Source organism: Paenibacillus sp. CCS19, from assembly GCF_033239625.1.
Classification (GTDB): domain Bacteria; phylum Bacillota; class Bacilli; order Paenibacillales; family Paenibacillaceae; genus Paenibacillus_T.
In genome coordinates, this window is the sequence record NZ_BTCK01000018.1 from 1 (window position 1) to 57,238 (window position 57,238).

Below are 57,238 nucleotides of genomic sequence, written 5' to 3' on the forward strand. Positions count from 1 at the left end.
ACCCAATCCCTCCCCTCGTAATGGAGGGCCCCCGGGGCTTGCCCCCAGGACCCCCATCAGGACTGGTCTAGGCACAGTCGAGCTTATGCCCGCTTACGTCCCTTTCGGGACACGCTATCATGCGGAATGATTTGGTTACGGGATTTTGCGGTGCGTACGTGTTAGGCGTGCTTTCCTAGTTCGAGCGTATACTCGCTTTCGTCCATACGGGACACGCTTTACGTTAGATGTGCTCGCTCGTGTTCCCCTCTCGTATTCCTCGAGTGGAATGTTTATTTCAATCCTTGCTCTGCCTTCGTCAACAAAGGAATCAATTCAATCAAGCAAACTACGATGTAGTCTGGGGTGCAATGTTGTGTGGCAGGTTTGTTGCGGCGGTTAATCCATGCTGCGCGGATGCCGGCGTTGTGGGCTCCTATGATGTCATTGGTGAGGGAATCGCCTATGTGGAGAACTTCTTCGGGTTTCAACCCGCTGATGTGGAGTGCTTGATAATTTGGCGCAACGATATATGCAATAACATTCCTCACAGACCTTAATCCACTTCGGGTTAGCTGCTGCCTCTACTCCCCCTTAAGCCCCTCCTACGTCGGATGCATGTAAACATATGGAAATAATTTTAGAATAAGAGCTGGAATGGACGCAGTATTCAAACAAGGATTACGCCACCCCATCAACAAAGGAGGAACTATTATAATCTCAACGTCTCGCGGCTTGATGCTTCCTATTCACCAGCCGCCTATTGTCTCGTGGGCAAACCAAGCCCATCACATGTCCATCATTCTCCAGCATCCCGCCAGCGTGGAATGGATCTACTCTCACTATATACAGCTTGAGCTTCTTCAAGGATTCACGGGGGATCGCCTCATCAACTATACCTTTCCTAATGCGCCGGAGACCGTCTGCCCTTGGCTGGAAGTCCGGCACATTCCAAGGAATAGCATCACAGGCAATATCGTACCTTGGCTGCAGGAGCGCCTCATGGAAGGTTACTACATCTATTTATTCCTAAACACCTATCATCTTCCTAGCTACCTCGCCTACCAAGATCGCCATTATGCACACGATCCGCTTATCTTCGGTTTCGACAGCAATTCGCACACCTTTGCAATCCGAGATTTTCATACCAGTTCCCAAGGCTATCTCAAATACGAAACATTCAACGTCGATTCTAATTCCATGGAACGTTCATACAACGATATGTCCGAGGACAATGATATGCTCGGAGGCATTCAACTGCTTCGCATCAATCCAAATTGTATGTATCCATTCGATTCCAAGCTTGTCGCAAGCTCCATTGCAGACTATCTAGAGAGCAAATGCTCCTACCTCAAAACCGACAACTGGCTCACTTCTCCTGTATCTGCTTACGGTTTTCAAATATATCCCCATCTGTCCGATCATATGCGACGCGTGGCTGAAGGCAGCACCTCGGCCGATTTCCGCTTGATTCACGTATTTCACGACCACAAGCTCCTCATGCGGCATAGACTTCACTTCATGGCTCACAATAAACGCCTTATTCCCGATCATCTAGCCTCCGGCTACGACGAAGTGCTCACAACCAGCCTGCTTGCTCGAAGCCTAGCCCTCAAATACTACCTCACCCAAGACACAATGCTCCTCCACAAATGCGAACAGCTTCTACTCGATCTGCAAAATAAAGAACGCCAAGCGCTGCTCGCCGTTCTCGACTCCCTCGCTGCTATTTAAGCGAAGCGAAGCTCCAGTATCTCGCCCCAGCCCTCGAAAAGATGGCTGGGGCGTATTTACGTTCATGCACAACAGTAATTCCCTTCCTAGTCAGGCAATCAAGTAGTTCGGCACCCGCACCCAAGAAAAGCGTGTCCCACAGGGACGTAAACGAGTACCTGCACGGCATGATGCACACGTTCGAACAAGCAGGCAGACGTATAATCCGTACTTAGATACTTTCCACGTAGAGCGTGTCCCATAGGACGTAAGCGAGCACACGCTCCACTGTAACTAGACCAGTGTTGGGGGTCCCGGGGGCTGGCCCCCGGGGGCCCTCCCTTGAAAGGGAGGGTTTGGGTGGGTTGACAATATACCCTTGAGGGTTGAGGGGGCATCTGAGGGTTTGGGTGGGTTGATCATATTCCCTTCAGGGAGAAGGGTTCCATCTAAGGGCATGGCCCTTAGATGTCCTTAGAAATCAAAAAGAGCCTCGCTCCCAATGGGAGCAAGGCTCGTACACCGCGTATGACTACGCGTTGATTTTTTGTTTAGCTACGCCTGCGAGCGAGTTGAACGCGTTGATGTCGTTGACTGCGAGGTCAGCGAGGATCTTGCGGTTCACTTCGATGCCAGCCAGCTTCAGGCCGGACATGAATTTGTTGTACGACAGACCGTTTTGACGTGCTGCTGCGTTGATACGAACGATCCACAGTTTGCGGAAGTCGCGTTTAACTTGGCGACGGTCGCGGTATGCATACAGCAACGATTTCATTACTTGCTCTTTAGCTGTTTTAAACAGGCGATGTTTCGAACCGAAGTAACCTTTCGCCAGCTTCAAAATCCGTTTACGACGACGAGCGCGGACGAAGCCGCCTTTAACTCTTGCCATGAGTGAAGACCTCCTGTAGGTTGTTTTAGTTTATAAAGTGCATCGCGAGCATTCGCGATAATAGACTATTTCAGGTTAGCCAAACCTTGTTGAATACGACGAACGTCGCCAGCTGCCATGAGTGGTTGGCCAGCGAGAACGCGTTTTTGACGACCGGATTTGTGCGAAAGCAGGTGGTTTCTGTACGCTTTATAGCGTTTTACTTTGCCCGTACCAGTAATTTTGAAGCGGTCTTTCAGACTGCTGTGCGTTTTCATCTTAGGCATTCGAGTGTTCCTCCTTGAATTTATGTTAGCTTGTAGTTTTTGGCGCCAAAATCATGATCATACTGCGGCCTTCCAGTTTAGGGACGCGTTCAACGCTGCATAATTCGGCGACTGCAACTTCTTTCGCAAGGCGGTCAAGGATGCGCTGTCCGATCGCTGCATGCGCGATTTCGCGACCGCGGAAACGAACGGAGCATTTGACCTTGTCGCCTTCCTTCAGAAACTTCACGACATTGCGCAGTTTCGTCTGGTAGTCGTTCTCTTCAATGTTCGAGCGGAACCATACTTCCTTCAGATCAACGATCTTCTGGTTTTTGCGGGCTTCCTTCTCTTTCTTCTGCTGCTCATACCGGAACTTGCCGTAATCCATGATCCGACAAACTGGCGGTTTCGCCTGCGGTGCGACATTGACAAGATCCATGCTTGCATCGACTGCCAGTTGAAGAGCTTCGCGAATCGACATAACGCCGAGCTGCTCTCCCTCTGCTCCGACTACGCGAACCTCGCGAGCTCGGATTTCGTCATTGATCTGATGTTCTCTGCTAATAACGTGCCACCTCCAAATATTAGTTTCCACGCAATAAAAATGCGGGCCCGTCAGGACCCGCATGCCATAACCATTCGTAAATGCATCTTCGTCTTCAATGACGGCTGCAATGTTATCGATCGGTCGCATATAACCAGCCGGCGTCTAGCCGTTAGGTGAGAAGCGGGTGCCTCTTCTTATTGCGATAAGTTTTAAATGTTACCGACTTACTATATCACAACGGGACAACTGAAGTCAACAACGGTCTGAGCGAGCACAAACAAAAAGCTTTCAACCGTCAGAGCCTTCTTATCCCTGCTTGCTCTGCACTTCTTCCAATCGAATAACGCGCGTATGCTGCGTATGGCTCCACTGCTTGTTGTTCTGCGTGAAGAATGCGTAGAACGTGATCGGCCACCACGACAACAGGAAGAACGGCAGCGTCAGCAGATGCGCATACATTCTCCAGTTGCGGACATTCTCGAGAATGAGCGACAACGGGAACATGATCACAGATGCTGTAATCGCAACAACCGGCATCCACCAAGGCAGATACTCATAGATCGAGCCGAAGATGTTGTCTGCAGGGATGATATTATCTCCCCACAGCAGCGCCGTCAGGATGAATCCAAGCAGCGTGTTATAGACCGAGATCGAGTACAACGCGGCGTCAAACTTCACGAAGCTGCGCTGTTTGATGCTTGCCCACAGCAGCGGGAAGAAGTAGTTGCGCGCCACGTTGAAGTGACCTTGCATCCAACGCAGACGCTGACGAGCGGACGCTCGGAACGATACCGGCTTCTCGTCATATACTTTCGCCTCATAGTTCAATACCGGATGCACGCCTCGCTTGATGCAGCGCATCGTAAACTCCAAGTCTTCGACGAGGCTTGTCGCGCCCCATCCCATATCCTTCAGCAGCTTCGAATCGAAGCACATGCCCGTACCGCCGAGGAAGTTCGCCATCCGCAGATTGCGGCGCGACAGCTGCCACAGACGGTTGCAATACCAGTACGTAATACCGTAAGCAGCCGTAACCCACGAGTCGTTCGGGTTCTTCGTATCGAGGTAGCCTTGAATAACTTGATGGCCTTCGCACAGGTCATCGTTCATCAGATGCAGGAAGTCGCTGTTGCACAGGTTATCCGCATCGAACATAACGACAGCATCGTACTGCTTCGGCTTGCTCCACAATTCCTTGAGCATCCATTCAATCGCATAGCCTTTACCGCGCAGCGTCGAGTTGTTGCGGACGCATGCATGAACACCTTCGTAACCGCGAACGACATCAGCCGTGCCGTCGGTGCAGTTATCGCAAATAACGAAAATATCGTACAGCTCTCTTGGATAATCCAGCTTAAGCAAATTTTCAACCAGTGCGCCTACAACCTGCTCTTCGTTGTGCGCGGCGACGAGTACAGCGAAAGACTTCTTCGGTTCATGACGACGTTGTTTCTTGGACCGATAAATCCCGAACAGCGCAAGCACAAACTGATAGACACCGATGAACACCAGCAGGATCTGGAACGCCATCATCAAAACATTCAACATTCTTGGTATTGCCCCCTTGAGACCCCAATTTTTTAATTAACCCTTTTTTTCTTTGTTCTCTCTATTGTTTAACTTTCTTTAACCACCAGCACGATTGGCAAACCATCCCATATCTAAAGCCGGCTTCTCTCTTTTTGCGGCACTTAGTGCATTTTGCACCGTACGGTCTGCTTTGTCAAAAACGGTTTGAGCGCCCATATCGTCATAAGCGCCTAGTAAAACGCTTCCATGGCGAGCATTTATCGACATTGCCTCATTTTCCGTCTGCATCCCCCTTATTTTCATCCATTTGCATCGTTTTTAATGCTTACGTCCGTCAAAAATGAGTACGAAACCGCCGTCATACCAAAAATTGTACGGTTCACGTAATAAAACGTTGCACTATCGTCCCTATGTTCCCGGACTCAGCCTCCAGAAATTGCGACAGCAGCCGTCCGAATATCGCGTCCCATGACTGATTTCGGCTGTAAGCGAGCCCTCTCGCGGCCAGATGGCTCCTCTCCTCCGGATCCTGATGCAGCCGCTCCAGCGCATCCGCGAACGCATCAGCGCTGCCCGGGTCGCACAGCAGACCGTTAACGCCGTGCGTTAAGGTATCCGCAACGCCGCCAGCTCTAGCTCCGATAACAGCCGTTTCGCAAGCCATCGCTTCAAGCACGACATTGCCGAACGTCTCTGTCGCGGACGGGAACAAGAAGACATCAGCAGCTGCGTACAGCTCGCGAAGCGCTGGCAGCGACTGAAACCCTAGGAAGCGAACCGGAAGCTGCTCACGCGTACATCGCGCTTCAAGTTCGCCTGCCGAAGGGCCGTCGCCGGCAATCAGCATAACGGCTTCAGGATGCGACTGACGGAACTTGTCAAAGGCATCGATTGCAATTCCGACATCCTTTTCCGGCGACAGCCGGCCGACATACAACACCACGAATTGCTCCGACGTAATGCCATAGGAAGCCGAAAGTTCAGCCCGATTGACGCCGGGGTAGAACTGATCGGTCTTAATGCCTCTCGGCCAGACGTCAAGGCGATCTCCGCGCCACCCGCGGCCAACAAGCTGCGCCTTCGTGGAAGGAGAAGGAACAAAGATCATTCTGCATTCGTGGTGGAACCACTCCAGATATCTCCATAACAGCTTTGCCATCCACTGCAAATTGTAATACGGCAAATAGCGATCGAAATGAGTATGGTAGGAGGCTACGAGCGGTATCCGGTATTTCTTAGCATAATGAATCCCGAACAGCCCCATATTGAATGGCGTGGCAACATGAATGAGCGTTGGCTGAAACAGTTGGAGCGCACGGCGCACGGGAACGGGGTTAGGCACGGCAAGCCTGCATTCGGGGTATAAGAAGAATGGAAACGAGGTAAAGCGCTGCACTTGAATAGAATTGTGTAACGATGTGTTATCCATGGCGGGGTCGGGCGCGAAAACCATCACCTCAATTCCCTGTCTGCGCAAAAAATCGGTCCAACGACCCAATGTACGCGCAACTCCGTTCACTTCCGGCTCATACGTATCCGTAAATATCGCTAACCGCATCCTCGCTCCCTCCGCTTCTATCCGATCTGACCGTTAGTTCCGCTCTCAGCACTAATTGTACGAGAGACGAAATGACGGCATGCCTACAATGTAGCGGAATACTGTTTCCTTAGCGTCAATGGCGCATTAAGGGTTCATTAATATCAGATTTGCATCGCGATGACACAGCCGAAACAATCAGATGCTACATTGTGCGGGAGTCGTGCTGCCAAGGTGAAACCGACGAGTCCAGTCCTTGGGGATGATTTACACGCAAAAAACCGCTTCGCGCATCGCGAAGCGGCTTAATCCGAGGGTTAATGGAGGGATCGGGATGGAACGTATGATGGGTTGGCTCCGCTCTCGCGATCATCAAATGCTCATGATCGCGAACCGCAGACCCGCGCACCGGCTGCTGCAGGCAGGTCTTAGCCGCTGGCTTGAAACGATTACCCATATGGGCGGCGCAACATTCACGCTCTGCACCGCCTTATGCGCAGCCATCGCCGGATCGGCCGCGTGGAGCATGGCAGGCTGGCAGTGCATTGCCGCCGTTGCAGTCAGCCATCTGCCTGTCGCCGTGATGAAGCGGCATTTTCGCAGGCTTCGTCCCTATCAGAAGCTTCCGAATATTACGGCGTGCCGCTCCCCATTGCAGGATTCGTCTTTCCCATCGGGTCATACGACCGCGATTTTCGCTTGGCTAGTCCCTCTGATTGCAGCCGCTGGCGCGACAGCCGTATTGCTGCTGCCCGCTGCCATCGTCGTCGGCTTGTCCGTTGCCTGGTCACGCATGTACCTCGGATTGCATTATCCGTCCGACGTGTTCGCAGGCGCCATGCTCGGTTCAGCTACCGCAGTCGGCATGCTGGAGCTGTGGCCGATTCTGCTCTGAACGCGAATTACTCGTCAGCCGATTCCGACGATACAGCGTCCTGCTCGTCATCCTCTTCCTCAGCTTCAGCAGCTCTTGACGCTTCCGCTGCTGCCGCATCACGCTTCGCACTGCGATAAGCAGCGATCGCTTCGTCGCCGATCAGCACCTCGATGCGGTGGATGTTTTGTCCGCGATTAAAGAACTTCATCTCGTACTCCGTCGGCACGAGGTCGTCGCGCAGCCCGTCCTTATGCAAGTTCAGCGCGATGTTGCGCGTCAGCAGTTCCATATCCGCGAAGCTGTTGAGGGAGAATTCGAACAACGACACCGAATCGGTCTTGAAATGAATCTCGCCCCGCGCATTCAGCGCGTTGATATACTTGGCGACAAACCGCGGGTGCGTCAGACGACGACGCGCATGCTTCGCCTTCGGCCATGGATCGCTGAAATTCAAGTAAACGCGTTCCAGCTCGTCTTGATCGAATATATCTTCAATGAATTCGATATTCGCACGCAGCAGCGCCAGGTTCGGCGGGCTGTCCACGCCGCGCTCCGACCAGATTCGGCGCGCTTTCTCACTGGCGCGGCGCACAAGCTCATCGTACATATCGACGCCGATAAAATTAATGTCCGGATTGCGGAAGCTTTGCGTGCTGATGAACTGTCCCTTGCCCATGCCAAGCTCGACATAGATCGGATTGTCGTTGCCGAAAAATTCGTTCCAGCGTCCCTTATAAGCCGTGCCGTCCAAGACGACTAGATCCGGCTGACTTTCTATGCTTTCCAATATTCCTTTTCTTCCACGTAAGCGCATGTTCACTCGTCCTCCACATTAAACTAGCCCTAATTGTGCCGAAGATGAGCAAGAAAGTAAAGAGCATCATGACTGGCAAAATGAAAAAGACAGCCCAGGATGATCCGGACTGTCTTCAAAGCGGTAAGCGTGTTCGCGTGAACGCCGCTGGTTATATTAGAATTCGTATGTGGATTGGCCTCTGCCTTCGATCTCATAGGTCTGCTCGAGCACTTCATTCAGCTTCTTGCGCGCACCAACTTCGATTAAATGGTTATTCGGAAAACGAGCGCCGGCCAGCACCATCAGTTCTTTCACCGTCAGTTCAACTACTACTTTGTCTTCGCCGTGCGGAATCTTCAGCGTTGTATTCATTACGCATCACCTCATCGATTTTTTCATTATAATTCCCAGAAAATCGACATTCTATATCATGTGTTGCGATGTAAGGTTTCTACGATCATTTCGTTGATTTGTCGCACTTTTAATATAACACATCATGTAAGGTACAGCAAGTGAAAACGGATTATTTGGGCCATTTATTTTCCAGCTCTTTTTTCGTCTCATTTGCCCCTAGAACTTGGCAATCCGCCCCGAATTTCGATACAATGAACGATAGCATGCATTAGAATATACGTGTTTCAAGCGAAGGAGCTATTATGACAGCTGCAAGCGATACCGTCGCGACGAACCAACCGAAGCTGTGGGGAGACAAACGGTTTCATACATGGAATTATGAGATGAAAGAACAATTCGGCGAGAAAGTGTTCAAAGTAACGCTGGACGCAGGCTTCACTTGCCCGAATCGTGACGGTTCGATCGCCAAGGGAGGCTGCACCTTCTGCAGCGCGCGCGGATCCGGCGACTTCGCAGGAAGCCGGCGCGATGACCTCGTGACGCAGTTCAATAAGATTCGTGACCGCCAGCATCTGAAATGGCCGAACGCCAAGTATATCGGCTACTTCCAAGCGTACACGAACACCTATGCGCCAGTAGAAGAGCTTCGCGAATATTACGAGGTCATTCTGCAGCAACCAGGTGTCGTCGGACTGTCGATCGCGACGCGTCCCGACTGCTTGCCGGATGATGTAATCGATTATCTAGCGGAGCTGAATGAACGAACGTATCTCTGGCTTGAGATGGGGCTGCAGACGATTCACGAATCAACGTCGGCGCTCATCAACCGGGCGCATGACACCGCCTGCTATGAGGATGCGGTGCGCCGTCTCCGCGCACGCGGCATTCGCGTATGCACCCATATCATCTATGGTCTGCCGCAAGAGACGCATGAGATGATGATGGATACGCTGCGCGCTGTGTCCCGCATGGATGTTCAGGGTATCAAGATCCATCTGCTCCATCTCATGCGCAAGACGCCGATGGTGAAGCAGTATGAGGCTGGACTTCTGCAGTTTCTAGAGAAAGACGAGTACATCCAGTTGATCGTCGATTCGCTGGAGCAGATGCCGCCGGATATGATTGTCCACCGGTTAACCGGCGACGCACCGCGTGATCTGATCATCGGTCCAATGTGGAGCATGAACAAGTGGGACGTACTTAATTCAATCGATAAAGAGCTTACCAGGCGCGGCACATGGCAGGGCAAGCTGTGGAAGGAGTAATCGCATGGGCTTCTTATCCGTGCTAAGCATGGCACATCAGATGATTCGCGAACGGGTTCAGCCAGGCGACATTGTTATTGACGCAACGGCAGGCAACGGCGTCGACACCCGCTTCCTCGCCGAGCTTGTCGGGCCTCGCGGCGTCGTCTATGCATTCGATATTCAAGAGGCGGCTATTACGGCGACGCGCAAGCGGCTTGAGCCGATGGAGGAGCAGCTGCTGCTGCCAGATCTTCGTCTCGTGTTCGACAGCCATGAAGTAATGGATCGGCATGTGGAGCAGGATCATGTCGGTAGAGTAGCGGTCGCCATGTTCAATCTCGGCTACCTGCCAGGAGCGGATACGTCTGTTATTACGAAGACCGACAGCTCGATAGCTGCTATCGAAGCCGCGGTCTCGCTCCTGAAGCCGGGCGGCATCGTTACCTGCGTGCTCTATCCCGGCCATCCCGGCGGAGGCGATGAAGCCGAAGCCGTCTTGCAATGGGCGCAGGCGCTGTCTTCTGCAGAAGGACAAGCTGTGCTGTACCGGATGGCGCAGAAGCCTGCGGCACCGTTCCTCGTTGCGATCGAACGAAGCAAGAAGCAATAGTTGAAGTATTTTTTCAAAACATCCCTATATAGGAGGTCTTATCAATGGCTATTCGCAAAATCGAGCACGTAGGCGTTAGGGTAATTAATCTCGAGCAATCCATTGCATTCTACACGAAGGTGCTCGGCATGGAGCATCGCAATACGATCGATCTCGGTGCCGTGAAGCTTGGCTTTCTTGCCTTCGCAGGCCATGAAGAAACCGAGGTTGAGCTGATCGAGAACGCTTCATCGTTCCCGGCTGAAGGCAAAGTGCATCATCTCGCCTTCACCGTCGACGATGTAGAGGCCGAGTTCGTCCGCATCAAGGAGCTCAACGTACCGCTTCGCGATACGGCAATTACGACACTCCCGGATGGCAGCCGTTATTTCTTCTTCTATGGCCCGGACGGCGAGCTGCTGGAGCTGTTCCAGCCAGGCCAACGTTAATACGATCAGCATCTTAGCATCACCACACTGATCCTCCCTCGACATCTAGTCTCTAACCCGAAGTGGATAAACGTATCCAATCCTTATTCCGTTCATTCAAGGAGAGAGAAAACGATGACGAACAACATAACGAAACCATATCCGCTGCTATTCAAGCCGGAGTTGAAAGAACGTATTTGGGGAGGGCGCGCACTCTCGCAATTCGGACTGCAACTGCCGGAAGGGTCGATCGGCGAAGGCTGGATGATCGGCGACCATCCGAACGGCACGACTTCGATCGTGAATGGTCCGCTGGCTGGAATCGGACTGGATGCTGTGCGTGAACAATATGGCCCGGAATGGTTCGGCACCAGAGGCTTCTCCGAGCGTAACGGCCGGTTCCCGCTGCTGATCAAGCTGCTCGATTGCAATGATGATCTGTCCGTTCAGGTGCATCCGACGGATGCTTATCCAGGGCTGCCGGAAGGCGAGCTCGGCAAGACGGAGATGTGGTACATCCTCGATGCAAAGCCGGGCGCGACGATTGTTTATGGGCTGAAGGACGGCGTTGACCGTGCATCCATGGAGGCTGCAATTGCCGAGGGACGCATCATGGATACGCTGCAGGTTGTGCCTGTGGAAGCTGGCGATGCATTCTATATTCCTGCAGGAACCGTTCACGCATTGTGCGCAGGCGTAGTCGTTGCAGAGATTCAACAGAACTCCGACACGACATATCGGCTCTACGATTACGATCGGCCGGGGCTGGACGGCAAGCTCCGCGAGCTGCACATCGAGGATTCGCTCCATGTCATCGCCTATGAAGGCGCTGGCGCGCAGCGCATGAAGACAGACGGCGTGCAGCCGGGCGAATGGCTGACGATATCGAACTCGCCGTATTTTGTCGTTGAGAAAGGCATTGTGAACGGACCGCTCCCGCTCGCGACCACGCCGGAGAGCTTCGTCATTCTCGTCGTTGCCGATGGAGAAGGATCGATAAGCTGGGACGGAGGGTCTGAACGGCAGGCGCTTCGCTTCGGCCAATGCCTCCTGCTGCCGGCAAGCCTTGGCGGTTACACGCTGGATGGCAGCATGACGGTGATCAGAAGCATGGTTCCTTAAGCATAGGTTCACAAGATACAGCAGTGTTGGATCGCAAGCAGATGCGATGCGCGCTGCTGTTTTTATTTGTCGGAAGAATCGTCTTTCTATCCGTCAGGTACGGTTAGGTCACCCCCATTCTGAAAACAATAGGTAAGATTCATTCATCCTAGATTAGCTTGGGGGACACCGTCATGCGCACTATCCGATCCATCTATATAACCGACGTGAAGAGCATGTTTAAGTCACGCAGACTAACTATGCTGGTCATCGCACTCATGCTGCTGCCATCCGCATACGCCTGGATTAATATCAAGGCCGTGTGGGACCCGTACAGCAATACGACCGGCATCCCTGTCGCAATCGTCAACGAGGACACAGGCGCACAGGTCGAAGGCAAAACGCTTAACGTCGGACAGGAAACGGTCAGTGGGCTCAAAGAGAATCCGAAGCTGGGCTGGGTGTTCGTCGATCGGGCTGAGGCGGAGCGCGGCGTCCATTACGGCGATTACTATGCTTATCTCATTATCCCAAGCGACTTCTCTTCGAAGCTTACAAGCATCTTGGAAGCAGAACCCGAGCAGCCCACGATTACATACGCGATTAACGAAAAAGTAAATGCGCTCGCGCCCAAGATTACGGGCTCAGGGGCGGCTGGCATAACGGACCAGATCAGCAAGTCGTTCACCCAGACGGTCGGAGACGCTGTGCTTACCGCCTTCCGCACAGCCGGAATCGAGCTTCAGAAAGAGCTGCCGACGATTCATAAAGTAGAGAACGGCATTCTTGAACTAGAAAAGGCGCTGCCGCAGATCGAAGCGCTCGGCCAAGGCGCAATTGCATTGGAAGCCAAGCTGCCGGCGATCAAGCAGAAGGTCGACAAAGTCGTTGCGCTGCAGCAGCATTTTCCAGACCTCGACAAAGCCGGCGATGCGATTGTGAAGCTGGAGACGGAGTTGCCGAAGATCAAGACGGCAATGGACAATATTAACGCCCTTCGGGATAAAGTAAGCAGCCTGCAGAGCATTCCGACAGCTTTATCCGACATGGAGGACAAACTGACTTCTATCGAGGACAATGTAAGGAAGGTTATTGAAGAAGCGGAGAAGACGATCGCAGAGACACGAACGAACAACGCCGCTCAAGTTGATAACGCAATTGTTGGTCAGATCCAGAAGCTGACGCAGCTCTTGGACGAGCTCGCAGCATTTCGCACCAGTCTGAAGGAAACCCGCACCGGCTTGAAGGTGAAAGTGGATGAGGCGTTGACCGTCATGGATAAGCTCAACACCGATTGGCCATCGATCGAGCAGCGCGTTCATAAAGCGGCCAACTTCGTCCGTAATGACCTGCCGGGCGTGGAGGCCGATATCAAGACCGCAACCACCCTGCTGCAGGAGAAGCTTCCCGCCATGGAGGAGGCCATCCATAAGGCGTCCGATCTGGCTCGGAATGACCTTCCCGGATTCGAACACAAGGTTCGAGAAGCCGCTAACAAGATTCGCACCCTGCAGGGAAGCACCGACTTGAACGAGCTGATCAGCTATCTGATGCATGATCCTTCGAAGGGCAGCCAATTTCTCGCCGATCCCGTTCATTTGGAAACCGTGCGTATTTTCCCTATTGAAAACTATGGTACGGCGATGACGCCGCTCTATACGATGTTGGCATTATGGGTCGGCGGTACGATACTCATCACGGCGCTGCCGGTAAACGTACGCAATCCTGATCACAAATTCAAGAGCTATCAGGTTTACTTCGGACGGTTGCTCACCTTCTTATCCGTTGGCCTCGGGCAGGCAATCATCGCAACACTCGGTGTGTTGTTCCTGCTGCATGTCCATGCGGCCAACAAGCTCTGGTTCGTATTAACTGGCTTGTTCATCGGCATCGTATTCGTCGTCATTACGTATACGCTGCGCTCGATCTTCGGCAATGTAGGCAGCGGGCTGGCCATGTTATTTCTCGTGCTCCAAATGTCGAGCTCGGGCGTTACGTTTCCGGTCAGCATGACGTCCCGCTTCTTCCAGATCGTCAGCCCATTCATGCCGTTCACCCATGCGATCATTATGCTGCGTGAAACAATCGGCGGCATGATTCCGTCTATCATGCTAAGAGAGGCGCTCGCGCTCAGCTCGTTCGTCCTCTTCTTCTTCGGCCTTGCCGTCCTGCTCAAACGATCGCTCAGCAAAGAAATCGAGCTGAACAGCGAGGAGACGACAGAAGAATTCGAATGAGAGGTGGATCTCACGTCTTATGATTAGATCGTTATTCAAGTTTCGCTTAGAAGTCTTATTAAGCTTCTCCCTGCTCCTGCTATTGACTGCCTGTACATCAAGCAGTAATGAAACAGTCCCCACCACGACAGAAGAGCAAACACCGGTCAATACCGAGGAGACGAATAAACAATCGGATTCGGACGTTCCGCCCACACAACCAGCTGCTCCAGTTGCAGAACCCACGGAACCGTCCGCACAATCCATCGCTGCGGCTGCCTCAGCAAAGGAAGCCATTGCAATCTTAGAGGCGCAGCTTCCTGCACTAGAGCCTGCACAAGCCGATCAATTGTTCATTGAACTCGAATCATTTTACCGGGACCATGATCAACAATTCGCTGAACAATTCATAGCAGAGCCTTACTTCTCAAGTCTCGAACAGCTGGCAGGACCGATAAGCGAGGAGGATCTTGCGAACCTTCCAGAGCCGGCGCATACGTTGGTCGCTGATGCAATAGCAGGCAAATATCGGCTCGTTGAAAGCGAAGGGATTGTATACCCCATTGTTGATTATCGCGCGCTCTTAGACTACGCCCCATATCTAAGCGAAGCGATGCGTGACTATTTGAAATTAATGGCCGAAGAATCGGACGACCCATCGATGAAGGATGCCGCCGTCTCCATTCCATGGGAAGAACTAAGCAAGCGGACATTGGCTGCGGAGACCTATTTGGATACCTATCCAGATTCCCCGCGGCATATGAACGTCAAAGGGATGCTGCAGCGTAACCTGGTCGTTATGTTGAACGGGTCCAGCAACACCAGCGTGTTCGAGAACGGTTTCCAGCTTAAATCCGACGTTAAGGCAGTGTTGAAGCAAACTGCAACTTCCAGCGCGTCTACATTCACAGGCCAGATGGCTAAACAATACCTCGCATTAATCGATGAGATTTCGGCTAACTATTCGGCTCAAGATCAGATCGATTCGAATGATCCGAACTACAATCGGATCAGTCAATTTATCGATTCGGTGATGGCGCATATTGAGACGGAGATGTAAGCAAAAAAGCGGCACGAGACGATGAGTCCCGAGCCGCTTCTTTCGTTATCTTTATACCAGCATGTCGTGCGTAATCCGCAGCGCATAAGGCTTGCCGGCAGAAGTGTCGCCTTGGTAGATCATAACGACAAGCGATTCCGCATTCGTGTCGATCTCGTTATCCGCCAAGTAACGCTCCAGATCGAATGGGACGCGGTCGATTACCGCATGCTTCTGCAGCTCCTTGTCCGCGAATCCGAGCGATGCGAATCCGCCGGACACGTCCTCAGGCCGCTCTGTGAGCCGTCTCATCCAGCCGCTCCACTCCGTTTTGTCCATGGCGAAGTCCCACCATACTTTGCGCGGCTTGAACTTATGCTGCATGAAATAGTCGAGCTTCATCAAGCCGAGCGTCACGTTCAGATCAAGACGGCCTTCCGAAGCTTCGACGCCTCGATCGTTCAGGAACGCCCATAGCCGCGAGAACAGATCCTCCAGCTGATGGCCGATCCGCTGCCAGCCCCGCTCCTCCCAATAGTCGCCGAACGACTGGAAGAAATCGAACGGGGACGGGAAGACATGTTCAACGAGATGCAGCAGCGTATGATCCATCCGATGCGCGTTCCAATACTTCTCCAATACATCCTCGACACGCTTAATGCGGACGATGTCCGAGAAGGGCAGCAGGTCGTTGCCAAGAATTTCGTATGGCGCGCGGTCCATATAGATATAGCCGTGTTTCTCCGCATCGATCCGCATGCCCGTACCGCGAAGCATCTTCAGAAAGCCAAGCTGGAGCTCTTCGGGACGAAGCGCGAATACATCGTTGAACGTCTTGCGGAACGTGTCGTAATCTTCATGCGGCAGACCGGCGATCAAGTCGAGATGCTGATCGATCTTGCCCGAATCCTTCACCTTCGTCACCGTGCGCGTCAGCTTCGTGAAGTTCTGGCGACGCTTAACCGCTTCGTTCGTCACATCATTCGTCGATTGAACCCCGATCTCGAAGCGGAAAATGCCCGGAGGCGCATGCTCCGCCAAATAATCGAGCACTTCCGGACGCATAATGTCCGCTGTAATCTCGAACTGGAATACGCAGCCTTGATGATTCTCGATCAAGAATTTGAACATCTCCAGCGCATAGTCGCGCTTAATGTTGAACGTCCGGTCGACGAACTTGATCAGCTTCGCGCCTTGGTCGATCAAGAACAAAATATCCGCCTTCGTCCGCTCAATGTCGAAGTAGCGTACGCCGACCTCGATGCTCGAGAGACAGAACTGGCAGCTGAACGGACAGCCGCGGCTCGTCTCGAAGTAGACGACGCGATTGCCAAGCGTCGGCAGGTCTTCCTTGAACCGATATGGCGATGGCAGCGTCGCAAGATCAAGCTTCGGCCGGCCGGGATTCACGAGAATTTCACTCACGCCATTACGAACTTTACGGTAGGAGACACCGAACACGAGATGGAACTTGCGATCCCCCTGCAGCTCTTGCAGCAGGTGATGGAATGTTTCCTCGCCTTCGCCAACGACGATATGATCGACCTGCGGAATGCGCTCCATCCAGAACTCCGTATCGTAACTAACTTCCGGCCCGCCGAGGACGATCGTAACTTCGGGCATGATTTTGCGCAGCATATCAATGACGACAATCGTCTCTTCAATGTTCCAAATATAGCAGGAGAAGCCGACGACGTCCGGACGACGCGCGAATATATCCGACACGATGTTCATCGCCGGATCTTTGATTGTATACTCCGCAATATCGATATTCGGAAAATCTTTCTCCGCGAACGCCTTCAGGCAGCGAAGCGCGAGCGACGTGTGTATATATTTGGCATTCAATGTTGCCAGAACGACTTTCATAGCAGTCAAACCCTCTCTAAACGTTAGCAAATGGTTAATCACGCTCTATTGTACCATTTTTCGTGCGTGAATTAGAACTGTATCCGCGAATTGCCACACTGTGCCGCAAATGTTCCGATCAGCCGACAGCGCTGTTCGACAGCTTATCCTTGTCGATTGCGCTACGATAGAGACAAGCTCTAGGTGCGCAACGCAAGACCGCGTGCCGAATCACGCTGAAGGAGGCCTTGCCGTAATGGAACGCGTATGGACGGAGAAAGAGCCGCTGGTGCCGGAGTGGTATGATCATAAAGAAGAAAAGAAAGAACAAGCCGATGGTACGCCCAAGTTATCAATGAAGCTCCTATATGGAATGATTCAAGAGTTGAAACAGTGCAGCGAACGTCTTAATGCAAGGCTTGATGAATTCGAGCACTATATGATCGAAGTACAAGCAACCCGCGCACAGCTGGAAGCGGATGCTGCGAGAACGATCGCTCGCGCGAAAGCTGCTGCTGCACGCCATGATCGCGTTGCTTTCGCGGATGCGGCATTGTCCGCGCATGCGCATGAACATGGACAAGCTTTTAACGTTGAAATACCTCCTATGTCCGCATCACCGGATACCGCTGATGCCCCCTCCTACGAGCTTGCAGAGACAGTCGCTGATATGGCGAGCACACCTGTCCCCGAAGAAGCCATTTCACAGATGGATGAAGAGGTTCCGGCAGCCGACGAACCCGCAGTCGCTGCTGCAATCGCAATCGTTAATGACGATATCGCCCCGACGGCTTCCGCCGAGATCGTCAGCTTCGATTCCGCCGAAGTCGAAGAACCGGCCATGCACAGCCAGGCCCAAACCGATAATGATGTCCTCGTCTTCGACATCGACGCGATTCCTCTGCACGCGAAGCCAAGCAAGCTGGAGTCGCAGCCTTCTTATCTCATGTCGTTGGCGCAAGAGGTGATGGGCTTCACAAGCTCGGAAACCGAAGCAGAGGACGGACTCGATCCGGGCGAAGGCGCGAACCCGTTTGATCCGGACAGCTTCGCTGCAGTTAGTCTAGCGTCGGCTGAGGCAGAAGCTGCGCCGGCCGCTGCTCTTCCTGCAGCTGTTCAACCTAGCACATCAGCAGCCATGTCTTCTCCGTTCTTCACGCCTCGCTCACAACGTCACCCGTCTTCGAAGAAGACGTTCCTCAGCTTGTTCGGCTTCCGGACCCGCATCTCTTAGAGAAGGATCCGCCTACCATACCTGCCGAACGGACCACACAAAGCCCTCTGCCAGCGCATGCAGGCAGAGGGCTCTTGCGTGTTATTGCTTACGGGGCGTACCTGACAACCCAAGTTCATCATCATACGCATCGAAAATTTGGCGGGCGATCGGCGCGGCGCCTTTGGCACCAAAACCGCCCTCTGGCACAACTACTGCGACAGCCAGCACCGGATTAACGGCTGGCGCATAAGCGATAAACACCGCGTTATCGACGATGCGGCCGCCGACGGATTGCTGCGATGTGCCCGTCTTGCTCGCATACGTGTAGTTAACGCCTGCGAATGCCTCGCTTACGTTAACGAGACGCATGCCTTGCTCGACCTCTTCCCAATATTGCGCTGGGAAGTCGACCGTATTGAGCACCTCCGGCTGCATCGTCTGGACCGTATGACCGTCCGAGTCGACGATCTTCTCGACAAACTGAGGTTTCATGCGCTTGCCGCGGCTCGCCAGCGTAGCTGTATATTGCGCAAGCTGAAGCACGGTGTATCGCGCCTGCTGACCGAAAGAAGCACGAATGAGCGCCGACTGTATGCTTGCCGTCTCTGCTTCATGGTAATAATCGATAACGCCTTCCTTCTCAAATGGCAGATCGCTGCCCGTCTTGACGCCAAGACCGAACTGCTTCATATAGGCGTCCCACTTGTCTAGACCGGCGATACCTCTATATTTGCTATACAATCGGTCTCCAACCATCGCCGCCATGAAAGGGTTGGACGATTTGCCGATTGCATGCGCCGGATCAAGGTTGCCATAAGCGTGTTTCAGAGCGTTTTGGATTGGGACTTCGCTGCCCTTCTTACCAAAGGTGAACGTACCTGAATCTAGATACGTCGACGTAGTCGTGAACAGTCCCTCGTTCAAGCCGACCAGAACGGAGAGCGGCTTCTGCGTCGAACCGAGCATGACCATCGACGGCGCATGTTTGCCTGCTTCCTTCTCATCCTCGTAAGGGGCAAGTACGTCTCGGATCGTTCCGTTTATCAAATAATATTCGCTGTTATCCAGATCTTCTTGACTGATGCTGCCTCCGGACCAAACATTCGGGTTATAATCCGGCATGCTCGCCATCGCCACAACCTTGCCCGTGTTTACTTCCATCGCTACCGCATAACCGGTCTTCGGTTTCTGGTTCGCCTTCAGAATGTCTGGACTTGTTTTCAAATAAGCAAGATGTCGCGTAATCGCATCCTCCGTCCGCAGCTGAACGTTCTTGTTTATCGTCAGATACAGATCGTCGCCCTTCTCCGGATTCGTGATCGTCGGCGGGCCGATGATCTTGCTGAGCGCGTTGATCGGATAAATCTTAAGGCCGTTCTTGCCACGCAGCACATCCTGGTACATCAGCTCGATGCCGTCCAAGCCAACATCTTCTTGATCAAGATAGGTTAACTTGGGATCCGTCGTATTCTCCTTCTTATCCTTATAGAAATTAAGTCCTTTCGTATTAACGGCTGAGTTGAATTTCTTCAAGTATCCGACCAACTGAACAGCAATAGAGCTATTGTCATAACGGCGCACGCTCTCTTCAACGATGTCGATGCCATCGAATAGATCGCGATTTTCCATGAAATAGGCAATCTCATCGTTCGTCAAATCCGTCTTTATTCTCCGCGGCGTCGAAATTGTATTCTTCTTAAATCCAAGGTCGAGCTGACGGATGACATCATCGGCCGTCATCTGCTCGGCAGGATTGCCGTATTTCACGAATATCGATGCAAGCTGATTGGCGAACGGACGCATCCTTTCCTCGATAATGACCTTCTGCTCCTTCGCGGTCGATCCCTTAGGCAGATTCTTGCGAATGTCAGGATCGAGCTTGTAGTAGAGTGATTGTGTCGATGTCGAGTACGCGATCGGATGTCCCGTCGAATCTAGAATGTTGCCGCGGATCGGCGCAATCGTGACCCTCTGCGAGCGAATTTTGATCTCCTCTGCCTTAAGCGAAGGACCTTCTACGAATTGCAGAATGGCAAGCCGTATAATAAGCACGCTGAACATAAGAAAAACAATAAAAAAATAAGCATTTAACCGGAACGAGAAGTGCCTCCGGTTCACAATCTTGCGTTTCTGCGGATCGTCCTGCATGCGTTTGTCGATTCTCCTCCTTCTTCCAATTAACTTCCAGGTCCTGTGGAACTCTCCTTACTTAAACGCGCTCTTGATCCGATATGTTTCCACTACATCCATATGCAACCATGCAATATTACCCAAACGATCCAATATTCTAACCTTATTACAAGCAGGTGACTCCAAGTTAATTGCCAGACATACCACATAAGCAAGAAGAGCCCTCTGCCAGCAACTGCCGGCAGAGGGCTCTTCATTCTGTATGAAAGAAGGAAATGAGTACTTAAGAGATTGAAAAATGCTGTTAGCGCAGCTTAACGACCGCGGATGTCTTGCCTTGATAGTCGAGAACGGTGTAGTGCAGACGCCATTTGCCGTCGCCAAGCGATGTTACTTCGCCTTGATCGTAGCCCTGCGGCTCAAAATCATAGACACGGTCGAAGTTGATGACAATGCGAATGGTTTCATCGGCAAGACGCTTGCGAAGTTCATAACCGGTGTTGAACGCCCACAGTCCTAGTTGATCCTTCGTTTTCTCACCATAAAGGGAGTAGAAAATCGGGTCAATGTTCGCTTCGAATACAAGCCATCCTTTGTCATCGCGCTTGACTGTCCAATCCGTCAATGTCGCAGCCATATCGGCAGTCGTATCGATCTGCACGAAATTCTTCTTCATGAAGGCCGCGAGTTGTTCCGTCGACAAGTCCTTCAGCGATTCAGGCAGCTTGGAAGGAATGAATTTCGGCGTCTGATCCGGTTTAGCAATATAGTCGACGAGAAGATCAAGCACATCGGAAATCGAAACCGCAAAGTTGATGTCCATATTCACATCGTCGTACCCTAGCGTGTTAATGCCGATAAGCTCGCCATACTGATTGAACAAGCCGCCGCCGGAGCTGCCGTGATCAATCGGTGCACTGATCTGGATGTATGTAGTTTCTCCTTCTTCGGTGATGTTGCTGACAATACCGTCGGTCGCCGTGTTCTGCACACCGAGCGGGCTGCCGATCGCAACAACCGCGTCCCCTTTACTGATATCGTATGGACTTGCGAACGAGACTGGTTCGATGCCCAGCGGCTTCTTCGTCTTGACGATGACGAGGTCATCCGATTCATTGCTCGCAACAACCCCTTCGATCTCGAACGTGCGTCCATCAACGTCATAAGCCTTAGCAGATGAAGCCTCATACATAACATGGTAGTTCGTCAAGATCTCGTTCGAACCGATAATAACGCCGCTGCCTTGTCCAAGATCCGTCTGAATCATAACGACCTTCTCATCATTGAGCGCAACGTTCTGCGTTGTCGTCAGAATCTGACTTGCGCGCTCCTGCTCCCACTGCTGCTGTTCTTGCTCCATAAGCGCTTCATAGGAGGTAATCACGACTTTCCGCTCAGCAGCTTTCCAAGCGACTTCTGCCCCTAATGCTTCGCCAACGAATCGCAGCGGTACATAAGTCGTGCCTTTGACCAATTCAGCAGGCGCTGCGAGCTTCATGTTCTTCCCGTTTACCGTTGCCGTGCTGGAACCGACCTTCAAAGAAATCGTCGTCATGCCCTTGCGGGAGATGATCGTCTTCGTGCTTGGCTCGTAAGTCACACTGGCATCCAATGCTTTGAAAATAGCTGACATAGGTACGAACGTGACCCCATTATGTATATACGGGGTTTGCGAGAGCGCAAGCTTCTTACCGTCGAGGTAAACGGCAATGTCCGACTGAACGGATGCTGCCTGATTCGTTGCTGCGTGCGCCGTCAGCGCTCCGCCGCTCGTGAGTGGTGCAATGGCAACCGATGCTGCCAGCGTCGAGGCAACTACCCATTTTGCAAAATGCTGTTTCACTAATTCGTTCCTCCAGCTCTCCTATTAATCTATCAAGACTATCCTATCATTCCAATAAACGCATTGTCTATTAATGCAAACTGAAAATTCACGACAAAAGGCCCTCCCAGCCTGCCCCGATCGTAGGACATAACAGCTGGAAGAGCCTTATTGATGTTGATATACATGTTTACATGAGATTAATTAATCGACGTTCGCGTCCTCGTCTGTCGTACCGCCCGTTACGGGTGCGCCGCCTGTCGGCGACTGCTGGGTTCCGTTCGTTACGCCAGATGTCGAATTGTTAGAGGAGCTCGCCTTGCGAGGCGTCCCGTTCAAACCGATCTCATCGTCATACGCGTCGAAAATTTGGCGGGCGATCGGCGCAGCGCCTTTGGCGCCGAAGCCGCCCTCTGGTACGACGACTGCGACAGCCAGCACCGGATTAACGGCTGGCGCATAAGCGATGAACACCGCGTTATCGACGATTTTGCCCCCGACGGATTGCTGCGATGTACCCGTCTTACTTGCATACGTGTAGTTAACGCCAGAGAATGCTGCACTCACGTTAACGAGCCGCATGCCTTGTTCAACCTCTTCCCAGTACTCTTCCGGGAAGTCGACCGTATTCAGCACTTCCGGCTCAATGCTCTGAACGACATGACCATCGGAATCGACGATCTTATCGACGAACTGCGGCTTCATCCGCTTGCCGCGGCTGGCCAGCGTGGCTGTATATTGCGCAAGCTGCAGCACCGTGTAACGAGCCTGTTGACCGAAGGAAGCACGAATAAGTGCGGACTGCGTGCTTGCAGTCTCTGCTTCGTGGTAATACTCGATGATGCCTTCGTTCTCGAACGGCAGATCGCTGCCGGTCTTGATGCCAAGACCGAATTCCTTCATGTAGGCGTCCCACTTGTTTACGCCATCGAGACCGGTATACTTGCGATACATGCGGTCACCGACCATCGCCGCCATGAATGGGTTGGACGATTTGCCGATGGCATGAGCCGGGTCGAGTGTACCGTAAGCATGGTTCAATGCGTTCCGAATAACGACCTGACTGTTCTTCTTACCGAAGGTGAATGTACCGGTGTCGGGATACGTCGTTGATGTCGTGAACAGCTTCTCGTTCAAGCCGACCAGAATGGAGAGCGGCTTCTGCGTCGAACCGAGCATGACCATCGACGGCGCATGTTTGCCCGCTTCCTTCTCATCCTCGTATGGCGCGAGCACGTCACGAATCGTTCCGTTCTTCAAATAATATTCGATGTTGTCATAATCTTCTTGGCTAATGCTGCCGCCGGACCAGACGTTCGTATTGTAATCCGGCATGCTCGCCATTGCGATGACTTTGCCCGTCTTGACTTCCATCGCAACCGCATAGCCGGTTTTCGGCTTCTGATTCACCTTCAGAATGTCCGGACTTGTCTTCAGATACGCAAGATGATTCGTAATTGCATCTTCCGTCCGCAGCTGCACATTCTTGTTGATCGTCAGATACAGATCGTCGCCCTTCTCAGGGTTCGTAATCGTCGGCGGTCCGATGATTTTGCTGAGTGCATTGATCGGATAAATCTTAAGCCCGTTCTTGCCGCGCAATACATCTTGATACATCAGCTCGATGCCGTCCATGCCGACATCTTCTTGGTCCAGATATTTGAGCTTCGGATCCGTCGTATTCTCTTTCTTATCCTTATAGAAATCCAAACCTTTCGTATTAACGGCGGAATTGAATTTCTTCAAATAACCGACCAACTGAACGGCGATGGTGCTATTGTCATAATGCCGAACGCTTTCTTCGACGATATCGATGCCATCAAACAGATCGCGATTTTCCATGAAATAAGCGATTTCATCGTTCGTCAGGTCCGTCTTGATTCGACGCGGCGTCGAGATCGTGTTCTTCTTAAACCCGAGGTCGAGCTGGCGAATGACATCGTCCGCCGTCATCTGCTTAGCAGGGTCGCCGTATTCAGCGAATATCGAAGCGAGCTGCTCGGCGAACGGGCGCATCCGCTCTTCGATGACCGCTTGCTGCTCCTTCGCGGTGGAGTCCTTCGGCAGCTTCTTCCGAATATCCGGATCGAGCTTGAAGTAGAGCGATTGCGTCGATGTCGAATACGCGATCGGATAGCCCGTCGAATCGAGAATGTCGCCTCGAATCGGCGGAATCATCACCTTCTGCGAGCCGATGTTGTTCTCCTCCGCTTTAAGCCCAGGACCTTCTACGAATTGCAGAATGGCAAGCCGTATAATAAGTACGCTGAACAAAAGAAAAATAACAAAAAAGTACGCGTTCAGCCGGAACGAAAAATGCCGCCTGTTCACAATTTCGCGTTTTTGTGGATCGTCCTGCATGTGCCGTAGCTTCTCCTTCCTCTCCCGATAGACGGCTGAACCGTATCAGGATTATAACGATCAATCTTTACAACGTGGGTAGAGCTTCATAAGTTGCCCTAAGCGGTTATCAAACCGATGGGATATGCGTGCTCTCGAACCCTGGCGGATTAAACCAATCGCCCGACATCGCCCAAGTCGCATCCAGCGGCACCCATATAGCATTACCCTCAGGACCCGCAATTCTAACTTCGTTCCATGCATGCGGTCCGAAGCCGCTAGCGGTAGTGCCGCCCATGCCAGTTACAACACGCACTTCAAGCCCTGTCGCCCGAGCCATTACCGCATACAGACGGGACACATCGATGCAAACGCCAAGTCTCGTCCGGAAGGTATCCGCCGGCGTCTGCTCCTTCCATATGCCATGTTCCTCATAGTTACGCGCCTTATCCCAATCATATGCAATACGCGTACCGACCCAGCGATATAGGGCCCTTGCCTTCTCTTCATCGGTCGTTGCATTCTTCGTGACGGCAAGCGATGCCTCCGCGATATTATCCGGTATCGCATAGTCTTTGATCTCGTACTTGCGCTGAATGATCCGCTGCAGCTCATCGCCGACCGCTTCGGTCAGGACCGGTCCCCGATCCGCTAGCAATTGCCCCGCCACTGGCTCCAGCAGCTGCGCGGATGCTTCGCTATACACGTCTGACGATCGAATGTGCTCCGTGAACGGACCGCTGGGGGACAGCGTCGCGTACACGAATAGCGCAGCGATTAATAGCAGCGACCGGACGGCGCCATGTACCGCGCCAATAATGCCGCCGACAGCGCGGCTTGCCATTCTGCCTCCGGGAAGCAGACGACGACCTTCATCAAAGTCAAGGACCGCACGGCCGTCCATTCCTCTGGAACGCCGTCCTCCAAGCCGTTCGACCCGCCGCTCGAGCGGCGACGCCAGACGGGCAGCGGCAAGCCGGAAGACGCCGTACAGCAGCAGCATGAGAACGCCATAACGGAATAGAGCGAAGTCGCTTAAGCTCGTCACGAATGTATACCATAACTGAACAAGCGAGCCTACCTCCTTCTCGGGAGGATGAACGCCTGCAAGCAGCTTCGCAATCACAGGAGAGAGCAGGGCTGCGGTCTTCCATGCCGCGAAGAAGGATAATAGCATGAGAACGCCGTCCCATACAAAAAAGAAAAGGCGCTTCGCGGAGCCCGATGCGCCTTTGACCAGCCCTTGCACAAGCGAAACGAGCAGCAGCGCCATAATGATCAGCGCCACTGGCTCGAACGTCGTTATTGCATGTATCCAGGATGCCATATGATCCGCTCCTCTAGCTGCAACACGATCCGCTTGACTGCCATCTTTATACCCTATCGGCAGCCACAGCCTAATGCAGGATTACCTAACTGTTGCTCTTGGCTGTATCGATCAATGTCCGGATCGTATCGTCGATCTTCCAACTGCCGATCTTCGTGCCGCGGAACTTGACTTCCACCTCATCGGCATTGGGCTTGCCTGTCAGCTCCAAATTGTCCGTCTTCACGGTAAAGGAGCCATCGCCATTCTTCGTATACGTCGCTTCCGACGCCTCGCCTGCCATAGCCGAGATCGCTTCCTGCTTCACGCTGTCTGCCACTTTACCGCCAATCGACTTCACATCTTCGAGCGAGTAACCGCTGTATGCAATAACTCCGATGACGATAATCGCAACGAGCGCCCATTTCACGACGGTGCGCACAATTCCAATAATAACGAACAAGGCGACAAGCGCGAGCGCAAGAATCAGCCAATTGTCCTCGAAAAATGTTTTCCACGTCTCTGTGTCATAGACGAAATCCATCTAGAAGATATCCCCCTTATTATACGGCGCATTCTCTTACATTTCAAAGACCGCTTTTGATCAAGAAGCATCGAACACGATCAGAACTATTATCCATTATAACCGAGGAATGGCGGTCGGTAAACGGAAGCCCGACGCTTTGCGAGGCGGACAGGCGGCATATCCTGTCCATGCGCCGCGTACAAGTACATAGAGCAGACTTTTAACGAAGGAGGGCTTGGCTGCTGTGAAGACCGCTGTGTGGCTTTACTTGTTTTTATTTATCGCTTTCTTTGACCTTCATGCGCAATATCCGATTCTTACGCCGTTCGCCGTCTCTCTCGGAGCAGCCCCGTCGTTCATCGGATTAATGATGGGCATTTACTCCATTACCCACCTGCCTGGCAACTTGATCGCCGGCGTTGGCGTCGATCGGTTCGGGAGCCGGCTGTTTATTGTACTGAGCCTGCTGCTGGCAGGTGTCGTTCTGCTGCTGCAAGCCCATGTCGCTAATCCTTGGCAGCTGTTGGCGCTTCGCTCCGTGAGCGGCTTCGTGCTCGCTTTCCTGTCGCCTGCCTGTATGGCGCTCCTGGCTCGTATTGCAACAGACCGCATTCAGCAAGGCAAGCTGATGGCAGGCAACGGACTCGTTCACACATTCGCCTCCGTCTTCTCTCCTGCGGCAGGCGCGCTGCTCGTTGCTCAGATCGGCTTTACGCGCGCATTCGAATGGCTGGGCTGGCTGCTCATCGCTACAGCTATCTGTGCGCTTCTGTTCATTCACGAGCGCAAGCTGACGTCAACGCCGATGCCAATCAAAATGGCGAAGCAGGATGCAGGCAAGCTTCAGACCGAGATCGTTTCTACTTCTCCCGACCTGAACGAATCGTTGGAGGAAGACCGCCCGCTGCCATGGCTCGTCTATGCGCTGCCGATCGCCACCAGCTGCGCGCAAGGCATTCTGTCATTCGAGCTGCCCCTAATGGCCGATCAGCATGGGGGACACTCCATCATGGCAACCGGCCTGCTGTTCTCCGTCGTCAGCTTCGGCGCCCTCGTTACACTGAGCATGCTGTTCCTGAACAAATATTCGCCTTACCTTCGCACCTTGTGGGGGTCTGTATTGCTGGCTGTCGTTTATTTCGCGCTTGCCGTCGGCGTCCCTATCCCGCTGGCAGGCATGCTGTTTATGCTCGGCATGGTGAAAGGGGTTATATGGCCCGCCGTCCCAACGCTCCTTATTGATCTTAGCGGCGGCAAGAAGTACGGACGAACATTCTCGCTGCTATCTATCGCTTATTCGGTCGGCGCTTTCCTCGGACCGATGGCTGCAGGCGTTCTGCGCGACCGCATGTCGCCTTACTTCATCGCCTTCGTCGTACTGATGGTCGCAGCAGCAATTTTGCCGTTCCATGGTCCGCGACGCATCTCAGCTAGAACCCATTTTTCGTAAATCTGGGTATTCGCACAAGGCACAACCACCCCTCCGACATAAGATACATTGTGTCACGAGATGACAGTCGTTACGGAGTGACAAACGTAATGGCAGGCGCAAGTGACTCTCATGAACAGTAAAGGGGTGACAATATAAATGAACTATGTTGATCCAGCTCACAAAGGCTGCGGCCACGTTGGCGGTCTCTGGACGTCCACTGGTGTAATTCTCGTACTGTTCATTCTCCTCGTGATCGTGTTCTCCGGCTGTTTCTGCTAATCACTAATAACAGTCCTTCAAACAGCTCGCTGCGCTGCAGCGGGCTGTTTTTGGGTGATGCGGGATAACGATGTCTGCTTCTGTGGAATTGTCGGCGCCGCACGGTTACAATAGATGCAACTAACGCCGCTGGAGGTGCTTCGCGCATGGATATCGCCATTATTGTAGAAGGCAAGAACGATCGAAGCCGGCTGCGGCGCGTTCTTCAGGAAGAGGTTCCCGTGTTCTGTACATATGGAACGCCAGGCAGCAGTCAGCTGGAGACGCTGCGCAAGCAGGTTGGCGACCGACAGGTTTATTTGTTCATGGATAACGATTCTTCTGGCAGGCGCATTCGGGGACTGCTCCGTGATCTATTCCCCGACGCCGAGCATCTATATACGCGCCGAGGCTATCCCGGTGTTGAGAGTACGCCGGAGTCTTACTTGATCGAACAATTGGAGAAGGCAGGTCTCGACCCCTACATTGTATACCCTGATCCAAGCTCGATTCCGTTCAGCAAAGAGGATTTCGACTAGCGTGACAGGACAGTAAAAAGCCGCTTCACCAATTCGGCGAAGCGGCTTGCGCTAATTACATAACCGATTCAATATCTTTCATAATCGAATCAGCGGACATCGTTTCCTCATGCGCGCCGTCGATATATTTGCGTACATTGCCGTCTCGGTCAACAAGAATGAGCAGATCCAGGTGAGAGAACTCATTCGTTTTCTCATCCTTGAACAACATCATCCCTTTGAATTGCGGTATGAGATCTGCTGTATACTTCTCGTCGCCCCGCAGGAACTTCCAGCCGGTATAGTCCGCATGGAACTTCTCCGAATACTTTTTGATAGCCTCTGGCGTATCGCGCACCGGATCGAACGTAATGGACATTAGCTCAACATCCGAGCCGAATTTCTTATCCGCAATGAGCTTGTCCTGCACTTGCGACATGAGCTGCGTCGTTGGCGGGCAGACGTCCGGGCAGTTCGCCCAATAGAAGTAGATGAGACGAACTTTGCCGTTCGAATCCGAGAAATTCACATCTCCGCCGTTAACGGCATCCTGCAGCGTAAACTCAGGTGCAGCTTGCATATTCGGAAGCTTCGGCGTAGATTCCGAACCTCCATAAGTCAAATACAAATAAATCCCCATGAGTACAACTAGCGACCCGATGGCAAGCTTGAAGGAATGTTTCAACAGAAACTGCATCGCCCGACCTCTCCTAACTCTCCCGATCTAACCGATATGCGCGGTATCCACCATCATTACGATAAAGATAATCATTAAATAATTGACTGAAATAAGGAAATTCGTCTTCGCCCACTTGTCCAAATTCGCTGCGCGCAAGCCCATCAGCGTCTGAACGAGCCATCCCGTGCTCAGCAGCGTCGAAATGATCAAGAAGGCGATCCCTACATAATCATACGCGTACAGCAGAATGCCTGTCGGAATGAGCAATGCGATATACGGAATCATCTGCAGCTTCGTCCGTTCAATCCCCTTGACGACCGGCAGCAGCGGGAATCCCGCAGCGCGATACTCTTCAACCCGGCGAATCGCCAGCGACCAGAAATGCGCAGGCTGCCACAAGAACAGCCAAGCAAATAAGATCCATGCCCCCATATCGATCGAGTCCGTAACCGCGCAGTAACCGATTACTGGCGGCATTGCGCCGGAGATCCCGCCGATCGAGGTACTCCATGTCGAAGTGCGCTTCAGCCACATCGTATAAATGACGATATAGGCGAACATCCCGATAATCCCCAATATTCCGCAAGTCGTGTTCACTAATGTGAACAGGACAGTCAAGCCAAGCACCCCAAGAATAATACCATATACCAATACTGCATTCGGATTAAGACGGCCATTAGGCAGCGCGCGATGCTGGGTACGCGTCATTTTCTTATCAAGTTCACGGTCCCAATAGTTATTAATCACGGTAGCGCAGGCCATAACCAGCGTCGTGCCGATCAGCATGTACAGCAAAGTCCACCAATCAAAATGCCATTTTGAAGCAACCCAGAAACCGCCGAAAGCAGCAAATACGTTAAGCCGCAGCAGATTCGGCTTTGTTAGCTCTATCCAATCCTTCCACACAAGAAAGCCTCCCGTTCCATTGCAGCAGGCAGCCGTTGTCGGCATACCTTGGCGAATCGTACTAATCATACAGAAAAATAATAGCATTGACAATGTTCGTCCCTGCTGTTCAATAATTTGACACGTTCCAATGGCAATTTGTCGAACACCGCGCAATTTCTTGTTGCTTTCGCGTCGAGTCACCATTCCAGCGCTCCCGCATACGATGGGTATGTAGTTGATAGCCCAGAAGGAGTGAGCGATTTAGCAGCATGGCAGTCATCAAAGCGATCGCCTATGATCAGGATGCTGGCCCGGCTCATGCGTGCTGAGGCTGAAGGTGAAAGAAACCTCGGCGGCAACTGTCCCGCCACCTGGTATAACCAGCACAACTCGGGGCGTTCCAAATCATACTGCTTCTTCGTCCCATCCGGCGACGATTGCCCACACGTGTATGAAGCTAATTGTCCATTCGTATTCATCAATACTTAATGAAAAGCGAGGAATTAACAATGTCTTACCACAACGCAGTAAGTCCAGCATCGCAAGGCTACGGCTATTCCTACGGCTTCAGCGCAGCAACGCCAGCACCATTCCCTGGCGCTAGCGTGAATGCTCCTACGACGACGACGCTGAACGCGACAATCCCGCCAATGATGGGGATGGGAGGCATGCCTACGATGATGGGAATGCCGCAGCTGCCGCAAATGCCGCCGGCCGGCGCAGGTACAGGCGCACTGGGAGCGGCTGAAGAGTCCTATGTCGAAAATATCCTTCGTCTGAACCGCGGCAAAGTCGGCACGTTCTACATGACGTACGAGAACAACAGCCAATGGAACGCGAAAATTTTCAAAGGCGTAATCGAAGCTGCTGGCCGCGACCACATTATTATTAGCGATCCGACTACAGGCATGCGCTACCTGCTCCTCATGCTGAACCTCGACTACGTCACATTCGATGGTCCGATCAACTACGAATATCCATTCGATGGCGGTACGATTTCGAACACTACGCCGATCTCGACATCGAGATAAAGACTATTGAGGTTCAGCCGCATCGGCTGGGGCAGGGATGACGGGACGGAAGGTCCACACATGAACCTTCTCTCTGCCTCCCTGCACCCAGCTGTCGGCGCGCCGCCACGGAGAACGCTCGCTGCAGCGTTCTTTTTTGATACGATCCGCCTCTTCTTCCGTATCGGCCGTCCACAGCTCCACGAACAGCGACGGCTGATCCGTTCCTTCATATACAATAAGGGAACCATTCGATGACCGGACAAGCTCGTCCGAGAAAACAAGATAAGACGTTCGATGCTCTGGCAATATGCGATATTCCGCAAAACATATGTACATGGAAGGTACGCTTCCTTTCCTTATTGGTGTTCAAGTTCCGGGTATGATATTGCGTCGGCAGACCGACACTAAGAGCGATCGCCGACCAACATTATAGCACAACGAAGGAGGAATCCCGATTGGATACAGGCACGCATCTCGTCATCGGACTCGGACTCGGCGGCCTTGCTGCAGTTGACCCGGTTATCGCTGACAATGCGACGTTCCATACCGCCGTATTGATCGGCACCGTTGTCGGCTCGCAAGCGCCTGACTTCGATACGCTGCTTCGATTTAAAGGCAATGCATCCTATATCCGCAACCATCGCGGCGCTTCGCATTCCATTCCGGCCATTATCGGCTGGACCGCATTGATAGCGATTGTCCTTCAATTGCTATACCGCGGGAGCCTGCCATGGCTTCATCTCACGGGGTGGATCCTGCTGGCTGTATGCGTGCACGTGATAACGGACTTGTTCAACGCCTATGGAACGCAAGCCGTCAGGCCATTCTCGAACAAATGGATATCGTGGAACATTATCCACATCTTCGATCCGGTAATCTTCACTACGCATGTGATCGCCATCTCGCTCTGGGCGTTCGGCCTCGTTAATCCGGCCGCAACGTTCTCCCTGTTATACAGCCTGCTCGCGCTGTATTATGTGTGGCGAACGGTCGTTCATCATCGCCAGCAGGCGCATGTAATGGCGATTGATAAAGAACATGAAGAAGGCGATCGTTACTGGCTCATTCCGACGATATCATTGACTGCCTGGAATGTCGTGAAGCGTAAGAAGAACGGTATCTTCATGATTGGAGATCTAAGATCGAACGCGCTCCGCTGGCAGGATTGTGTATCGTGTTCCGACCATCCGGCAGTCGATCGATCCAAGAACGATCCGTCGATCCAGTCCTTCCTCTACCTGACCTCATTCGCATGCGCCGACGTGAAGGTGCATACTTGGGGCTACGAGGTGCGATGGAGCGACGTACGGTACCGGCATCGTAAGCAATATCCGTTCGTTGCCGTCCTTATGATGGACAATGATTACAAGACGGTTGGTTCATATGTTGGATGGCTAAGCGACAAACGACTTGAGAAGCGGCTCCGCATGAATACGTACTGACGTATTGACGCGGGGCTTTTTTTTCTGCACAATGAAATAAGCTGCATCGCAAGAACAACCTTATAATTCGAACAAAAAAGCTCAAGGTTTCCCTTGAGCTTTCTCGTCTGTGTATGGTTAAAGCTTAACGTTGACCGGACAGCTGCTGTTCAGCGATTTGCACCAGCTTTTTCGTGATGTAGCCGCCAAGCGAGCCTGCGTCGCGAGTGGAGACGTTACCGTAGTAGCCATCGGCAGGGATTTGCACGCCGAGAGACTGCGCAGCCTCCATTTTCAATTGTTCCAAAGCCTGGCTTGCTTGTGGTACCACCAGTTGATTGCTGCTGCGGGATTGGCTTGCCATAAGAAAAAACTCCTTTCATCCTCTGCACTTTGTGATGGGTTGCAAGCTTGCAAAGTTATTATGGCTCGTGTTTCGAATATATATGCTAGCGTTCAAAATATTTTAAGAAAAGATTTTGGAGTGTGATTTTCAATGTCAAAGATGCTGTCGCTGTGGTTCGCCGTTTCGTCCACCGTCCTGATGGGCGCTACCGCTGTCATGATCAGTCACAATGGCTGGATCGCTATCCTTCTTGCCCTCCTGACGGTATGCAACGTAGGTTTTGGGTTTGTTGTGAAAGCTAGAAGTCGTCGTCGCAACGAAGGACAAGCCGTTAAGTAAATTGTCTACTGCTTTTGATTGAGCGTGGTACTAGCTTGTATCGAGAAACGACCGCATCGGATTCGATGCGGTCGTTTCTTTGAATGTATGTGCTTCATCCCGTCTTCAGCTATCCTACGTTCCCATCCGTGGAATGTGTTGGCGGCTTTAACGGTTCGTAGGTGCAGATTTGCACCTACGGTCGGGCCGCACGCGCTTTTAACGGTTCGTAGGTGCAGATTTGCACCTACAGCTGGGCCGCACGCGCCTTTGGCGGTTCGTAGGTGCAGATTTGCACCTACGGCTTCAGTGGCAGGCAGACGTAGATGACAGGCCCACCTCAAACATAATAAAAAGCAGCGGTCCACAGGACCGCTGCTTTCACATTTTCACACCCCAATTAGGAGGATTTAAGCGGGTAGAATCTTAGCGCTTAGGCGCAAGGAAGCCCATAAGCTCTTTGGCGTCTGCAAGCGTCTTGTCGGCTACAACAGAAGCGCGTTCTGCACCTTGCTTCAAAATGTCGTGAATCGCGCCGGAGCTGCGAATTTCATTGTATTTGGCTTGCAGCGGTTCCAGTACGGAGACAACTGCTTCAGCCAAATCTTTCTTGAATGCGCCATACCCTTGACCGTCGTACTTCGCTTCGATCTGCTCAATGGACTGACCTGCGCAATGCGAGTAGATGCTGAGCAGATTGCTCACTTCCGGCTTATTCGCAGGATCGTATTTCACTTCGCGGCCGGAGTCCGTTGTCGCGCGGCTGATTTTCTTGCGGACAACGTCCGGCGGGTCGAGCAGTGCGATGAAGCTGCCTGGATTCGGATTGCTCTTGCTCATCTTCTTGCTTGCATCGTCAAGCGACATGATGCGAGCGCCAACCTTCGGAATGTATGGCTCTGGCACTTTGAAGTAGTCGCCGTACTTCGTATTGAACCGGTGAGCAAGATCACGGGACAGCTCAAGATGCTGCTTCTGGTCGTCGCCAACAGGAACGAGGTCTGCATTATAGATCAAGATATCGGCAGCCATCAGCGTTGGATAGACGAACAGACCTGCGCCGACCGATTCTTTGCCTGCGGATTTGTCTTTGAATTGCGTCATGCGTTCCAATTCGCCCATATAGGCGAGCGTCGTGAACATCCATCCGAGCTCGGCGTGAGCACGTACATGCGATTGTACGAACACACTCGACTTCGCTGGGTCGATGCCCGCCGCGATGAACAGCGCCGCTACCGCTTCCGTCTGCTCGCGCAGAGCTGCCGGCTCTTGCGGAACCGTGATGGCATGCAGGTCAACGACCATGAAGTAACACTCTTCTGTCTCCTGCAGCTTCACGAAATTTTGCATAGCGCCAATGTAGTTGCCCAGCGTCAGCTGCCCGCTTGGTTGAATACCGGATAATACACGTTTCATTGACATTCACTCCTTTTAAGAGGTAGTTCGTACTTTTTGAACCTAAATTGAATTTTAATCATTATTTGATTCCGTTATTATCGAGGCATTGGAAGCAGCCTGGCCGAGCTGCATCCGCATCCTAGCGTATCCATGTACGCAAAAAAGGCCCCCGTCGCAAGGGACGAGGAGCCGTGGTACCACCCTAATTCGCATGTCTGCACAAAGCAACCCATCCTAGGTAGGGTCGTTGATTATGAGCATGCCTTAAGTTCCGTAACGAGGAACAATCGGATCAGTATTGGCATCGGCAACTCATGCGCTAATCGCCGTCTCAGCTTATAGCCATCGAATTGCCTGCGTTCCACTGTCCGCTCCCGGATCCATTCGTCGCGCGCGCTGTACCGGTTTGCACCATCCACCGGCTCTCTGCGAGCAGCCTCGCACGCTTACTTGTTCCGTTCATCGCGTTTACAACGATTATACTCTCCGAGTCCCGATTGTCAAGGTCGAAACGTCTGCCTTCTTGCCTCGAGACGAAGCGTCGTTTCTAATTTCAAGAGCCATTATGTTGTCCTAATGGATGGGACATGCGCATATATTGACAATAATGTGCAAGCGCTAGTCCATGTACAAATCAAGCCGAGTCGATGCTGCGCTTAGTGGATTCACCAAGGCAGCAGTTAGGAGGTCTCACTATGCCTTTGCGTCTATTGCTCCGCTGGTCGCCGCCAGCCTTAACGGCAGGATGTGCGGCGCTGCTAATCCTGATCGCCTTCAATCGCCCCATCTACCTGCCGACGATTGGGACTTCCGAGCTTAATGCCTTTACAACGCTGTTTCTCAGCGTCGTACTCGAGGCGCTTCCTTTCATGCTGCTAGGTGTTATCGTATCAGCGCTTCTGCAAGTATTCGTCTCCGAGCAGGCGATTCGCAGTCTTGCGCCACGCAGCCCCTTTCTCGGCTCTGTCTTCGGCGCACTGCTTGGACTATTGTTTCCGCTGTGCGAGTGCGGCATGATCCCCGTCGTCAGACGTCTGATACGCAAAGGAATGCCGGCCTATATCGGTATCGTCTACATCCTTGCCGGTCCAATCGTTAATCCCATCGTATTCGCCTCAACCTATACGGCCTTCCATGCGCAGCCGGGCATTCTGTATGGACGAATGGGACTCGGTTTTCTAGTCGCATTCCTCATTGGCCTAGTGCTCAGCCGCTATATGAAAGCCAGTCCGCTGCGGACGGGGCATTCCACTCCTATTCACGAACATCCTCATCACGGACATCATTCATCGGGTCAATCGGAACGTCAACCGCTTGGAACGAGGTTCGCATCCACGCTGGGGCATGCTTCCGAGGAGTTCTTCGACATGGGCAAATATTTAATATTCGGCGCGCTGCTGACAGCCTTGATTCAGACCGGAGTAGATCGTTCATCACTGGATGCGATCGCGTCCCATGAAACACTGTCCCAGCTGTTCATGATGGCATTCGCTTACTTCTTATCGCTCTGCTCTACATCTGACGCCTTCGTAGCCGCATCCTTCAGCCATCTGTTCACTGCAGGGCCGCTGCTCGCCTTTCTTGTATTCGGACCCATGATCGATTTGAAAAATACATTGATGCTGTTCTCAGCTTTCCGCGCTCGCATTGTCGCAGCTGTCGTCATACTGACGGCAGTGCTTGTATTCTCGTTGTCGTGGCTGACAGCCCATCTCATCACATAACTCGCTGCATGGAAAGGAAATGATGCGTTGTGAAAATCGAAAGCTCAGCCGCTCACCTCCTGCATCGCATGCTGCGGGCTGTCGTCTTGATCGGATTCGCGCTGCTAATCCTTCATCTCAAACGAACAGGCGAGCTTGCGCTGTTCGTAACGCCGCGTATCGAGCAAGCCGTTAAGTTGTCCGCGCTCGCTCTGCTTGCGGCGGGCGCCTATCAAGCCTTCTCCTTCTTGCGAATGTGGCCGCAGCGAGCCGAGAAGATGGATGCAGGCTGTGCTTGCGGACATGATCATCATGATGAACATGATCATACGCACAATCTACATGTTCATCACGACCACAATCACCACCACTCCCATGATCATTCCCATCATCACGATCACGACCATAACCCTTCGCCAGCCCGGAGCATCTTGCTGTATGGCCTATTCTTTCTGCTTCTGACGGTCGGGTTCTTCATGCCGCACAAGCCGCTCGATTCCGATCTGAACGGCAAGCTCGGCACAACCGTTCATTCCCATGTTAAGGGGGAGCAGTAATCGGCAAAATAAAATAATTTGGCCAACTCGGATATTTCAAACCAAATCATCCATAATAAAGTTAATCTAATCGATAATCCATTCGGCTAGAGAATACGGAGCAAACGCTTACGATCCGGCAATCACCGAAGGAGATGACTTCCATGGCAGGACAATCCCGGAATACACTCGTTGTGCCGCAAGCTAGAATGGCGCTGGAGCAGTTAAAGTTCGAAATCGCGCAAGAGCTTGGCATCCAACTCCCACAGGACGGCTACTATGGCAATATGACGACTCGTGATGTCGGAACGATCGGCGGTAACATTACGAGGCGGCTTGTTCAACTCGCCGAGCAGCAGCTGTCGGGACAATCCGCGAGATTCTAATACAGAAGTGAAACACAATAAGGGCGCCTCATCTACTGTGATGAGACGCCCCTTTCTCATTGGCATAACTTATGGTTTTAGCGTTCTTCCCAGCGATTACGAGGCTGCTTCGGTACGTATTGGAATAGCGCCCCTGTATGATTCGACATATTGTAGTTGGACTCGTACATAATGCTTGCCGACCATGCGCCTGTGCCAGGACGAACGGCAAAATCATAAGAAATATCTCCGTGCGTCCAATCGCGCTTCAGCTTCAACGCCTCGATGGCCATCTTGCGGAAAGCTTCAACCTGCTGCGCATTCAATCCGGCTTCCACTGGCTTGAGCTCGCCATTGCGGCTTTCGATCGGATGATGCTTCATTCCAAACTTGCCGACTGCATTGTTGCGAAGCTGAATGTGTACCGTTCCTGCCGCTGCGTTCTTCAATTCACCCTCCAGTTGTCTAAACACATAATCAACTTGTCTTGCTAATGGAATATGGTCCAAATTAGTCAATTAATTCCCTCCGCTTATCAATAGATATGGTTCGGTTCAGTATGCATGTCTTCCACTCACACTTAAACGCATTAACACTTAAGTCCAATGACCTTCTGTCCCAACGATTTAGTGATCCCTCCCTTGTCTGGTACGATAGATAACGCTTACATTTTATCGTGCGAGAACGTTATCCACCGGAAGAACTACATATGTAGTTAATTAGCACCATCATATGACAATTTATTTAATTTTACAACAATTCTGCGCATGATTTGTCGGAAATTTAAGTAAATTTTAGATTTCCGTTGGAATTTCCTTGTCAGATTCATGAATTAATCTTATAGACCCAAATTGGGTCCAGTGATATACTATGTCTAAATTTACTATAAAGGAGCGCTTACTTATGCAATGGTTCTCCGCTTTATCAACCAAAAGAAAATTATTTTTAGGTTTTTATTCAATTGTTTTATTATTTTCCATTGCATTGATTCTTGTGACGGCGTTAAGCGGAGGATCGGTTCTAGCCGCGATAATTGTCGCAATTATATTAGCTATTGCAATCCTTCCTCTCGTCAACCTCGTCGAGAAAGCGCTTACAGATGCATTTTATGAATTGCGTACCACCGCATCGAGCTTGGCCAAAGGCGACTTCTCGCAACGCGTCGACGTATCCTCCGCATCGCTCGGCGAGCTGGGCCATTCCTTCAACAGCATGATCGACAAACTTCGCGACATCATTACCGATACATCGAAGATTTCCCGCCAAGTCAGCGAAGCAAGCCGCAGCATCTTCGATAAGAACCAAGCGATGAAAGTCGCGATGGAGCAGGTAGCCGCATCCTCCACGGAACTGGCAACGGGCGCGAACGAAATTTCATCCGAAGTATCGTCGATGACCGATTCGATCCGCGACATCGAAGATAAGGTTGCTTCTTATGCAAGCTCCGTCAAAGGAATGAACGATCGCTCGGAGCATACGCTTCAACTCGTGCAGCAAGGCGTGCATGCTGTCGGCAACCAGAAGACCAGCATGCAGAGCAACGCTGATGCAACGTCTAAAGTATCGGAGACGGTTCGCGAGCTGGCTCGTGACGCGGCAGGCATTACGAAGATTACGCGCACGATCTCCGAAATCGCGGAGCAGACGAACCTGCTGTCGCTGAATGCTTCGATCGAGGCGGCACGCGCCGGCGAGCATGGCAAAGGCTTCGCGGTTGTCGCACAAGAAGTGCGTAAGCTTGCCGAAGAGTCGTCGACTTCGACGAAAGAGGTATTCACGCTCGTACGCGGCATCGAACGCGGTATTAAGCAAGCGATCGAGAACATCATCATCAACGAACAAGCCGTACAGGTGCAGGCGGAAACAATTGAATCGTCGGAGCGAATCTTCGGCGAGATGATGTCTAGCATCGAATTCATCGCTGAGCAGATCGCCCGGTTCTCCGAAGAGAGCGACGTCATGCTCGAGAGCGCGCAGCGCATCTCCTCGGCGATCCAGAACATCTCGGCGATTACGCAGCAATCGGCAGCAGGCACGGAGCAAATGTCGGCATCGATGAATGAACAGATCAGCTCCGTTCAAGCAGTAGTCGAAGAAGCGGATCGGATGATGCTTAGCGTCAACCAACTGCAAAGAACGATTCAAGTATTCAAGCTTTAATCCAAGCCGCAGTTGAATACCTAATCCGGTGGACACAAAGAAACCCGGTCTGAACAACGAAACTTCATCGTCGTTCAGGCCGGGTTTTTCTTGTATCATATAGCAGTTTACGCTCACTTCGCGTAATCGAATCCGACTGCGTCCAGCAGCGTGCGAGCAAGAATCAGATGACCCGCTTTGTTCGGATGAACACGGTCCCATGTCAGCTGTGCCGAATAAATATGCTCGAGCACACGGTCGAATGCCGCCTGCGTATCAACGAACAGCGTGCCGTTACGTTCAGCAACAGCGCGGACGACAGCGCCGTACCGGTCCATCTGCATCCGCATCCGATCCTCGCGGCAAGGTTCCACGAAGAATGGTGTCATCAGCACGATGCCCTTGACGAGCGGCTGTGTCTGCACGACAAGCTCTTCAAGCGTACGCTCGTACTCATCGATCGGCACCTGAAGCTCTGGAAGCATCGGTCGATCGAATTGCCGCCATACATCATTCGTACCGATCATGATCGTCAGCCAGTCCGGCTTCTGATCGATGACATCGGTCTGCCAGCGTGCCTTCAGGTCGCGGACCGTATGGCCGCTTGTGCCGACATTGACTACCCGAAGCTTGCGCTCAGGGTAGGCCGATTGCAAGAATGCATCAACAAGCTCAACATAACCGTGTCCAGCGCCGCCGTTGCCCGCTTCGCCAATCGGTCGTCCCCGATCGCAGTCGGTGATGGAATCGCCGATCAGTACAATTTTGTCCCCTTGTCCGAATAGCAAGTTCAGCACTTCTCCTCTCGCGCAAGCGCGCATCCCATGAATAAGACTTATGCTTCCTGCTTCATCGTAACGGTCAACGCGCCGAGCTTCTCGATCTCGATCGTGACTACGTCGCCGTCCTTGAGGTATACTTGCTTGTCCTCTGGATAGCCGAGAACAACGCCTTCCGGCGTACCTGTCAGGATGATGTCGCCAGGCTCCAGCGTCATGTATTGCGAGATGTAGCTGACGATCTCTTTAACGTTGAAGATCATGTCCGACGTGTTGGACGATTGGCGCACTTCGCCGTTCACCGTACACGAAATCGCAAGCTTGTTCGGATCGCCGACTTCGTCAGCCGTTACGAGATAAGGGCCAAGCGGCGAGAAGCCGTCGCAGCTCTTGCCGAGCAGCCATTGCTGCGTACGCATCTGCAGATCGCGAGCCGACAGGTCGTTCACGTTGCAGTAGCCGAATACATAGTTAAGCGCCTTCTCTTCTTCGACATCCTTCGCTTGTTTGCCGATGACGATAACGAGTTCCGCCTCGTAGTCGACCTTCGTACTCACCTTCGGAAGCAGTACCGTATCTCCGTGAGCGGCGAGCGTATTATTGAATTTGTTGAACAGAATTGGATATTGCGGAATTGGTGCATTCGTTTCTTCCGCATGACGGCGGTAGTTGAGTCCTACGCAAATGATTTTGCCCGGCTTCGTTACAGCCGACGCGTACGTCACATCCGATTCCGGAATGATATATTCGCTGGACTTCAGTTCGACCGCTTGCGCTGCAACTGCGCTCGCAGCAGCCATCGCTGCCGATCCGCCCTCGATGAGCTCATGGATATCGGATGGGGCGTTGATCTCGAATGCATTCGCTGCAGCCGCAACGTCTACAACACCTACAGAAGTCAATACGCCGAGTTTTACTTGTCCGTTTTGTTTGAAATTAAGCAATTTCATAAATGAATACCATTCCTTTCTCTACGCGTTTTTGCCGAACACAACGCCGCCGTCGATATAAAGCGGCGAGCCCATCATAAATTTCGATTCGTCGGATGCAAGGAACAATGCTGCTCGCGCAACATCGTCCGGTCTGCCAAGCTCGCCTGTCAGCTGCCGCTGCTTGATCGAAGCGAATGCTTCCTCTGGATCAGCATACGAACTGCGCAGGTAGTTCTCTACGAACGGCGTCATAATCGTGCCTGGCAGCAAAGCGTTCACTCGTATATTATAAGGGGCGTAGTCAACTTGCATAGACTTCGTCAGGGAAAGAATAGCTCCCTTCGTCGCAGCATAGGATGCGCGGCGAGCAAGACCCATCTCTGCAATACAAGACGACATGTTGATGATATTGCCGCTCTGGCGCTCCATCATATGAGGCACGATATATTTGCATGGCAAATACACACCGCGAATGTTGACATTGATGACCCGGTCCCATACGTCCGGCTCTACTTCATGAATCGCGCCGACACCGCTAATGCCTGCATTGTTGAACAAGACGTCGATACGGCCGAATTGCTCGATTGCTTTGGCCGTCAATTGCTGAACCGACTCAGGGATCGTGACGTCCGCATGGATGAATGCGGCAGTGCCGCCCGCTTCGACGATCGATGCTACCGTCTCTTCTCCTTTGGCCGCATCAATATCGTTAACGATAACTTCCGCACCTTCCGATGCGAACAACTGCGCCGTGCATTGACCGATACCGGAACCTGCACCCGTAATCAGAATCGCCTTTCCTTTCAAACGCGTCATTACGTCATACCTCCTAAAAGCAATTTTCTTTCCTCTTCGAAATCACTGCCTGCAAGCAAATTGCTTGCTTCGTAAGCATACACTTAGCAATTTGCTTTCCTATTCGAAATCACTGCCTGCAAGCATACACTTACGGTCACTCCTTATGCGATGCCGGATATACGGCTCGCTGCGGCGGCTACCGCTTCGCGGATCGCTTCACGCCTGCTTTCCCACTCAAACACGCTAATGGAGCAGCTGATCGCTGCAACAGCATGTCCGTCCGGACGAAATACAGGTGCAGCCGCACAACAAATCCCGACAACACCTTCCTGCATCTCTTCGGCAACGCCGCTCTGGCGGAACTGCTCAAGCTGACGGAACAGCGTGTCGCGGTCTGTAATCGAATAAGGCGTCGAAGGCTGTTCGATCACTTGCTCTGGATACAGCTCATACAAGGCTTGCTCGTCCATTCTCGACAGCAGCGCCTTGCCGAGCGCTGTTACGTGAGCAGGCAGTCGTGCGCCAGGCGAAGAAGCAAGCCGAAGCGGCGTCTTCACTTCTTCCATTGCCAAGTAGATCACCTCTCGACCTTCGAGCCTTGCAAGCTGGAAGGTAGCGCCAACCTGAGCTGCCGCCGACCGAGCTTCCCGGTGGAAAGCCGCTACATAATCGAACTGTCTGAAAAAAGCATTGCCAATCGCGCCCGCCGTCGAGCCTAGCGAGTATGTATCATCCTCGTTCTTCTCGATCCATCGAAGCATCTCAAGCGTATACAGCAGCGAGAACATAGAGCTCTTGTTCACATCGAGTCTTCTTGCAAGATCGATCAGGCGAAGTCGTGCAGGCTCAGCCGCAACGAGAAGCATCACATCGTTCGCACGCCGGACTGCAGGTACCTGATATTTGTCCGTCAAACGGTACTAGCCTCCATTCAAAAAACGTTAGTGGTTCTGTATATAAAACCTTGGTTTGATATATTGGTATTGTAACATGTTTTTTCGGTGTGGAGCAATATCCATTCCTTTGCTTTCGATTGATTGCTATAGCGTTCAGCAGCTGAATCCTGTGTTAATATAGAGAAAGTAAACGTTTTCTTTTATAATCACGATCCATTCTCATTACGATTTTAACTGGAAGGGATGTTGCTTGATGATTTGTTCTGTCTTTACCGTTGCTACGCCTGATTTGTCGCCGCAACAACTGCTGGCTGCTGCGAAGAAAGCGGGAATCGACGCAATCGAATGGCGATGCACTCGCATATCCGATAGCGTGAAGAATGATCCGCCTTCCTTCTGGGGCAACAATCGGTGCACGATAGACCCCGACAGCTCAACAGAAGCGCTCGCTGAGCTGCGAGCGGCTGCCGATGCGCATGGACTTCAATCATTAGCGGTCGTCCCTTATTTGGCTTGCGGCGATCTGGAAGAAACCGAGCGAATGCTGACAATAGCGTCTGCACTTGGCGCATCGTATATTCGACTAGGTGTTCCCGGCTACAATGGAAGCCGCCCATATGGCGAGCTGCTTCAAGAGGCGCGAGCATATATTCGAGAAGCTGAGAAGTTGGCCCGTCGATACGGAATCAAGGGTCTCGTCGAGACGCATCACAACACAATCGCGCCTAGCGCTTCGCTAGCTCATCGTCTGATTGAAGGCTGCGACCCGGATGCAATTGGCGTATTGTACGATCCAGGCAACCTCGTTCACGAGGGCTTCGAGCAATATCGGATGGGGCTCGAGCTGCTCGGTCCGTACTTGGCACATGTCCATGTCAAGAACGCTGGCTGGATGCCTGCAACCGATAGCACAGATCCACTCGATCCTGTTTCCTGGCATTGCGCCTGGCAGCCGGTTGCAGGTGGCATCGTACCTTGGAAACGTGTGTTAGCAGACTTGAAGGCGGTCGGCTATCAAGGTGCGTTCGGCATTGAAGATTTCAGCGGCGCGTTCGACAGCAGCGAGATGCTTCAGCTGTTCGTCCGTCAAATGCATACATGGTGGGAAGAAGTGCAATAACTTAACCCGCTGATCAAAGCCTGACCCATCGTTAATATGCATGCATAATATTGGCGTTCCGCGGAGAAAACAACGAGGATTGTATTCTTTTCCGCCCCTCCGTTTTGAAGGGAGAACGTCCAATGAAACGACAATCTAGAATCGTTATTCTGCTCGTCCTTGCACTTCTGCTTGCCAATCCGATTGATGCTTCAGCCTATCCGTCCGAAGCCGAACCAACACCAAGCGATCACGCTGCAGCTTCAGTCGACAGCAGCCGGACCATGCAATCGACAGAGCAGTACAATTCGTACGCCCGTCCCCGCAAGAAACAGCGGAAGCAGGCCGTTATGAGCTGGATTACACTGGAGAAGCGATATCCAGGCGCATTCGTCACGCATGGTCCTCGCAGTGTGCGGCGAGCAGCGCTAACGTTCGACGATGTACCGGATCCGCGCTATACGGGCAAAGTGCTCGATGTACTCGCGCGTTATAACGTGAGAGCGACGTTCTTCGTGCTCGGTTCCCTGGCAACGCGCTATCCGCAGCTCGTTCGCCGAATGGAGCGAGAAGGTCACACCGTCGGCAACCATTCTTACAACCATGCGGTATTCTCGCAATTAACCGCCGAACAGTATCAACGCCAGATTGCTCGAACAGATGCGATTCTTGCACCTCTCGTTGGATATAGTCCGCGCTATATCCGTCCGCCTTATGGCGAGATAAGACCCGCTCAAGTGCAGTGGGCGAAGCGCAACGGCTACGTTGTTGTGAACTGGGACGTCGATTCCGTCGATTGGCGAAGCTTGCGAAGCAGGTCGGTCATTATCAACGTCCGCAAGACGCTCCAGCCAGGCTCGATCATTCTCCAGCATGCTGGCGGAGGCAGTACACAGGATCTATCGGGTACCGTCGAGGCGCTGCCTGTTATTATCCGAATGCTGCGGAACAAAGGATACGAGCTCGTGACGATTCCAGAGATGCTCGGCTCCTCAGATGGCCGCTGGCAGCAGCGATAAGTCAACAACAACTGTACAACCTGCCACGAACAACAAGAAAGCGGAGATGCAATAATTGCATCTCCGCTTTCTTGTTGCTGCCATGCGAGCCAATAAACAAATTAATAATTACGATTCCAGTACATAAACCTTCACATACTGAATGCCGAAGTCGCTCACCTGTGCTGCTGTGCCTGGGACGAACAGATCGATGCGATTGCCCTTAATCGCACTGCCTACGTCCAATGCGGTAGCGATCATTCCTCCAGTCGGAAGTCCTGCAAAGTCGTAACCGACTATGTACAGCTTCGTGCCTAGCGCGATCTTCGATGGATCGACAGCTACTGTGCCTACCTTAAGCGAATTACCGAAGTAATCAAGTCCGCCCCAGCCGCCATTCTCTGCTGGATCCGCTGAATAAGCTGTTGCCGTCATTTGAATCGTTTTCGAAACATCAAACTGCTTACCGCCAACTGTCACACTGTCGTTGCTAACTGTGCTTGCTGTTGTTGCCGATGCCGCAGGCGCCGATGCCACTTTAAACGTATTGCTTATCGTGGGAATGGACAGCCGCTGGCCTTCAATAATATTGTTCGGATTCACACTCGGATTGGCTGAAGCAATCTGCTGCATCGTCAATCCGTAGTACTGGGACAGCGTCCAGAACGTCGTTGTCTTCGTCGCCACATGAACGGAAGCTGCATCGGCGGATGCCGCGGATGCGGACCAAGCGATCGAGATGCCAAGAGCAGCAGCAGCCGCTGTGCGGGCCCACTGCTTCAAACATTTTGCAAACGGTTTCACTGTAAGCTGTGTCATTAAGTTAGAATCCTCCTGTTGTATACGCCTACGAGGTTAGTTGTCGGATTCGGATGAGGAGTCACCCTACGCATCGAACAACTGGCGCCCGCCAGCTGCTTATGCGATTCACCCCGAGGATTCAGCTCGCCTTTATGGCAATCTGAATACCATGAATCTCCCCCGCACGTTAGTTTCGGCTCGCGTAAAACAATACCACATTTAACTCACCCATGAAACTGGTAATTGCCGCCACTACAAGTTCCATCCTACTCCCGCCTGCCCGCAAATGACCCTTCCGCCACCTCCCCATTAGCGGAAAAATCGCCATTCATTCCGTTGAAATTACAGAAACGAAGAAGCCGCAAGCTAGTAAAGTCTTATATTTGTACAAATGCCGTTGCAGGCACGATTCCTGCCTGAATACAATGGCGTAGCATTTGTATATGGAAGCTGTTTGTCCCGTTACACGGGATGGCTCGTGATTGGAGGTCGTTGCATTACATGATGAACATCATGATCATGGCCGGCGGCAAAGGTACCCGGTTCTGGCCCCGCAGCGTCAAAACAATACCTAAGCAATTCCTGTCATTCGGCTCGGGACCTACGCTCATCCAGCAGACTGTTGACCGATTCCGGCGCCTGGTGCCTGATGAACGTCTATTCATTGCAGCGCCTACCGCGCACGTCCCGCTCGTAACCAGCCAACTTCCCTCTTTATCCACCGAACAAATCTTCACCGAGCCGGAGCAAAAAGGGACGGCCGCCTGCATCGCCTATGCCGCTTACACCATGCTGGCCAAAGGCGATGATCGCCCGATCGTATTCGTACCCGCAGATCAATATGTCGCCGACGATGACGTTTATCTCGCCGCCATCGAGCGAGCTGCACAGGCTGCGACTGCCGTTAATTCGATTGTCACGCTTGGCATACGGCCGGATCGCCCCGACACGGGCTTCGGCTACATGGAGATCAAAGCCGATGAAGATCAGTCGGATGCGGAGGATTCCCTGCATAAAGTGAAACGATTCTTAGAAAAACCCGATGCCGCTACGGCAGAGAAGTTAATTCAACAGCACAACGTGTATTGGAACAGCGGCATCGTTGTATGGCGTCCCTCCTCCATCTTGCATCACATCGCCATGAAGGAACCGGCGCTGTGGCAGCCGTTCATTGAACACGATGGCAATCCTGCCTTAGCCTACGCAGACATTCCCGAACTCTCGATCGATTACGCTGTGCTCGAGAAAACCGACGAAATCCACTGCATTCCAATCGACTGCGGCTGGGACGATATCGGATCATGGGCTGCTTTTCGCCGACATCATCCGTCTGATGCGCTTGGCAATGTCGCACAAGGCGCCATTCGGCTGTTTGAAAGCGAAGGCAACACCGTCTATTCCGAGACGGAGACGCTGCTTATCGGCGTATCCGACTTGATAGTCGTCTCCACCCCGCACGGTCTGCTCGTCTGCCATCGGTCCGAAGAGCCTCGGTTGAAATATTGGCTGAACGAGTCCATGAGGTGATGCAAGTGAAGGCTCTCATTACGGGCATCAACGGCTTTGTCGGAGGCCACCTTGCATCGTATTTGCTAAGCGAAGGCATTGAAGTCGCCGGCACCTGCCGCTGCAGGCAGCATAACGGAGAAGACGCCCTCTCGAATAAGAACATCCGCTTAATCGAGTGCGAACTTCGAGATGCCGCTGCCGTCGAAGAAGTCATTGCTGCCGAGCGTCCCGATCATCTATTCCATCTGGCTGCGCAAAGCTTCGTTCCCGCCTCATGGGCATCGCCCAGCGATACGATCCATAATAACGTCGCAGGTCAGGTACACTTGCTCGAAGCGATTCGACTTCATAAGCTTCCGACCAAAGTGCTCATCGCAGGATCAAGCGAGGCGTACGGCGAGGTACACACGAATGAGATTCCCGTTACGGAAAATAACCCGCTAAGGCCGATGAATCCTTATGCCATCAGCAAAATCGCGCAGGACTTTCTAGGCATGCAATACTACCGGCAGTATGGCATACCTATCGTTCGGATGCGGACGTTTAATCATATCGGGCCTCGGCAGAACGAACATTTCGTTACGTCCAGCTTCGCCAAGCAAATCGCCGAAATCGAGAAGGGGCTGCGTCCGCCGGTTCTCTATGTCGGCAATCTGGAGGCCAGGCGGGATTTCACCGACGTCCGCGATGTCGTACACGCCTATTGGCTTGCGATTCAACACGGCACCCCTGGCGAGTGCTATAACGTTGCTTCAGGTCGAAGCTGGTCAGCCGGCGACCTGCTGCAGCTGCTGCTGTCCCTCTCTCCGATTAAAGTCACCATTGAACAAGATGCCGCACGGATGCGGCCATCGGATGTCCCTATCGTTATCGGCGATTCAGCCAAGTTGACCAGCCAAACCGGCTGGCTGCCTAAGATCCCGATCGAGACAACGATGCAAGAGGTGCTCGAGTATTGGCGGGATCAGCTCGACAAGAGCTAATGCCGAAACCTTCAACTTCAACTTCCCAAAGGTTAGCTTTACCGACACTGATTCCAAGAGGGCAGGTGAATCATCATGCCATCCCGCTCAGCTAAAAGCACAGCCCGGGCAAAGTCCCGCTCTTCCAGCGCACGCAAACGATCCGTCCGCTCTCGCACACGAGCGTCCAAGTCTTCGAAGTTATCCAAGCTGCGGCGCAAACGGGGCATCATCACCAAACGCCGCCGCCGAGCGATAAGCAAACGCCGAAAGCGTTCCGTGCATCCGCAGTCTTCCCAGCAGATTCAACCGGTCTGGGAGCGCTACGAGAGCGAACCGCATTATGGAACCTATGACCCCGGACATGCGAATCATGATCCGGTCGTCATCGATAAGAAACCGCTGATCCGTCCGGTTACGATCATCATCCTGACATGGAACGGCATTGACTATACGCGCAAATGTCTGGCCGCGCTTCAGCCTTCCCTGCAAGCGGGGATGACCGAGGTGCTCGTATTCGACAACGGCAGTACGGACGGTACGGTCAGCTACCTGCAATCGATTCCTTGGGTTAAGCTCGTTACCCATCCGACCAATATCGGCTTCGTCGCCGGCAATAATGCGGCCCTCCCTTATGCAAGACCAGACAGTGACATCGTCCTGCTCAACAACGATATTCTCGCCGAGCAGCATGACTGGCTGTCGAAGCTGCAGGAGACGGCTTATCAGTCGCGTGACATCGGCATTGTCGGCTGCCGCCTGCGCGGACCGGAGGGCCAGCTGCATCACGCGGGCACCTACATCCTTCCGGATGACCTGACGGGCCAGCAAATCGGCGGCGAAGAGCATGACTTGCGGCAATATACGAGCGTTCGCGATGTACAGGGCGTTATTTTTGCAACAGCCTATTTGAAACGGGAACTGATCCAGCGCATCGGCTTCCTCGACCCCGATTATTTCTCCTATTTCGAGGATACGGATTACTGCTTGAAGGCGATTATGTCCGGCTACCGCGTCGTGTGCGACGGACGTGTCACGCTGCATCATTATCACAACACGTCTACGCGCGTGAACGGCGTCAACTTCTGGGATATGTACAATAAGTCGCGTGAAGTATTCCGCAGCAAGTGGGCTGTCCCGCTTGAAACCCGCTATGAGAACCGGGTCAACTGGCAGTCGCTCGCATTCCTATCCTTGTACGGTTACACGGAGACATCAAGAAACCTGATGCTGGCTCTCGACCGCAATCATGTGAAGGTCTCCTACAGTTATGTATACGGACCGGGTACGCCGCTGCCATTCGGCGAGCCCGAGACAGGACCGGACAACAAGATCAACTTGTTCAAGAAACGTTCGACTGCGGGAGACCGCGTCCATGTCGTGTATGGGCAAGGCGACGTCTTCTTCAAGAATGACGGCGACTACAAAATCGGCTTTACGATGCTGGAGGTCGACGGACTCCCTGCGGACTGGGTGCAGCAGTGCAACACGATGAACGAGGTGTGGGTACCGTCCCGCTTCAACCTTCAGACGTTCCGCGACAGCGGTGTCCAGGTGCCGATACATGTCATGCCGCTTGGGGTAGATCCTGACTATTTCCACCCTAACATTCGCGGCAAACGATTCTTCGAAGACAAATTCACCTTCCTGTCTGTGTTCGAATGGGGCGAACGCAAGTCGCCGGAATTACTGTTCGAAGCGTTTGCGAATGCGTTCCACGGGCGCGATGATGTGCGGCTCGTCTGCAAAATCATTAACAACGATCCAACGATCGACGTCCCCGCCGAAATTCGCAAGCTGAAGCTCGGTTCCGTCGCAGATCGGATTCTCGTCCTGCATAATGACAAGATCCCTTCGCACTGGATGGGCAGCCTATATCGTTCGGCGGACTGCTTCGTCCTGCCGACCCGCGGCGAAGGCTGGGGCATGCCGATTCTAGAAGCGATGGCTTGCGGTCTTCCTGTCATCGCGACTAACTGGAGCGCGCAGACCGAGTTCATGAACGAATCGAACAGCTACCCGCTCCGCGTGAAGCGTCTCGTGCCTGCAGAAGCGCGATGCGTCTACTACCACGGCTTTAACTGGGCAGAGCCGGATCTGGATCATATGATCGAGTTGATGCGCTACGTCGCAGATCACCGATACGAAGCGGCAGAGAAAGGCCGTATCGCATCCGCCGATATGCATAGCCGTTTCACATGGGACCATGCAGCCGCAAGAATGAAAAACCGGCTGCTGATGCTATGAGCAAGCGGGCCGCACGTCAAGGGCGTACGCGGCGGGCGGCCACTCGTGCGCGGAAAGGTTCTCGTATACGGCGTTCCAATCGAAGCGCAGCCGCTCGCAAGGCCGGACGGTCACGGCGCCGCTATGCGAGCGGCAAAGCTCGACATTATGCAGGCGGCAGCTCGGCTGCATTACAGCCCGTTCTGCTGCCGGAGCAGCCTGCTTCAGTACCTCCGCCTATGCTTGTACCTGAAGGAATGCCCGGTGTACAGCTTGTCGGCTTCAATCGTTCCGACTCCGGTCTGGGTGAAGCGTGCAGACTGCAGGCTGCCTCCTTAATAAGCGCCGGGGTACCCGCTTCGATCATTAGCTGTGACTCCTTATCGATGGGCAATGCGTCTGACTTGACGTGGGCCCGTCTGGAGATCCCGTCTCCCATTCACAAATGTACGATTATGCAATTCAACCCCGACTATATGCCCCATGTGCTCGGACGGTTCGGACACCATCTTGTCGATCGCAAATACACGATTGGCTATTGGCACTGGGAGATGACGGATATTCCGGACAATTGGGCAGATAGCTGGCCCTATGTACACGAGATATGGACGCCTTCCCGATTCGTACGGGATGTTGTATCGGCCAAGAGTCCCGTGCCGGTCCTGACCATGCCTTATGGTATTGCAGTCCCTGCTTTGCATGGAACCCCGCAGAGCAGCCGCGCAGCCTATGGCTTGCCCGATAACAGCTTCCTATTCCTGACGATGTTCGATACCCACAGCTTCGTCGAGCGCAAAAATCCGATCGGCGCGCTTAACGCGTTTCTCCACGCATTCGGCGCTGTGAATCCTTCCGTCGGACTCGTATTGAAAGCCAATCATGCAAACGCTGGAGGACCTGCCTTAGAGTTTCTGAAGCAGCGAGTTGCCAGCTGCCGCAATGTATATTGGATCGAAGCGCCGATGACCCGCGAGCAGACATCCGGCTTGATTGCGTCCTGCGACGCGTATGTATCGCTGCATCGCGCCGAAGGCTTCGGCCTTGCGATCGCAGAAGCGATGGCGATGAGCAAGCCCGTTATTGCAACGAACTGGTCCGGCAATACCGATTTCCTGCAATCCAGCAACGGCTGTCCCGTCCGCTATACGCTTGTGCCGAATCCGATAACGATCGGTCCCTATCAAGCAGGCGGATGGTGGGCGGAGCCGGATCTGCAGCATGCCGCTGACTACATGAAGCAGCTTGTATCCGATCGAGTAACGGGGCTGCGGATCGGGGCTGCCGCGGCGCACACCATTGCAACCCGCTACAACCCGGCAGTACTCGGCGGCGCGATGCGGAATCGATTAGCTGAGATTGGTGTTTTGTCTTAGGGATGAACAAACCGCCTGCGGTCAATGGACTGCGGGCGGCTCTTTTATTGCGATATGCACTGTGGGGATAACGAATCGTTAGAGCGCTCTAATGTCTCTAATCCATCGCTGCCAAGAGGACAGATAGTTAGAGCATTTAAATGTATCTTATCCCGCCGCTTTTGATGGTGATGCGTGGTTAGCTTACTTGTCCAGTTGGGTAGACAAACAGGCGCTGCAGCTTATCGCTGCAACGCCTTCCTTCATTAATATATGATTGCTGTTTGGACGTGGATTAGCCCGTAAACTCTTGTACCCATTGGCCGTTGTAATAACCAACGCCGATTTTCTTAAAGTTAGCGCTCAGAATGTTCGCTTTGTGGCCTGCGCTGTTCATCCAAGCTGTCATAACCTCTTGCGGCGTCTTCTGACCGGCTGCGATATTCTCGCCTGCATACGAGTATTTCACGCCGTACGCGGTCATCATATCAAATGGCGATCCATATGTCGGAGACGTGTGGCTGAAGTAATGGTTGACCGCCATATCCTTCGCCTTGTCATTGGCAACCGTCGTAAGCAGGGAGTCGCTCGTCAAAGCGGACAAGCCCGCCTTCGCACGCTCTTGGTTAACAAGCGTTACAACCTGCTGCGCATAAGCGCTGGTGCTTGTAGTCGTACCCGTACTTGTGCCTGTACCTCCCGTCGACGTGCCTGTGCTTGGCTTCGTCGTCGTCGTTGTACCGCTGCCCGTTCCTGTGCTTGGCTTCGTTGTCGTAGTCGTGCCGCTGCCCGTTCCCGTGCTTGGCTTCGTCACCGTAACCGTTCCTTGGCCGAGCTGACTCCAGATCGAATTCCAATCTATCGTAATCCCGTACTGGGATGCGAGCTTGCTAAGCTCGGAGCTGTTGCTGATTACAATGGTTTTGTACTGTGTCGGGGTTACCGTAGCAGCGGAAGCTTGACCTGCCGCCCCGATGCCTGCGAACGCCATCCCAGCGATAACGGCGCCAACGACAGTCTTGCGAATATATGGCTTGTTCATGTGTTCGTTCCTCCCGGATCATGATTATCTGTCGAGGAAAGACGACGCTTCCCTTCGATGCCATTCATGTTATCACGGGGAGTGCGGACATTCATGCCGCAGATACTGGAAAAGATTAGAGCTTTCTCACCTATCGCTCATTGTTTTCAGACTCTTTCTCATCCAATCAGCCCTTGAATGTGCAATATAAGTCGACAACCTCACGTCCGCCTCTGAACATCGCCATCAGCTGTTCGAAGCTGACAAGCTGCGGTGCTGTATAATTAAAGTCAAGGATATACAAATTTGGATACAGCCTGCACAGTGTATCGTATAGTCTACGAGGCTCCTCATCGAAAATGGTACGCTGCGCAGTCGGGTTGAACTCTACGATCAAGTCAGGTTTGAACTTCGCGATCGTTTTCTCCATGCCGTTCAACGCGGGCACTTCTGCTCCTTCTACGTCCAGCTTGATCAGATCAAGCGCAGTCAGCTTGCGTTCCTTCACCCAATCATCGATGCGGACGCATTGAACCGTTTCTTGATAACCCCGCTCCGCATGCTCGGTCGTAATATGCGACCAACCGCCGCCGAAATCAATGTAGGAAAACTGCATTTGCGTATTTTTATCAAATACACCAAGCTTCACAGGTTCGACATTCGCCTTTTGATTTTGAATAACGTTATAAGTCAAGTAGTTGAAATTAACCGCCGAAGGCTCGAACGCAAATACCTTGCCCTGCGATGCGTAAGTGCTCATTCCAAGCGAGATCGCGCCAATATTGGCACCAATGTCCAGACATACCGCATTAGGCTTCACGATATTCCGCAGCACATTCATGATATGGGGCTCATAATAGCCGCCGCCCTTCTCGATTCCTGCCAGTATCATATCTCCGTCATTCGAGCTGAGCGCATAGGGGTATGGAAAATTCGGCATCCGCAGCCAAGTCGTCTTCATTAATGTAATCCCTCCAAGTCTTTATGAGGCTGTTCAAAAAGTCCGCTTTTGATCACGAAGTAAGTCAGGAAGCTTAATCAACGTCGAAGCTTGCGTTCACCTTTTATGTGGCCTCGTACCAATAAATCGGTCCATTGATAATGGCGCGTCTGCCTGCCGACACTGCATTCATGCAGTACGTATAGGTCCCTTCGACCGGAACCGTTATCTCGCAGTCCATCGTCATCAGCGCATTCCAATGACACATCTCTGATTCGCGGAACAGCTCTGTGCCGGCTCCAGACGATTCACGAATAACGATCTCCATCTCGCCGAGATCTGCCGTATGCGGCTTGCTCCAGCCGATCTCGAACGCAAGCCGTACGAGGCGATTAGGCTTCGTCGTCGTCACCGTCAACCTCCCAATCGGCACCTCCCAATCGACGAGTAGAAAAGGTACGATTTGATGCTTCTCCATTCGATACTCCGCCTTCTTCATCCTCTGCTCCAGTCTCCTCTCATCCGTGATTCGGCACTTAATCGTTCTATTATATGAGTGATAGAGTTCGCCCGTACGGGCGATCAATCGCATTCATAGAATAGAGTAAGAAGAATAAGAAAGAGTGGAGATGCGCATGGAGCTTCGCGAAATTGGAGGACAATACGATGCCATATTCAGCTTGGGGATGAACTGTCTCCCTGCGATTCAACTGGAACGTAACGGAATTCGTCCGTATACGGGAGTGCTGGACTGGGTAGAAGTGCAGCATCTGCCGAATGTCACCGAGATGATCCGCAACCGATTTTCGGATTTTGCGCTGCGGCACAATCTGGTCTACCATACGATGCTGAACAACTTCGTCTTCCTGCGGGATGTGAAGAACGGAATGATCATCGTTCATGACTTCCCTTACCCGCGCAACACGGCGACTCACTTGCCGGATTATGATGCCTTCCGTGCCAAAATGGATCGGCGAATCGAGCGGTTTCTGAGCAAAGCCGCCAGCTCGCGGCGTATTCTATTCGTCCGCACAGGAGGGCTTCCGGAGGAGGCGCTTGAGCTGGAGAGTGCGCTCGCATCAATCGTGACGGGCGAATTCCATATCCTTCTCGTCAATCACAACCCCGTCAAAGGTCTTGTCGAGAACCATTGGCCGCTCAAACACACATGTGGGGTTCTGCTGCCGGACCAGCCTGACATCTGGTATGGCAACGACGCTTACTGGAAGCAGATTCTTAAGAATGTGAAGTACAAACCTTAAGGAGGTTGTTCAAACCGTCTGCTTTTGACGCCATGGATCTACATTATTTTCCATAATCAGACTAACGATCTATCCTTTTTTTACTAGAATGGTGATAGTATAGTTGTCAAAAGAAGGAAACGGAGAGTGAGCAATCGTAACCGTTCGCAGGCTCGCAATCGATGATGATCGAAGCAGGAAAGGAAGATTGTGATGTACAGACAAGTAGAAACCGCTCATGACCTGGCGCAATTCAATCAAGTATGGGAAACCGTATGGCGCGAGAAAGGGTACGAGCTGGAATACTCCCGCAGCGTGCTCGCCCGCTATGTGGTGACTGCTCCCGAAGGCCAAGTTGTCGGTACATCCGAGATTAAACGCTATATTCGTGGCCAAAGTGAGATTGACGGGATTGCTCCGTTCGCCGAACATCCATCCATTATCGCCAGCCAAGGCAGCATAGGCGAGATTGACAAATTCGCTCTGCTTCGTCAGTTCCGAGGGCTTCGCTATTCAGCCGAGCTTATGTCGACAGCCGTTCACTGCTGCATGAGATTCAACCTCAAATATTGCGTGACGCTGCTGGAGCCTGTATTCTGCCGCGCGCTTCGCGTGTCGTTCAAAGTACCGATGGAGCAGATCGCCGAGAAAGCCTACTACAAAGGTGACTATGTCATACCGATCGTGTTCGACGTGGAACAATTCTATCAGAACGCTCATCGCTATGATTGGATCACGCTGCCGGACCTTGCCAATGCGCGATAACGAACAACGCCTTCATCTCCGCTGGCGAAGCGGGAATGAAGGCGTTGTTCGTTATGTTTTATTCATCTGAATCGTCCGGTTCATCCGGGTATGGAAAATCGAGCTTGTCAGCCTTCAGCAAATTGCAGTCGCTGCAGGCGCACACGCAGTTCATCGGGGACGATAATCCGCCCTTCGACTTCGGCATGACGTGGTCGATCGTATCGCCGAATTGCCCGCAGTAGCGGCACACATAATTGTCCCGCTGCAGAATGAGCAGTCGGAAATCGCTCTTCGTATACAGTTTATGAATGAGCCTTGGATGAATAATGCCCGCGGCCCCTTCCTGCACCATCCGAACCGCAATGTCCTTCTCGATCTCCGTATGCCAACGCTTGCCCGTCTCGCGGCGCCCGCGAAGCCGAATCATTCCAGTCCCTTTATCATTCAGAATCGCTGCATCATACGTAAAGGGCCCCTTGAACGGCACGATCCGCTTGTTCGGCGGCCGTACAGCCGGACGCTTCGGCGGTTCCGCCTCGGATACAGGCGATTCGCCCTCCGAGTTCCGCTTGCCCTTGCGCCGTCGGCGCTTCCGTTTCCGCTTGCGTTTGGCGGGAGCGTCTTCGCCGCCGAGATCATCCTCGGCATCATCGGAAGAATCGGCGATCGCCATCCCTTCCGATGATTCATCGTCGTCGTGAGCGGATAGCGGCGCTGCAGCAGAATGATGGTCTGGACTAGCCTCATCATCAGCAAGACTCGAGACGATTACGCTGCCCTTCTTCTTGCTGCGGCGTCTGCGTTTGCGCTTCCGTTGGCGCTTGCCGCCGCTCACTTGTTCTAGCGACGAGTCATCTGCGGACACTTCTTCGAACTCAGCCTCATGATCACTCTCATTGGAATGTTCGTTGTCCGTATCCAGCGCTGGCGCAAAACTGCCTGCTGACTGCTGCGGATCAGACGCTTCGTCCGTTCCTACTTCCTGCGCAGCAATCTTCTTCGCCTTCTTGCCGCGTCTGCGTTTTCTCTTGCGCTTACGCTTTGGCTGCTCCCCAGCGTCCTCCGCTGCTTCGAGCACAGCATCGTCGGCAGAATCTGTGCCAGTGCCGGCTTCAGCTGCTGAATTGCGCTCGACGCCGCCACCCCGTGTCGCGGCCTCCTCGCCGTAAAGCGCTTGCGCATTCGGCGTCGCCGCCTCGTCTCCTGATGCACGCAGCCGCTTGCGCGAACGCAGACAAGCGCGGCAAATACCGCGCCGCGTCTGTCGTCCGGACCGCTTCGGATATGCCTCCGGCGGTTTCTCCGCACCGCAGCCGGCGCATTGAATATTAGACATGCCCATTTCTCCGTTCCTCTGTATGCTGCCTTGGGACACAAGTTAGTAGCAAACTTTCCTTCATGTTACCCAAAATCTGCACATATCGCAAGGAATCAATGGAAATGGGCATTGCTGTTAAGCTGACGTTATGCGGAAAACAACCGGCAATACGCCCGCCGTCTCAACACCACGAATCGCGAGTGCATCCTGCCCGCGATCCCACTGTACGTCGCCGTCCCAGCCGAGCCGGTCGATGCGCGCGATACCTTCCTTATACAGGCCTGCCGCTTCTCCGAGCGATTCGATGATGATGTCTTCCGCTCCCGG

General features: G+C 52.7%; 58 protein-coding genes, 1 pseudogene and 1 riboswitch (1 of these 60 cut by a window edge). Of the genes and pseudogenes, 28 read left to right on the forward strand and 31 right to left on the reverse strand.

Annotated features, from left to right (window positions below; translation table 11 throughout):
- Positions 1-272: 272 nt before the first annotated feature.
- Entirely contained in the window at positions 273-530 is a 258-nt protein-coding gene (locus SBI19_RS14140) for an HAD family hydrolase (RefSeq protein WP_317969218.1), read from the reverse strand.
- 106 nt (positions 531-636) lie between these two features.
- On the opposite strand from SBI19_RS14140, the gene SBI19_RS14145 reads away from it, so the two are divergent.
- Entirely contained in the window at positions 637-1,713 is a 1,077-nt protein-coding gene (locus SBI19_RS14145) for a hypothetical protein (RefSeq protein ID WP_317969220.1), read from the forward strand.
- A 511-nt stretch (positions 1,714-2,224) separates the two neighbouring features.
- On the opposite strand, the gene rplT is transcribed toward SBI19_RS14145, so the two are convergent.
- The 6 genes from rplT to SBI19_RS14175 all read right to left on the reverse strand — a co-directional run bounded on the left by rplT (position 2,225) and on the right by SBI19_RS14175 (position 6,467).
- On the reverse strand, positions 2,225-2,584 hold the full coding sequence (gene rplT, locus SBI19_RS14150; RefSeq protein ID WP_317969222.1) for a 50S ribosomal protein L20: 360 nt from the start codon (positions 2,582-2,584) through the stop codon (positions 2,225-2,227).
- 65 nt (positions 2,585-2,649) lie between these two features.
- Positions 2,650-2,850, reverse strand: coding sequence for a 50S ribosomal protein L35 (gene rpmI, locus SBI19_RS14155; RefSeq protein WP_015842912.1), 201 nt, complete (start codon positions 2,848-2,850; stop codon positions 2,650-2,652).
- Positions 2,851-2,875: 25 nt separating this feature from the next.
- On the reverse strand, positions 2,876-3,460 hold the full coding sequence (infC, locus tag SBI19_RS14160; RefSeq protein WP_317969400.1) for a translation initiation factor IF-3: 585 nt from the start codon (positions 3,458-3,460) through the stop codon (positions 2,876-2,878).
- 225 nt (positions 3,461-3,685) lie between these two features.
- Positions 3,686-4,927 carry a glycosyltransferase family 2 protein gene (locus tag SBI19_RS14165; RefSeq protein ID WP_317969227.1) on the reverse strand — a complete coding sequence of 414 codons (1,242 nt, stop codon included), beginning with the start codon at positions 4,925-4,927 and terminating at the stop codon, positions 3,686-3,688.
- A 78-nt stretch (positions 4,928-5,005) separates the two neighbouring features.
- The gene (locus SBI19_RS14170) at positions 5,006-5,197 is read right to left on the reverse strand and encodes a hypothetical protein (protein ID WP_317969229.1); all 192 of its coding nucleotides are present in this window, start codon (positions 5,195-5,197) and stop codon (positions 5,006-5,008) included.
- 91 nt (positions 5,198-5,288) lie between these two features.
- Positions 5,289-6,467, reverse strand: coding sequence for a glycosyltransferase family 4 protein (locus SBI19_RS14175; protein ID WP_317969231.1), 1,179 nt, complete (start codon positions 6,465-6,467; stop codon positions 5,289-5,291).
- A gap of 313 nt (positions 6,468-6,780) precedes the next feature.
- Here SBI19_RS14175 and SBI19_RS14180 point away from each other — a divergent pair, with 313 nt between their 5' ends.
- Positions 6,781-7,341 (forward strand): phosphatase PAP2 family protein, encoded by a 561-nt coding sequence (locus SBI19_RS14180; RefSeq protein WP_317969233.1) that lies wholly within the window; start codon positions 6,781-6,783, stop codon positions 7,339-7,341.
- 7 nt (positions 7,342-7,348) lie between these two features.
- On the opposite strand, the gene trmB is transcribed toward SBI19_RS14180, so the two are convergent.
- Positions 7,349-8,137 (reverse strand): tRNA (guanosine(46)-N7)-methyltransferase TrmB, encoded by a 789-nt coding sequence (gene trmB, locus SBI19_RS14185; RefSeq protein ID WP_317969235.1) that lies wholly within the window; start codon positions 8,135-8,137, stop codon positions 7,349-7,351.
- A 156-nt stretch (positions 8,138-8,293) separates the two neighbouring features.
- Complete coding sequence (locus SBI19_RS14190; RefSeq protein WP_317969237.1) at positions 8,294-8,491, reverse strand: hypothetical protein; 198 nt, start codon at positions 8,489-8,491, stop codon at positions 8,294-8,296.
- Positions 8,492-8,775: 284 nt separating this feature from the next.
- Between SBI19_RS14190 and mnmL the strand changes: the two genes are divergently transcribed.
- The 6 genes from mnmL (at position 8,776) to SBI19_RS14220 (ending at position 15,114) form a co-directional block, all read left to right on the forward strand.
- Positions 8,776-9,738 carry a tRNA modification radical SAM protein MnmL/YtqA gene (gene mnmL, locus SBI19_RS14195; protein ID WP_317969239.1) on the forward strand — a complete coding sequence of 321 codons (963 nt, stop codon included), beginning with the start codon at positions 8,776-8,778 and terminating at the stop codon, positions 9,736-9,738.
- Between the two features lie 4 nt (positions 9,739-9,742).
- A complete protein-coding gene (gene mnmM, locus SBI19_RS14200; RefSeq protein WP_317969241.1) occupies positions 9,743-10,330 on the forward strand; it encodes a tRNA 5-(aminomethyl)-2-thiouridylate-methyltransferase MnmM in 588 nt (195 codons plus the stop codon).
- A 44-nt stretch (positions 10,331-10,374) separates the two neighbouring features.
- Positions 10,375-10,758, forward strand: a complete 384-nt coding sequence (locus SBI19_RS14205) for a VOC family protein (RefSeq protein WP_317969243.1) — start codon at positions 10,375-10,377, stop codon at positions 10,756-10,758.
- A gap of 114 nt (positions 10,759-10,872) precedes the next feature.
- Positions 10,873-11,859: a type I phosphomannose isomerase catalytic subunit gene (locus SBI19_RS14210; protein WP_317969245.1), complete on the forward strand. Its 987-nt coding sequence runs from the start codon at positions 10,873-10,875 to the stop codon at positions 11,857-11,859.
- A gap of 173 nt (positions 11,860-12,032) precedes the next feature.
- Positions 12,033-14,075 (forward strand): YhgE/Pip domain-containing protein, encoded by a 2,043-nt coding sequence (locus SBI19_RS14215; protein WP_317969247.1) that lies wholly within the window; start codon positions 12,033-12,035, stop codon positions 14,073-14,075.
- A gap of 19 nt (positions 14,076-14,094) precedes the next feature.
- Entirely contained in the window at positions 14,095-15,114 is a 1,020-nt protein-coding gene (locus tag SBI19_RS14220; RefSeq protein ID WP_317969249.1) for a hypothetical protein, read from the forward strand.
- Between the two features lie 51 nt (positions 15,115-15,165).
- Here the strand turns inward: SBI19_RS14220 and SBI19_RS14225 are convergent, their stop codons facing one another.
- The gene (locus SBI19_RS14225; protein WP_317969251.1) at positions 15,166-16,959 is read right to left on the reverse strand and encodes a B12-binding domain-containing radical SAM protein; all 1,794 of its coding nucleotides are present in this window, start codon (positions 16,957-16,959) and stop codon (positions 15,166-15,168) included.
- Between the two features lie 235 nt (positions 16,960-17,194).
- Here SBI19_RS14225 and SBI19_RS14230 point away from each other — a divergent pair, with 235 nt between their 5' ends.
- The gene (locus SBI19_RS14230; RefSeq protein WP_317969253.1) at positions 17,195-18,172 is read left to right on the forward strand and encodes a hypothetical protein; all 978 of its coding nucleotides are present in this window, start codon (positions 17,195-17,197) and stop codon (positions 18,170-18,172) included.
- An 81-nt stretch (positions 18,173-18,253) separates the two neighbouring features.
- Here the strand turns inward: SBI19_RS14230 and SBI19_RS14235 are convergent, their stop codons facing one another.
- From SBI19_RS14235 to SBI19_RS14255, 5 genes are all read right to left on the reverse strand, one after another.
- On the reverse strand, positions 18,254-20,302 hold the full coding sequence (locus tag SBI19_RS14235; protein WP_317969255.1) for a peptidoglycan D,D-transpeptidase FtsI family protein: 2,049 nt from the start codon (positions 20,300-20,302) through the stop codon (positions 18,254-18,256).
- Positions 20,303-20,588: 286 nt separating this feature from the next.
- Positions 20,589-22,127, reverse strand: coding sequence for a stalk domain-containing protein (locus SBI19_RS14240; RefSeq protein ID WP_317969257.1), 1,539 nt, complete (start codon positions 22,125-22,127; stop codon positions 20,589-20,591).
- A gap of 183 nt (positions 22,128-22,310) precedes the next feature.
- Positions 22,311-24,467, reverse strand: a complete 2,157-nt coding sequence (locus SBI19_RS14245) for a peptidoglycan D,D-transpeptidase FtsI family protein (RefSeq protein ID WP_317969259.1) — start codon at positions 24,465-24,467, stop codon at positions 22,311-22,313.
- 109 nt (positions 24,468-24,576) lie between these two features.
- Positions 24,577-25,773 (reverse strand): transglutaminase domain-containing protein, encoded by a 1,197-nt coding sequence (locus tag SBI19_RS14250; protein ID WP_317969261.1) that lies wholly within the window; start codon positions 25,771-25,773, stop codon positions 24,577-24,579.
- An 85-nt stretch (positions 25,774-25,858) separates the two neighbouring features.
- Positions 25,859-26,296 carry a hypothetical protein gene (locus SBI19_RS14255; RefSeq protein ID WP_317969263.1) on the reverse strand — a complete coding sequence of 146 codons (438 nt, stop codon included), beginning with the start codon at positions 26,294-26,296 and terminating at the stop codon, positions 25,859-25,861.
- Between the two features lie 226 nt (positions 26,297-26,522).
- Between SBI19_RS14255 and SBI19_RS14260 the strand changes: the two genes are divergently transcribed.
- From SBI19_RS14260 to SBI19_RS14270, 3 genes are all read left to right on the forward strand, one after another.
- Positions 26,523-27,728 carry an MFS transporter gene (locus SBI19_RS14260; protein WP_317969265.1) on the forward strand — a complete coding sequence of 402 codons (1,206 nt, stop codon included), beginning with the start codon at positions 26,523-26,525 and terminating at the stop codon, positions 27,726-27,728.
- Between the two features lie 138 nt (positions 27,729-27,866).
- On the forward strand, positions 27,867-27,989 hold the full coding sequence (locus tag SBI19_RS14265; protein ID WP_317969267.1) for a YjcZ family sporulation protein: 123 nt from the start codon (positions 27,867-27,869) through the stop codon (positions 27,987-27,989).
- Positions 27,990-28,135: 146 nt separating this feature from the next.
- On the forward strand, positions 28,136-28,507 hold the full coding sequence (locus SBI19_RS14270) for a toprim domain-containing protein (RefSeq protein ID WP_317969269.1): 372 nt from the start codon (positions 28,136-28,138) through the stop codon (positions 28,505-28,507).
- A gap of 55 nt (positions 28,508-28,562) precedes the next feature.
- Here the strand turns inward: SBI19_RS14270 and SBI19_RS14275 are convergent, their stop codons facing one another.
- Together SBI19_RS14275 and cyoE are read right to left on the reverse strand one after the other, a co-directional pair.
- Complete coding sequence (locus SBI19_RS14275) at positions 28,563-29,183, reverse strand: SCO family protein (RefSeq protein WP_317969271.1); 621 nt, start codon at positions 29,181-29,183, stop codon at positions 28,563-28,565.
- Between the two features lie 27 nt (positions 29,184-29,210).
- Positions 29,211-30,071, reverse strand: coding sequence for a heme o synthase (cyoE, locus tag SBI19_RS14280; protein ID WP_317969273.1), 861 nt, complete (start codon positions 30,069-30,071; stop codon positions 29,211-29,213).
- Positions 30,072-30,322: 251 nt separating this feature from the next.
- Here cyoE and SBI19_RS29655 point away from each other — a divergent pair.
- Both SBI19_RS29655 and gerQ read left to right on the forward strand, forming a co-directional pair.
- Positions 30,323-30,542 (forward strand): annotated as a pseudogene (locus tag SBI19_RS29655) (hypothetical protein).
- Between the two features lie 20 nt (positions 30,543-30,562).
- On the forward strand, positions 30,563-31,084 hold the full coding sequence (gene gerQ, locus SBI19_RS14285) for a spore coat protein GerQ (RefSeq protein ID WP_317969275.1): 522 nt from the start codon (positions 30,563-30,565) through the stop codon (positions 31,082-31,084).
- Between the two features lie 3 nt (positions 31,085-31,087).
- On the opposite strand, the gene SBI19_RS14290 is transcribed toward gerQ, so the two are convergent.
- Positions 31,088-31,402 carry a hypothetical protein gene (locus SBI19_RS14290; RefSeq protein ID WP_317969277.1) on the reverse strand — a complete coding sequence of 105 codons (315 nt, stop codon included), beginning with the start codon at positions 31,400-31,402 and terminating at the stop codon, positions 31,088-31,090.
- A 119-nt stretch (positions 31,403-31,521) separates the two neighbouring features.
- Between SBI19_RS14290 and SBI19_RS14295 the strand changes: the two genes are divergently transcribed.
- A complete protein-coding gene (locus SBI19_RS14295) occupies positions 31,522-32,508 on the forward strand; it encodes a metal-dependent hydrolase (RefSeq protein ID WP_317969279.1) in 987 nt (328 codons plus the stop codon).
- A gap of 124 nt (positions 32,509-32,632) precedes the next feature.
- Here the strand turns inward: SBI19_RS14295 and SBI19_RS14300 are convergent, their stop codons facing one another.
- Positions 32,633-32,851 (reverse strand): alpha/beta-type small acid-soluble spore protein, encoded by a 219-nt coding sequence (locus SBI19_RS14300; protein WP_191204431.1) that lies wholly within the window; start codon positions 32,849-32,851, stop codon positions 32,633-32,635.
- A gap of 132 nt (positions 32,852-32,983) precedes the next feature.
- Between SBI19_RS14300 and SBI19_RS14305 the strand changes: the two genes are divergently transcribed.
- The gene (locus SBI19_RS14305) at positions 32,984-33,172 is read left to right on the forward strand and encodes a hypothetical protein (RefSeq protein ID WP_317969282.1); all 189 of its coding nucleotides are present in this window, start codon (positions 32,984-32,986) and stop codon (positions 33,170-33,172) included.
- Between the two features lie 405 nt (positions 33,173-33,577).
- Here the strand turns inward: SBI19_RS14305 and trpS are convergent, their stop codons facing one another.
- Positions 33,578-34,567, reverse strand: a complete 990-nt coding sequence (trpS, locus tag SBI19_RS14310) for a tryptophan--tRNA ligase (protein WP_317969284.1) — start codon at positions 34,565-34,567, stop codon at positions 33,578-33,580.
- Positions 34,568-35,244: 677 nt separating this feature from the next.
- Between trpS and SBI19_RS14315 the strand changes: the two genes are divergently transcribed.
- From SBI19_RS14315 to SBI19_RS14325, 3 genes are all read left to right on the forward strand, one after another.
- Positions 35,245-36,273 carry a permease gene (locus SBI19_RS14315; RefSeq protein ID WP_317969286.1) on the forward strand — a complete coding sequence of 343 codons (1,029 nt, stop codon included), beginning with the start codon at positions 35,245-35,247 and terminating at the stop codon, positions 36,271-36,273.
- A gap of 29 nt (positions 36,274-36,302) precedes the next feature.
- Complete coding sequence (locus SBI19_RS14320) at positions 36,303-36,809, forward strand: DUF1980 domain-containing protein (protein WP_317969288.1); 507 nt, start codon at positions 36,303-36,305, stop codon at positions 36,807-36,809.
- 143 nt (positions 36,810-36,952) lie between these two features.
- On the forward strand, positions 36,953-37,174 hold the full coding sequence (locus tag SBI19_RS14325) for an alpha/beta-type small acid-soluble spore protein (RefSeq protein WP_317969290.1): 222 nt from the start codon (positions 36,953-36,955) through the stop codon (positions 37,172-37,174).
- A 77-nt stretch (positions 37,175-37,251) separates the two neighbouring features.
- Here the strand turns inward: SBI19_RS14325 and SBI19_RS14330 are convergent, their stop codons facing one another.
- Positions 37,252-37,671 (reverse strand): O-methyltransferase, encoded by a 420-nt coding sequence (locus SBI19_RS14330; protein ID WP_317969292.1) that lies wholly within the window; start codon positions 37,669-37,671, stop codon positions 37,252-37,254.
- 385 nt (positions 37,672-38,056) lie between these two features.
- Here SBI19_RS14330 and SBI19_RS14335 point away from each other — a divergent pair, with 385 nt between their 5' ends.
- Positions 38,057-39,313: a methyl-accepting chemotaxis protein gene (locus tag SBI19_RS14335; protein ID WP_317969294.1), complete on the forward strand. Its 1,257-nt coding sequence runs from the start codon at positions 38,057-38,059 to the stop codon at positions 39,311-39,313.
- A gap of 113 nt (positions 39,314-39,426) precedes the next feature.
- On the opposite strand, the gene SBI19_RS14340 is transcribed toward SBI19_RS14335, so the two are convergent.
- The 4 genes from SBI19_RS14340 to SBI19_RS14355 all read right to left on the reverse strand — a co-directional run bounded on the left by SBI19_RS14340 (position 39,427) and on the right by SBI19_RS14355 (position 42,715).
- The gene (locus SBI19_RS14340) at positions 39,427-40,080 is read right to left on the reverse strand and encodes an SGNH/GDSL hydrolase family protein (protein ID WP_317969296.1); all 654 of its coding nucleotides are present in this window, start codon (positions 40,078-40,080) and stop codon (positions 39,427-39,429) included.
- Between the two features lie 47 nt (positions 40,081-40,127).
- On the reverse strand, positions 40,128-41,021 hold the full coding sequence (locus SBI19_RS14345) for a fumarylacetoacetate hydrolase family protein (RefSeq protein WP_317969298.1): 894 nt from the start codon (positions 41,019-41,021) through the stop codon (positions 40,128-40,130).
- Positions 41,022-41,042: 21 nt separating this feature from the next.
- A complete protein-coding gene (locus tag SBI19_RS14350) occupies positions 41,043-41,819 on the reverse strand; it encodes an SDR family NAD(P)-dependent oxidoreductase (RefSeq protein WP_317969300.1) in 777 nt (258 codons plus the stop codon).
- A 143-nt stretch (positions 41,820-41,962) separates the two neighbouring features.
- Positions 41,963-42,715, reverse strand: coding sequence for an IclR family transcriptional regulator (locus SBI19_RS14355; protein ID WP_317969302.1), 753 nt, complete (start codon positions 42,713-42,715; stop codon positions 41,963-41,965).
- A gap of 235 nt (positions 42,716-42,950) precedes the next feature.
- Here SBI19_RS14355 and SBI19_RS14360 point away from each other — a divergent pair, with 235 nt between their 5' ends.
- Both SBI19_RS14360 and SBI19_RS14365 read left to right on the forward strand, forming a co-directional pair.
- The gene (locus tag SBI19_RS14360) at positions 42,951-43,817 is read left to right on the forward strand and encodes a sugar phosphate isomerase/epimerase family protein (RefSeq protein WP_317969304.1); all 867 of its coding nucleotides are present in this window, start codon (positions 42,951-42,953) and stop codon (positions 43,815-43,817) included.
- A gap of 122 nt (positions 43,818-43,939) precedes the next feature.
- Positions 43,940-44,815: a polysaccharide deacetylase family protein gene (locus tag SBI19_RS14365; protein ID WP_317969306.1), complete on the forward strand. Its 876-nt coding sequence runs from the start codon at positions 43,940-43,942 to the stop codon at positions 44,813-44,815.
- Positions 44,816-44,923: 108 nt separating this feature from the next.
- On the opposite strand, the gene SBI19_RS14370 is transcribed toward SBI19_RS14365, so the two are convergent.
- Entirely contained in the window at positions 44,924-45,613 is a 690-nt protein-coding gene (locus SBI19_RS14370; RefSeq protein WP_317969308.1) for a 3D domain-containing protein, read from the reverse strand.
- A gap of 10 nt (positions 45,614-45,623) precedes the next feature.
- Positions 45,624-45,804: riboswitch (cyclic di-AMP (ydaO/yuaA leader) on the reverse strand.
- 292 nt (positions 45,805-46,096) lie between these two features.
- Here SBI19_RS14370 and SBI19_RS14375 point away from each other — a divergent pair.
- From SBI19_RS14375 to SBI19_RS14390, 4 genes are all read left to right on the forward strand, one after another.
- Positions 46,097-47,122 (forward strand): mannose-1-phosphate guanylyltransferase, encoded by a 1,026-nt coding sequence (locus SBI19_RS14375; protein WP_317969310.1) that lies wholly within the window; start codon positions 46,097-46,099, stop codon positions 47,120-47,122.
- Between the two features lie 5 nt (positions 47,123-47,127).
- Positions 47,128-48,087: a GDP-mannose 4,6-dehydratase gene (locus SBI19_RS14380; protein ID WP_317969402.1), complete on the forward strand. Its 960-nt coding sequence runs from the start codon at positions 47,128-47,130 to the stop codon at positions 48,085-48,087.
- A gap of 75 nt (positions 48,088-48,162) precedes the next feature.
- Entirely contained in the window at positions 48,163-50,313 is a 2,151-nt protein-coding gene (locus SBI19_RS14385) for a glycosyltransferase (RefSeq protein WP_317969312.1), read from the forward strand.
- Positions 50,310-51,665: a glycosyltransferase family 4 protein gene (locus SBI19_RS14390; RefSeq protein ID WP_317969314.1), complete on the forward strand. Its 1,356-nt coding sequence runs from the start codon at positions 50,310-50,312 to the stop codon at positions 51,663-51,665. The genes SBI19_RS14385 and SBI19_RS14390 overlap by 4 nt, the downstream gene beginning before the upstream one ends.
- A 274-nt stretch (positions 51,666-51,939) precedes the next feature.
- On the opposite strand, the gene SBI19_RS14395 is transcribed toward SBI19_RS14390, so the two are convergent.
- The 3 genes from SBI19_RS14395 to SBI19_RS14405 all read right to left on the reverse strand — a co-directional run bounded on the left by SBI19_RS14395 (position 51,940) and on the right by SBI19_RS14405 (position 54,104).
- Positions 51,940-52,686, reverse strand: a complete 747-nt coding sequence (locus tag SBI19_RS14395) for a CAP domain-containing protein (protein WP_317969316.1) — start codon at positions 52,684-52,686, stop codon at positions 51,940-51,942.
- 166 nt (positions 52,687-52,852) lie between these two features.
- Positions 52,853-53,626, reverse strand: a complete 774-nt coding sequence (locus SBI19_RS14400) for an FkbM family methyltransferase (protein WP_317969318.1) — start codon at positions 53,624-53,626, stop codon at positions 52,853-52,855.
- 103 nt (positions 53,627-53,729) lie between these two features.
- Positions 53,730-54,104 (reverse strand): hypothetical protein, encoded by a 375-nt coding sequence (locus SBI19_RS14405; protein ID WP_317969320.1) that lies wholly within the window; start codon positions 54,102-54,104, stop codon positions 53,730-53,732.
- Between the two features lie 136 nt (positions 54,105-54,240).
- Here SBI19_RS14405 and SBI19_RS14410 point away from each other — a divergent pair, with 136 nt between their 5' ends.
- Positions 54,241-54,867: a DUF1796 family putative cysteine peptidase gene (locus tag SBI19_RS14410; RefSeq protein WP_317969321.1), complete on the forward strand. Its 627-nt coding sequence runs from the start codon at positions 54,241-54,243 to the stop codon at positions 54,865-54,867.
- A 192-nt stretch (positions 54,868-55,059) separates the two neighbouring features.
- Positions 55,060-55,611: a hypothetical protein gene (locus SBI19_RS14415; protein ID WP_317969322.1), complete on the forward strand. Its 552-nt coding sequence runs from the start codon at positions 55,060-55,062 to the stop codon at positions 55,609-55,611.
- 58 nt (positions 55,612-55,669) lie between these two features.
- On the opposite strand, the gene SBI19_RS14420 is transcribed toward SBI19_RS14415, so the two are convergent.
- Entirely contained in the window at positions 55,670-56,929 is a 1,260-nt protein-coding gene (locus SBI19_RS14420) for an HNH endonuclease (RefSeq protein WP_317969323.1), read from the reverse strand.
- Between the two features lie 117 nt (positions 56,930-57,046).
- Positions 57,047-57,238, reverse strand: partial view of an alpha-L-fucosidase gene (locus tag SBI19_RS14425; protein WP_317969324.1) — the 3' portion only. It continues 1,290 nt past the right edge of the window; only the last 192 of its 1,482 coding nucleotides appear in the window; its start codon lies off the right edge, out of view; the stop codon is at positions 57,047-57,049.

Bases quoted from the DNA above. Each gene is read 5' to 3' on its own strand.
- SBI19_RS14145 (WP_317969220.1), top strand. From the start codon at position 637: ATGGACGCAGTATTCAAACAAGGATTACGCCACCCCATCAACAAAGGA.
- rplT (WP_317969222.1), bottom strand. From the start codon at position 2,584: ATGGCAAGAGTTAAAGGCGGCTTCGTCCGCGCTCGTCGTCGTAAACGG.
- rpmI (WP_015842912.1), bottom strand. From the start codon at position 2,850: ATGCCTAAGATGAAAACGCACAGCAGTCTGAAAGACCGCTTCAAAATT.
- infC (WP_317969400.1), bottom strand. From the start codon at position 3,460: ATGCGGGTCCTGACGGGCCCGCATTTTTATTGCGTGGAAACTAATATT.
- SBI19_RS14165 (WP_317969227.1), bottom strand. From the start codon at position 4,927: ATGTTGAATGTTTTGATGATGGCGTTCCAGATCCTGCTGGTGTTCATC.
- SBI19_RS14170 (WP_317969229.1), bottom strand. From the start codon at position 5,197: ATGCAGACGGAAAATGAGGCAATGTCGATAAATGCTCGCCATGGAAGC.
- SBI19_RS14175 (WP_317969231.1), bottom strand. From the start codon at position 6,467: ATGCGGTTAGCGATATTTACGGATACGTATGAGCCGGAAGTGAACGGA.
- SBI19_RS14180 (WP_317969233.1), top strand. From the start codon at position 6,781: ATGGAACGTATGATGGGTTGGCTCCGCTCTCGCGATCATCAAATGCTC.
- trmB (WP_317969235.1), bottom strand. From the start codon at position 8,137: ATGCGCTTACGTGGAAGAAAAGGAATATTGGAAAGCATAGAAAGTCAG.
- SBI19_RS14190 (WP_317969237.1), bottom strand. From the start codon at position 8,491: ATGAATACAACGCTGAAGATTCCGCACGGCGAAGACAAAGTAGTAGTT.
- mnmL (WP_317969239.1), top strand. From the start codon at position 8,776: ATGACAGCTGCAAGCGATACCGTCGCGACGAACCAACCGAAGCTGTGG.
- mnmM (WP_317969241.1), top strand. From the start codon at position 9,743: ATGGGCTTCTTATCCGTGCTAAGCATGGCACATCAGATGATTCGCGAA.
- SBI19_RS14205 (WP_317969243.1), top strand. From the start codon at position 10,375: ATGGCTATTCGCAAAATCGAGCACGTAGGCGTTAGGGTAATTAATCTC.
- SBI19_RS14210 (WP_317969245.1), top strand. From the start codon at position 10,873: ATGACGAACAACATAACGAAACCATATCCGCTGCTATTCAAGCCGGAG.
- SBI19_RS14215 (WP_317969247.1), top strand. From the start codon at position 12,033: ATGCGCACTATCCGATCCATCTATATAACCGACGTGAAGAGCATGTTT.
- SBI19_RS14220 (WP_317969249.1), top strand. From the start codon at position 14,095: ATGATTAGATCGTTATTCAAGTTTCGCTTAGAAGTCTTATTAAGCTTC.
- SBI19_RS14225 (WP_317969251.1), bottom strand. From the start codon at position 16,959: ATGAAAGTCGTTCTGGCAACATTGAATGCCAAATATATACACACGTCG.
- SBI19_RS14230 (WP_317969253.1), top strand. From the start codon at position 17,195: ATGGAACGCGTATGGACGGAGAAAGAGCCGCTGGTGCCGGAGTGGTAT.
- SBI19_RS14235 (WP_317969255.1), bottom strand. From the start codon at position 20,302: ATGCAGGACGATCCGCAGAAACGCAAGATTGTGAACCGGAGGCACTTC.
- SBI19_RS14245 (WP_317969259.1), bottom strand. From the start codon at position 24,467: ATGCAGGACGATCCACAAAAACGCGAAATTGTGAACAGGCGGCATTTT.
- SBI19_RS14250 (WP_317969261.1), bottom strand. From the start codon at position 25,773: ATGGCATCCTGGATACATGCAATAACGACGTTCGAGCCAGTGGCGCTG.
- SBI19_RS14255 (WP_317969263.1), bottom strand. From the start codon at position 26,296: ATGGATTTCGTCTATGACACAGAGACGTGGAAAACATTTTTCGAGGAC.
- SBI19_RS14265 (WP_317969267.1), top strand. From the start codon at position 27,867: ATGAACTATGTTGATCCAGCTCACAAAGGCTGCGGCCACGTTGGCGGT.
- SBI19_RS14270 (WP_317969269.1), top strand. From the start codon at position 28,136: ATGGATATCGCCATTATTGTAGAAGGCAAGAACGATCGAAGCCGGCTG.
- SBI19_RS14275 (WP_317969271.1), bottom strand. From the start codon at position 29,183: ATGCAGTTTCTGTTGAAACATTCCTTCAAGCTTGCCATCGGGTCGCTA.
- gerQ (WP_317969275.1), top strand. From the start codon at position 30,563: ATGTCTTACCACAACGCAGTAAGTCCAGCATCGCAAGGCTACGGCTAT.
- SBI19_RS14290 (WP_317969277.1), bottom strand. From the start codon at position 31,402: ATGTACATATGTTTTGCGGAATATCGCATATTGCCAGAGCATCGAACG.
- SBI19_RS14300 (WP_191204431.1), bottom strand. From the start codon at position 32,851: ATGGCAAGCCAATCCCGCAGCAGCAATCAACTGGTGGTACCACAAGCA.
- SBI19_RS14305 (WP_317969282.1), top strand. From the start codon at position 32,984: ATGTCAAAGATGCTGTCGCTGTGGTTCGCCGTTTCGTCCACCGTCCTG.
- trpS (WP_317969284.1), bottom strand. From the start codon at position 34,567: ATGAAACGTGTATTATCCGGTATTCAACCAAGCGGGCAGCTGACGCTG.
- SBI19_RS14315 (WP_317969286.1), top strand. From the start codon at position 35,245: ATGCCTTTGCGTCTATTGCTCCGCTGGTCGCCGCCAGCCTTAACGGCA.
- SBI19_RS14325 (WP_317969290.1), top strand. From the start codon at position 36,953: ATGGCAGGACAATCCCGGAATACACTCGTTGTGCCGCAAGCTAGAATG.
- SBI19_RS14335 (WP_317969294.1), top strand. From the start codon at position 38,057: ATGCAATGGTTCTCCGCTTTATCAACCAAAAGAAAATTATTTTTAGGT.
- SBI19_RS14345 (WP_317969298.1), bottom strand. From the start codon at position 41,021: ATGAAATTGCTTAATTTCAAACAAAACGGACAAGTAAAACTCGGCGTA.
- SBI19_RS14350 (WP_317969300.1), bottom strand. From the start codon at position 41,819: ATGACGCGTTTGAAAGGAAAGGCGATTCTGATTACGGGTGCAGGTTCC.
- SBI19_RS14360 (WP_317969304.1), top strand. From the start codon at position 42,951: ATGATTTGTTCTGTCTTTACCGTTGCTACGCCTGATTTGTCGCCGCAA.
- SBI19_RS14365 (WP_317969306.1), top strand. From the start codon at position 43,940: ATGAAACGACAATCTAGAATCGTTATTCTGCTCGTCCTTGCACTTCTG.
- SBI19_RS14370 (WP_317969308.1), bottom strand. From the start codon at position 45,613: ATGACACAGCTTACAGTGAAACCGTTTGCAAAATGTTTGAAGCAGTGG.
- SBI19_RS14375 (WP_317969310.1), top strand. From the start codon at position 46,097: ATGATGAACATCATGATCATGGCCGGCGGCAAAGGTACCCGGTTCTGG.
- SBI19_RS14385 (WP_317969312.1), top strand. From the start codon at position 48,163: ATGCCATCCCGCTCAGCTAAAAGCACAGCCCGGGCAAAGTCCCGCTCT.
- SBI19_RS14390 (WP_317969314.1), top strand. From the start codon at position 50,310: ATGAGCAAGCGGGCCGCACGTCAAGGGCGTACGCGGCGGGCGGCCACT.
- SBI19_RS14395 (WP_317969316.1), bottom strand. From the start codon at position 52,686: ATGAACAAGCCATATATTCGCAAGACTGTCGTTGGCGCCGTTATCGCT.
- SBI19_RS14400 (WP_317969318.1), bottom strand. From the start codon at position 53,626: ATGAAGACGACTTGGCTGCGGATGCCGAATTTTCCATACCCCTATGCG.
- SBI19_RS14405 (WP_317969320.1), bottom strand. From the start codon at position 54,104: ATGAAGAAGGCGGAGTATCGAATGGAGAAGCATCAAATCGTACCTTTT.
- SBI19_RS14410 (WP_317969321.1), top strand. From the start codon at position 54,241: ATGGAGCTTCGCGAAATTGGAGGACAATACGATGCCATATTCAGCTTG.
- SBI19_RS14415 (WP_317969322.1), top strand. From the start codon at position 55,060: ATGTACAGACAAGTAGAAACCGCTCATGACCTGGCGCAATTCAATCAA.
- SBI19_RS14420 (WP_317969323.1), bottom strand. From the start codon at position 56,929: ATGTCTAATATTCAATGCGCCGGCTGCGGTGCGGAGAAACCGCCGGAG.